Origin of the sequence: Micromonospora siamensis, assembly GCF_900090305.1 — a bacterium.
In the GTDB taxonomy this organism is placed as follows: domain Bacteria; phylum Actinomycetota; class Actinomycetes; order Mycobacteriales; family Micromonosporaceae; genus Micromonospora; species Micromonospora siamensis.
The window spans coordinates 2,376,839-2,433,305 of record NZ_LT607751.1; the positions used below are offsets into that span (position 1 = coordinate 2,376,839).

Sequence of the window (56,467 nt, forward strand, 5' to 3'; positions counted from 1 at the left end):
TCGTGGTGAATGTCCGCTGGTGTCCGGCACGTGATCAGCGGTGGGTGACGTGACAAATTCTCTCCGTTCGGGGGGTTTGATCATGAGTCCTTGACCGAACCGCCTTCGGAGACCTAGCCTCGCCTTACAGGCTCACATTGCCCGACCAGCGCAGGCTAAGCGCACAACATAGATCTCGTAACAGAACAGCATCACTTTCGACCGGCGACCTCGCCGGTCGCTGGCGACGGCTCCGGACTGGCCGGTCCGGAGCTGACGGATAACTGCATCCGGCCACTGGTGGCGTCCGTGTGGACGTCGCCGGTGGAGACCTACCCACGGCCAGCCGCTCCGGTCGGGCGTCCACAGCCGCAGGGTGCGTGCCATCGGCACGGTCGCTGCGGCCCCGACGTTCAGGGGAGGCGGCCATGGCGGGTCGGCAGAGGTTCACCGGTGGTCCCCCACGAGGTGTCCGTACCGACGTGGCGGCACCGGCCCGTACCAGGGCACCACGGACCGGCGCATGAACGCCTTCGACGTGGTGATCCTGGCCGTGGTGCTGCTGCTGGCCGTGGTCGTGGTCGGCGCGGTGCTGTTCGGCGTACGCGCGATGCGTCGGATCGGCGCGGCGCCGGCCCCCGAGGATCCGGCCTTCATCGCCGAGAAGGACCGCCAGGAGCAGTCCCTGGCCGCTTTGCGTACCGCCGCGGACGAGGTCAACAGCACCATCGACGTGGCGAAGTCGGCCGCCGCGGCGGCCCGTACCGAGGCGGCCGCCGCGAAGGCCGAGGCGAAGGCGGCCCGGGCGGAGGCCCGTCGGGTCCTCGACGACGCCCGCGCCGAGGCGGACACCATCCTGGAACGGGCCCACAAGCAGGCCGAGGCGGACGCCGAACAGCTGCGTACCACCGCCCGGCGCAGCGGCGAACGCGAGGTCGCCGTGCTCGCCGCGACGACCCGGGAGCAGGCCGCCGAGGTGGAGCGGCGGGCGGCCCGGATGGACGAGCGGGAGCGGCTGCACACCGAGGAGGTGGAACGCCTGGCCGAGCGGGAGCGGCAGCTCACCGCCGCCAGCGCGGCCCTCGCGGCCCGGGAGTCGGCCCTGGCGGAGCGGGAGCAGGCGGTCACCGAGGCGGAGGAGCAGCGGCGCCGTGAGCTGGAACGGGTGGCGGGCCTGACCGCCGACTCGGCCCGCGCCGAGCTGATCGAGGTGATCGAGACGCAGGCCAAGCGGGAGGCCGCGCTGCTGGTACGGGACATCGAGTCCGACGCCCGCAACACCGCCGAGCAGCGCGCCCGGCACATCGTGGTGGACGCCATCCAGCGGGTGGCCAGCGAGCAGACCGCGGAGAGCGTGGTCAGCGTCCTGCACCTGCCGGGCGACGAGATGAAGGGCCGGATCATCGGCCGGGAGGGTCGCAACATCCGCGCCTTCGAGTCGGTGACCGGGGTCAACCTGATCATCGACGACACCCCCGAGGCGGTGCTGCTCTCCTGCTTCGACCCGGTACGCCGGGAGGTCGGCCGGCTGACCCTGGAGAAGCTGGTCCTCGACGGGCGGATCCACCCGCACCGGATCGAGGAGGTGCACGACCTGGCCCGCCAGGAGGTGGAGGAGCTCTGCCACCGGGCCGCCGAGGACGCCCTGGTCGAGGTCGGCATCACCGAGATCCACCCGGAGCTGGTCACCTACCTGGGCCGGCTGCGCTACCGCACCTCGTACGGGCAGAACGTGCTCAAGCACCTGGTGGAGACCGCGCACATCGCCGGGATCATGGCCGCCGAGCTGCGGTTGGACGTGCCGACCATCAAGCGCAGCGCGTTCCTGCACGACATCGGCAAGGCGCTCACCCACGAGGTGGAGGGCAGCCACGCGATCATCGGCGCCGACCTGGCCCGCAAGTACGGCGAGAGCGAGGACGTGGTGCACGCCATCGAGGCGCACCACAACGAGGTGCCGCCGCAGACCATCGAGGCGGTGCTCACGCAGGCCTCCGACGCCTGTTCCGGCGGGCGGCCGGGGGCGCGGCGGGAGAGCTTGGAGGCGTACGTCAAGCGGCTGGAGCGGATCGAGGAGATCGCGGCCGGCAAGCTCGGCGTGGAGAAGGTCTTCGCCATGCAGGCGGGCCGGGAGATCCGGGTGATGGTCAAGCCGGACGACGTCGACGACATCGGCGCCGCCGTGCTGGCCCGGGACGTGGCCAAGCAGATCGAGGAGGAGCTGACCTATCCCGGTCAGATCCGGGTGACGGTGGTCCGCGAGTCCCGGGTCACCGAGATCGCCCGCTGAACGACACCGAAAAGGGCCGGCCCGTGCGGGCCGGCCCTTTTGACGTACGACGGATCAGTTGCCGCCCGCACCCTCGGCCTGCGAGGTCAGCGCGGTGGCCGGCGCCTGCTGGGCAGGAAGGCCCTTCGAGCTGCGGCCCCGGGCCAACCGGCGCTGCACGTACTGCGCCAGCTTGGACAGCGAGTAGTTCACCACGATGAACAGCACGCCGATCACCACGTACACCTGGATCGGGTTGCCGAGCACGCCGATGATCTGCTTGCCGATGTTCAGGGTCTCCTCGTAACTGATGATGAAGCCCAGCGAGGTGTCCTTGAGCACCACGACCAGCTGGCTGATCAGCGCCGGCAGCATGATCCGGAACGCCTGCGGCAGCAGGATCATCCGGGTGGTCTGCAGCGGGGAGAGCCCGATCGCGGCGGCGGCCTCGGCCTGCCCGCCCGGCAGCCCCTCCATGCCGGAGCGGAGGATCTCGGCGATCACCACCGAGTTGTAGATCGTCAGACCGATGACCAGATACCACAGGCTGTCGAAGGTGACCCCGAACTCGGGGAAGCCGCGGGCCACGAAGAAGATCGTGATGACGACGGGCAGCCCTCGGAACACCTCGACGCAGACCCGGGTGGCCGCCGACAGCAGCACGCTGAGCCCGCGCAGCAGGTAGGACAGCGGCGTCGCCAACCCGGTGAAGCGGCGGCGCGTCAGGCTCTTGAGCTGGATCCGCAGGACGGCCAGCAGGGTGCCGACCACCAGCGAGGCGACGATGGCCAGCGCCGCCGCGGTGAGGGTGCGCTTCAGGCCGAGACCGAGCCGGTCCCACACCTGGGAGAAGTTCTCGTCGGAGGGGTCGACCAGCGGGCCCCACAGCTCCATCGAGAACTGGCCCTTGTCGGCCAGCGGCCGGTAGATCAGGAAGTACGCCCCGGCGAGCAGCAGCACACCGGCGACGACGCTGGCGATCAGGGTGATCCGGCGCTGTCGTGGCCCCGGGACGTCGTACAGGACGCTGTTCTGCTGGCTCATCGGGCCACCGCCTGTCGCTTCTCCAGCCGGTCCAGCAGGGCGCCGAGCGGCACGGTCATGATCAGGTAGCCGACCGAGATGCCGATGGCGACGGGGATGAAGGCGTACCCGCCGGCCGAGGTGAGCTGGTCGGCGGTCTGGGCGAGGTCGCCGACCACCCCGAAGAAGCCGACCAGCGCCGAGTTCTTGATCATCGCGATGATCACCGAGCCGAGCGGGACGACCGAGGCCTTCCAGGACTGCGGCAGCACCACGTGGCGCAGGTTCTGACCGAAGGTCAGGCCGAGCGAGCGGGCGGCCTCCGCCTGGCCCGGTGGCACGGCGTTCACACCGGAGCGCAGCGCCTCACAGACGAACGCCGCGGTGTAGAGGGTCAGGGCGATCAGACCGAAGCGGAAGTACGGCAGGTCGGTGCCGAGCCGGCTGAAGATCGAGTCCAGCCCCGGGATGCGCAGGAAGTCGGCGTTGGAGCCGAGGGCCGGCAGCCCGAAGGCGGCGAAGAACAGCACCACCGTCAGCGGCATGTTGCGGAAGATGGTCACGTACGCGGTGCCGACGGCGCGCAGCGGCGGCACCGGGGAGATGCGGAGCACCGCCACGACGGCGCCCAGGACGAGGGCGCCGATCGCGGCGAGCACGCAGATCTGGAGGGTGAGCCAGAAACCGCCCGCAAAAACGTCGAACTTGTCGATGAGCACGTTCACGGGTTGGTATTCCTCCCCACCCTCCAGGTCGCGGTCAGATCAGTAGCGGTTGACGGCCGGCGGGCTGCCCAGCTCGGCGCCGAACTTGCCGGCGGTGTCGTCCCACGCCTTCTTCCAGCTGCCGTCTGAGTACGCCTTCTCCAGCGTGTCGTTGATGAAGTTACGGAACGCGGTGTCCTCCTTCTTCACCCCGATGCCGTACGGCTCCTTGGTGAAGTTCTCGCCGGCCAGCTTGAAGGACGACTCGTCCTTGGCGATGTAGCCGAGCAGGATCACGTTGTCCGTGGTGACGGCGTCCACCTGGCCGCCCTTGAGGGCGTCGCGGCACTTGTCGTACGTGTCGAAGAGCACCAGCTGGGTGGCGACGTCCTTGACGTACTTCTTGATCTCCTCGGCCGGCGTGGAGCCGGTCACCGAGCAGACCTTCTTGGTGCCGTCCTTGAACGAGTCCGGACCGGTGATCGTGGAGTCGTCCTTCTTCACCATGATGTTCTGGCCGGCCTCGTAGTACGGCCCGGCGAAGGAGACCCGCTCCTTGCGCTCGTCCTTGATCGTGTAGGTCGCGGCGACCAGGTCGACCGTTCCGTTCGCGATCACGTCCTCGCGCACCTTCGACGGCGTCTCGACGTACTCGATCTTGTCCTCGGGGATGCCGAGCTCCTTGACGATGAGCTTGGCGATCTCGACGTCGAAGCCCTCCGGCTTGCCCGACAGGCCCTTCTGGCCGAAGCCGGGCTGGTCGAACTTGGTGCCGACCTTGATCTTCTGGGCCTTGTGCAGCCGCTCCATGGTGCTGCCGGCGGGGAAGGACTTGCTGCCGGCACCGGTGCCCTCGTCGGCGTCATCGCCGCCACAGGCGGCCATGCCGAGCGCCAGGGTGGCGGCCGCGGCGAGCGCGGCCACGCGCTTCAAACGCATACTCATCTCCTTCTTCGACGGAACCCACCGGGGGACGGCGTGCTCCAACTACGGATGCTCAGTGCGTGAGGATCTTGGAGAGGAAGTCCCGGGCCCGCTCGCTGCGCGGGTTGGCGAAGAACTCGGTCGGGGGAGCGTCCTCGACGAGCTGCCCGTCGGCCATGAAGATGACCCGGTTGGCGGCGTGCCGGGCGAAGCCCATCTCGTGGGTGACCACGACCATGGTCATCCCCTCGCTGGCCAGCGACGTCATCACGTCCAGCACCTCGCCGACCATCTCCGGGTCCAGCGCGCTGGTCGGCTCGTCGAAGAGCATCGCCTTGGGCTGCATGGCCAGCGCGCGGGCGATGGCCGCCCGCTGCTGCTGGCCGCCGGAGAGCTGCGCGGGGAACTTGTCGGCCTGGTTGGCGATGCCGACCCGGTCGAGCAGGGCCAGGCCGCGCTCGCGGGCGGCGGCCGGCTTCTCCTTGCGGACCTTCACCGGGCCGAGGGTGACGTTCTCCAGGATCGTCTTGTGGGCGAAGAGGTTGAACGACTGGAACACCATGCCGACCTCGCTGCGCAGCTTCGCCAGCTCCCGCCCCTCGGCGGGCAGCGGCCGCCCGTCGAAGGTGATGGTGCCCGAGTTGATCGGCTCCAGCCGGTTGATCGTCCGGCACAGCGTCGACTTGCCCGAGCCGGAGGGGCCGATCACGACCACGACCTCACCCTTGCCGACGGAGAGGGACACGTCGTCGAGCACGTGCAGCGGGCCGAACCACTTGTTGACCCCGTCCAGCACGATGAGCGGTTCGCCCGTCGTCACGTCGTCCACCGTCCTGTCGTTCGGCTGAGTCCGGCCGGCCGTCCGGCCACCGGTTCCGGCAACTGTAGGCGGGGTGACGTGGCGGAACGCAACTCAGTTGGTCACGGAGCGGTAACACCGGTTCCGATCCGCACCGGGAGTCCGAATTCCGCGGCGATCCGGTCCCCTGCGGTGGCGCCCGCGACACCTTGCCGAGATCATGAGGGGATGACCTCACCGGTACGGCTGACCGATTACGCCCGCGGCGGTGGGTGTGCGTGCAAGATCCCGCCCGGCGAGCTGGAGACCATGGTGGCGGGTCTCGGCCCGGCCAGCGGCACTGCCGAGCTGCTGGTCGGCCTGGAGAACGGCGACGACGCCGCGGTGGTCCGGCTGGACGAGCGGACCGGGCTGGTCAGCACCGCCGACTTCTTCACCCCGGTGGTCGACGACGCGTACGACTGGGGGCGGATCGCGGCGGCCAACGCCCTGTCCGACGTGTACGCGATGGGCGGCACCCCACTGGTGGCGCTCAACCTGCTCTGCTGGCCGCGCGGCGTGCTGCCGCTGGAGTTGGCCCGGGAGGTGCTGCGCGGCGGTCAGGACGTGGCCCGGGGGGCGGGCTGTCACCTGGCCGGCGGGCACAGCGTCGACGACGAGGGCCCGAAGTACGGCCTGGCCGTCACCGGGGTGGTCCGCCCCGAGGAGTTGATCACCCTGGACGCCGGCCGGGCCGGCCTGCCGCTGTCGCTGACCAAGCCGCTCGGGGTGGGCGTGCTGAACACCCGGCACAAGGCCACCGGGGAGGTCTTCGACGAGGCGGTCGCGTCGATGAGCGCGCTGAACCGGGACGCCGCCCGCGCGGCCGTCGCGGCGGGGGTGCGGTGCGGCACCGACGTGACCGGGTTCGGGCTGCTCGGGCACGCCTCGAAGCTGGGCCGGGCCAGCGGCCTCACCGTCGCCCTGGACACCGCCCGGGTGCCGTACCTGGCCGGTGCGCGGGAGGCGCTGCGCGACGGGTACGTCAGCGGCGGCAGCCGGCGCAACCTGGAGTGGGTCACCCCGTGGACGGACTTCGGCGCGGCCGGCGAGGACGAGCGGCTGCTGCTGGCCGACGCCCAGACCTCCGGTGGGCTGCTGGTCGCCGGGGAGGTGCCCGGGGCGCCGGTGATCGGCGAGCTGCTGCCCCGGGGGGAGCACCTGGTGGTGCTCCGCTGACCCGTCGCCACCCCCGGCGCGACACGGTCGTCAGGCATGCCCGGGAGCGGCACCGTACCCGATAAACTGTCATCTTTCCGCTACTCGGAGCAACGTCGCCCGAGGAAATTTTGCCCGGAATGGTCACAGACCGGTAACTTGCCCCCGGCTGAGGTCATATGCCCCCCACCATCGAGATGACGGCCCGATCCGGAGGCCGGTGGGACGAGCACAGCGAGGAGGCGGCATGACCGAGCTGTGGAACTGGAGAATCGACGGGTCACGCCCGGAGGTGGTGTACCCGGCGCTGGCCGAGGCGCTCGGCCGGGTGGTGATGCCCCTCGCGGTGGCCGACCCGCTGCGCCTGCCCGCGTACGCGGTGGTCTGCGACGTATGGGAGGCGCCGGGCGAGTTCGGCACGGTGGTGGACTGCTACGGGGTGCCCGAGCGCCTCTCCGAGCAGGCCTGCGTCGCGGCGCTCGCCCGGCTGCTGGGGCGCGACTGCCTGCTCGCCGACGACACGCTGGACGCCGGCCGGCACCTGCTGGTGGCGCCGGACGGCACCGTTCGCCCGGTCCACTTCGATGTGACGGAGACCGACGACGGTGAGGAGCTGAGCAACCGGCGGCCCTGCACCACGGCCGACCCCCGCTGCCGGGGGTGGTGCCAGCGGTCCCGCTGGGCGCCGGACTCGGTCGCCCCGGTGCTCGCCGCGGCCTGACCGCGGCCGGGGTGGTCAGGAGCCGGCGCCGGCCGTCCGGCCACCCCCGCGGACCACGAGCTGGTCGAGCAGGGTGGCGGTGGCGGCGGCGACGGCCGCCACCGCGGCGTCGAAGGCGGCCGCGTTGTGCGGGGCGGGCGCCCGGAACCCGGAGATCTTCCGGACGTACTGCAACGCGGCCGCGTCGATGTCCGCGGGGGTGACCTCCGGGGCGTACGGCTCCCGCAGCGTCTTGATGCTCCGACACATGGTGCGCTCCTCCTCGTGACACCCACGGCGGGTGCCTGCTGCCGTACCGACGGTGACAACGGGTCGAGTCTTGTCTATTCTGGCAACGGATCAGAGCCCTTCGAGCCACGCTGCCGCTCGCGCTTCCCGCGCCCGGGCCCCCCGGAGACTCATTGTGGACCAGACGCCCTCCCGTCACCTTCCGCCGTCCCTCGACGTTCTGACGCGCAGCCTGCACACCCCGCTCGGCCGGGTCGCCACCGAGCACCCCGACACGGTCGCGCTGGTCCGGCGGCGGGTCCTGCCCCACGACGCCACCCCGCCGGTCGCCGTGCCGGTCGCCGGCTTCAACTCCGCCATCTGAGGGATGGCCGGCCGGCACGGCGCCACCGACCCGGGCGTCTCCGGCCGGCCGATCAGCCAGTACGTCCTCAAGGTGCACAGTCGCTGTGACCTGAGCTGCGACCACTGCTACGTCTACCAGGAGGCCGACCAGACCTGGCGGACCCGACCGGTCCGGATGGCGCCGGAGACCGTCCGGGCCGCCGCCCTGCGGATCGTCGAGCACGCCCGGGCGCACCGACTGCCCGTGGTGCACGTCGTGCTGCACGGCGGTGAGCCGCTGCTGCTCGGCGCCGACGGCCTGCGGCAGGTGCTGGCCGAGCTGCGGGCGACGATCACCCCGTGGACGGGTCTCGACCTGCGCATGCAGACCAACGGCGTGCTGCTCGACGAGGAGCTCTGCCGGCTGCTCGCGGCGTACGACGTCAGGGTGGGGGTGTCCCTCGACGGTCACCGGGCGGCGAACGACCGGCACCGGCGCTTCGCCCACGGCGGCACCAGCCATCCCCAGGCCCGCCGGGCGTTGGCCCTGCTCCGCCGGCCCGAGTTCCGCGGCAGCTACGCCGGCATCCTCTGCACCGTCGACGTGCGCAACGACCCCGACCGGGTCTACGCGGCGCTGCTCGCCGAGGAGCCGCCCCGGATCGACCTGCTGCTGCCGCACGCCACCTGGGACCGGCCGCCCTGGCGACCTCCCGGCACCCCCACGCCGTACGCCGACTGGCTGGGCCGGATCCACCGGCGCTGGGTGGCCGACGGCCGTCCGGTGCCGATCCGGCTCTTCGACGCCCTGGCCCCCGGCGCGACCGGCGGCGGCACCGAGGCGGTCGGCCTCGCCCCGGCCGACCTGCTCGTGGTGGAGACCGACGGCAGCTGGGAGCAGGTCGACTCGCTCAAGGTGGCGTTCCACGGCGCCGCCGGCACCGACCTGGACGTCTTCGGCCACCCCGTCGACGAGGCGGCCCGGCATCCCGGCGTCGCGGTCCGGCAGGAGGGGCTGGCCGGGCTCTGCGCCACCTGCCGGGCCTGCCCGGTGGTGGCCCGCTGCGGCGGCGGCCTGTATCCGCACCGCTGGCGCTCCGGCAGCGGGTTCGACAACCCGTCGGTCTACTGTTCCGACCTGCGGGCGCTGATCGCCACGATCGACGCCACCCCGCCCGGCGCCGCCGCCCGGCCACCGCAGCGGGCGGGCGCCCCCGCGAAGCCACCGGCCGTGCCCCGCCAACGAGAGCCCGCCTCCCACCGGCCCGAGGCGGCCCCCCGCCGGCAGTCAGCCGCGACGCCGCCGGTGGGGGAGCCGATGGGCACGGACGCCCTGGCCGACGAGCTCGCCACCGGCCACGGCGGACCGGAGGCCCTCGACCTGCTCGCCCGCACCCAGCTCGCCATCACCCGGGCGTTGCTGGCCAGCTGGCGCGACGTCGCGGGGGACAGCGCCGCCTGGCGACTCCTCACCGACCTCGACGCCACCGCCCCCGAGGCGGTCGCCACGGTGCTGGCGCACCCGTTCGTCCGTCCCGCGCTGGTACGCCGGCTCGACCGCCCCGCCCCGACCGGCGGCCCCGACGCCGACCCGCTGCCCGCCCTGGCCGCCGCGGCGGCCGTCCACGCGGGTGTCGAGGCGGCGGTGGCGGTCCCGGTACGCGCCGGGGCGGTCCTGCTCCCCACCCTCGGCCGGCTGAGCGTCCCCGGAACGAAAGACGCGCTGCTGACGGTCGCGGCGGGCGGCTTCCGGATCCGGGCCGGCGGGCAGGAGTGGCGGGTGTCGCCGGGCGTCGCGCCACCGCCCGGCTGGCAACCCACCCGCCGGGCACCGGTCACCGGCACGACCGTCGACATCGAGGACACCGACCCGGAGCGGGACTGCTACGGCGAGCCGGTGGCCTCCCAACTGGACGGCGCGGCGGCTGGGGCGCTGGCGCGTACCCTCGCTGCGGCCTGGCGGGTCGCGCACCGCGACGTGCCCGCGCACGGCCGGACGCTCGACGCCGGGCTGCGGGCCGTGGTGCCGCTCGCCCCCGACCCCACGGCGCCGCTGCGCAGCGCCACCGCCCGGCAGGCGTTCGGCGCGGTCGCCGTGGCCCCCGTCACCGACCCGGAGACCCTGGCCGTGCTCCTGGTCCACGAGTGGCAGCACGCCAAGCTCGGCGCCCTGCTCGACCTGGTCGACCTCGTCGACTCCGCCTCGCCGGTGCTGACCCGGGTCGCCTGGCGCACCGACCCCAGGCCCGCCGAGGGGGTGCTCCAGGGGGCGTACGCGCATCTGGCGGTGACCGAGGTGTGGCGGGCCCGGGCCCGCAGGCCCGACGCGGACGTCGCCCGGCGGCACGCCGCCCGCTACCGGGACTGGACCCGTGACGCCCTGGACGCTCTGCTGGCCGGCGGGGCGCTCACCGGGACCGGCGAGCGGTTCGTCCGGCGGATGCGGGACACCCTGGAGGACCGGATGCGGGACACCGTGGAGGAGTCGCGTGCTGGCGGCGACTGACCCGTCGACGGTCGCGGCGCACCGGGCCCGGCTCGCCGCCGGCCTGCGGGCGCTCGGCCTGCGGCCCGGCCAGGACGTGCTGGTGCACTGCTCCCTGCGCCGGCTGGGCCGGCCGCCGGGCGGGCCGGCCACCCTGGCCGCGGCGCTGCGGGACGTCCTCGGGCCGGACGGCACGCTGCTCGTGCCCACCGAGAACGCCGGCAACTCGACCACCTCGCGCGCCTACCGGGCCGCCGTGGCCGGCCTGACCGCCGACGAGCTGGCCGCCTACCACGCGGCGATGCCGGGCTGGGACCGGGCGACCACGCCGTCGGAGGGCACCGGGGCGTTCGCCGAGCACGTCCGGCTCACCCCCGGCGCGGTCCGCAGCGACCACCCGCAGACCTCGTTCACCGCCCTCGGGCCGCGCGCCCACCGGTTCACCGACGGGCACGAGCTGGAGTGTCACCTGGGGGAGCGGTCCCCGCTGGCCCGGCTGTACGACGCCGACGGCCGGGTGCTGCTGCTCGGTGTGGGCTGGGCGGCCTGCACCGCGCTGCACCTGGCCGAGTACCGGCTGCCGGTGCCGCCGCCGACGCGCCGCTACCACTGCTACCGCCGGGTCGACGGGGAGCGGGTGCCGCTGGAGTTCACCGGGCTGGACCTGGACGACACCGACTTCCCGGCGGTGGGCGCGGCCCTGGACGCCACCGGGGTGGTCCGCCACGGTCGGGTCGGCGACACCACGGCCCGACTGCTGCCGGTACGCGCCACAGTGGACCTCGCCGTCGCGTGGTTCACCGCCAACCGGCCGGGCACACGGCGTTGACGTGGGGACTACGCTGATGGTCCGGCCGCGTGGGGAGGGCGGAGGCGCATCGGTGAGCACAGTGGACGCACCCGCCGCGACGCGGGCCCCGCTGTTCTTCCTCAGCTACTCCCGCCCGCCGTTCCGCCGCTCCACCCCCGGCGCCACCGATCCCGTCCTGCGCTTCTTCGAGGACCTGTCGGTCCACGTCAGCGAGCTGGTCGGGCCGGAGACCGGGGTCGACGCCGGTTTCATGGACAGCGCCATGACCGGCGGGGAGCGGTGGACCCCGGAGCTGCTGCGCGCCGCCGGGACCTGCCAGGTCTTCGTCCCCCTGCTCTCCAGCGCGCTGATCGGCAGCGCCTGGTGCGGGATGGAGTGGGACGCCTTCTCCCGCCGCCGACTGGTGCCGCAGGGCGGCGGCGGGCCCGGCCACGCCACCGCGATCGTGCCGGTCACCTGGTCGCCCACGGACGACGCCCGGCTGCCCCGGGTGGTCCGCGACATCCAACGGTTCTCGCCCACCCCGATGCCGGATCCCGACATCGTGCGGCAGTACGAGCGGGAAGGGGTCTACGGCTTGCTCACCATGCGGATGGAGAACGCGTACCAGGCGGTCGCCTGGCGGCTCGCCCAGCGCATCGTCGAGATCCACCGGTCGTTCCGGGTGGAGCCCCGGGTGCCCGCGGGCTTCGGTGAGCTGCGGAACCTCTTCGCCGGGGAGGAACGGTGAGCCCCTACGGCGCGGCGCCCGGCACGTACTTCTTCCTCAGCTACGCCCACTCCGCGCCGCCGCAGGGCGCGCGGACCGACACCGACGTCTGGGTACGCCGGTTCTTCACCGACCTGTCGGCCGCCGTGGCTGAGCGGGCCCGACCGACGCCCGGGATGCGGATCGGCTTCTTCGACCAGCACATCCCGGTCGGGGCGGACTGGAAGGCCGCGCTGGCCGAGGCGATCAGCGGCGCGCAGGTCTTCGTCCCGCTCTACTCACCCGGCTACTTCCGGCGCCCGTGGGCCCTCGGCGAGCAGGAGTCGTTCCGGGCCCGGCTCGCCGCGGCCGGGGCGACCGGCGACCGGGACGGGCACGTCGCCCCGGTGCTGTGGATCCCGTTCCCGTACGGCGAGACCGGTCCCGAGCTGGCGGCGGCGCTGGAGCGGGGCCGGGAGATCCCCGGGTACGCCGAGAACGGTGTCCGGGCGCTCTGCATGCTGTCGGCCTACGCCGACCCGTACCGCGACCTGCTGGCGGGACTGGCCCGGCACATCGTGGACGTCGCCGAGCGGCATCCGCTGGCCCCCTCCCGCGCCCCCGGCCTGGACGAGGTGGCCCGGCCGGTGCCCGGCGACCCGGACCTGGTGGTGGCCGTCCTGGCCCCCACCCGCGACCGGCTCCCGCCCGGCCGGGCCGTGCAGCCGTACGCCGGCGCCGGCCGGTCCTGGCGCCCCTTCGGTGGGCAGCAGGAGCTGCCGGTCGCCGAGTACGCCGCCAGCACCGCCGAACGGCTCGGCCTGTCGGCGCGGACGGTCGACTTCGACGGGGCGGGCGAGCTGCTCGACCGCCGCCCGGCGGTGCTGCTGATCGATCCGTGGCTCGCCGCGGCGCCCGGCGCGGTGGGTTCCCTGGTCGGCGCGGTACGCGGGCTGCGGCCCTGGGTGGTGCCCCTGGTGATCACCGACGGCGAAGACCCGCAGGACGCCACGCGACTCGCCGAGGACGTCACGGACATGCTGCACAATGCGGGCGTGCCCCAGGTCAAGCAGGCCCGGAGCGTGACGGAGTTCGCCGGCCTCATCCCCGCGCTGGTGACCGAGGCCCGCCGGCAGTACCTCAAACACGGCCCGGTGACGGAGTTCCCCCCGCCGCCCGAGCCGCCACCCAGCCTGCGGCACGGGCCGGAGCCGCGTCCCCGGCCCGGCACCCGCCTCGACCCGCCGCCCGCCCACGACGATCCGGCGTCGCCGCGTACCCACGGAGAGAACCGATGAGCAACGATCGCGAAGGTCAGGTCGTCACGTTCTACTCGTTCAAGGGTGGAACGGGTCGGACCATGGCGCTGGCCAACGTGGCCTGGATCCTGGCCGCCAACGGCCGACGGGTGCTGGTCGCCGACTGGGACCTCGAATCCCCGGGCCTGCACCGCTTCTTCCACCCGTTCCTCGACGCCGAGGCGATCCAGAACACCAGCGGCGTCATCGACATGATCCGCGACTACGAGTGGGAGACCACCCGCACCGTGGACCGGCCGGACCGCTGGGTCGAGCAGTTCGCCCGGGTCGGCCGGCACGCGTTCTCCCTGCGCTGGGACTTCCCCGACGGCGGCAGCCTGGACTTCCTCTCCGCCGGCCGGCAGAACAGCGACTACGCCGTCTCGGTCAGCGGCCTGGACTGGGACAACTTCTACAACCGGCTGGGCGGCGCGCAGTTCTTCGAGGCGCTGCGCGCCGACATGAAGCGCGAGTACGACTACACCCTGATCGACAGCCGCACCGGCCTGAGCGACGTCGCCGACATCTGCACCCTGCACCTGCCGGACACCCTGGTCGACTGCTTCACCCTCAGCGACCAGGGGATCGAGGGCGCGGCCGGGGTGGCCCGCTCGGTCCGGGACCGGTTCCGCCGCCGGCCGATCCGGATCCTGCCGGTGCCGATGCGGGTCGACCAGGCCGAGAAGGAGAAGGCGGAGGCCGGCCGGTCGCTGGCCATGCGCCGGTTCCTCGGGCTGCCGTCCGGGATGACCGAGCCGGAACGCCGGCGCTACTGGGCGGCGGTGGAGGTGCCGTACCGGCCGTTCTACGCGTACGAGGAGACCCTGGCCACCTTCGGGGACCCTCCCGGCTCGCCGACCTCGCTGCTGGCCGCGTTCGAGACGCTGACCGGGATCCTCACCGACGGCGAGGTGAGCGCGCTGCCGGTGATGGTGGAGTCCGTCCGCGAGCGGGGCAAGGCCCGGTTCCGCCGCCGCGCCGAGGCCGTCGACGACCAGATCGTGCTCCGGTACGCCCCGGAGGACGCGGTCTGGGCGGAGTGGCTGGAACGGGTGCTCAGCTCGGCCGGGATGCGGGTGGTCGACCCCGGCTCGGCGGTCGGCTCGGCGGCCACCCCGGCGCCCCGGACGCTGACCGTGGTCTCTCCGGCCTACCTGGCGACCCCACCGGGCGGCCTGCCGCCCCGCGAGCCGAGCACCGGCTCGACCGCCCTCGCCGTCTACGTGGCCGACCTGCGACCGCTGGCCGAGTTCCCCGCGCAGGCCGCCACCCACCTGGTCAACGTCAGCGCGGAGACGGCGGTGGAGCGGGTGCTGCGGCTGGTCGGCCGGCCGGTGCCGGCCGCGGCCCAGGGTGCGCCCGCCGGCGGCAGCCGCTACCCGGGCACCGATCCGACCGTCTTCAACGCCCCCAACCGCAACGCCCGGTTCACCGGCCGCGAGGACGACCTGGCCGAGCTGCGCCGGCAGTTGCAGAGCGGGCGCAGCGCGGTGGTGCTCCCCGTCGCCCTGCAGGGCATGGGCGGGGTCGGCAAGACCCAGCTCGCCCTGGAGTACGTCTACCGCTACCGCGGCGCGTACGACGTGGTCTGGTGGATCGTGGCGGACCCGCCGCAGTTCGTCGACACCGCCCTTGCCGACCTGGGCGCCCGCCTCGACGTGCCGGCCGGCCCGACGCTGCCCGACTCGGTGCGCAACACCCTCCAGGCGCTCGGCCGGGGCCGACCCCACGAGCGGTGGCTGGTCGTCTTCGACAACGCCGAGGAGCTCGAGCACATCGAGCAGTTCCTGCCGCAGGGGCCGACCGGCCACGTCCTGCTCACCTCCCGCAACCGGGCGTGGGGGGAGCGGGCCAACCCGATCCAGGTGGACGTCTTCGACCGGGCGGAGAGCGTCGCGCACCTCGCCCAGCGGGTCCCGGCGATCAGCGCCGAGGAGGCCGACCGGGTCGCCGACGCCCTGGGGGACCTGCCGATCGCGGTCGCCGCCGCCGGGGCCTGGTTGGCGGAGACCGGCACGCCGGTCCCGGACTATCTGCGGCTGATCGAACGGCACGGGCCGAGCGCGCTGTCGGTGGAGGCCACCTGGGACCTGTCGCTCAACCGGCTGCGCGACCAGGCGCCGGCCGCGTACCGGCTGTTGCAGCTCTGCTCGGTGCTGGCGCCGGAGATCGCCCTGGAGCTGATCTACAGCGACGAGATGGCCGCGGCCCTGGTGCCGTACGACCCGGCAGTCTCCGAACGGCTGGTCCGGGGCGCCCTGGTCCAGCAGATCAACCGCCTCGCCCTGCTCAAGTTGGACGTGCAGGGCGGCCGGATCCAGGTGCACCGGCTGTTGCAGGCGGTGGTCCGGGACCGGATGACCGCCGAGGAGGTCACCGAGGCCCGGCACCAGGTCCACCTGGTGCTGGCCGCGTCCCGCCCGCGCGGCGACGTCGACGACCCCGGCACCTGGCCTCGGCTGCGGATGCTCTGGCCGCACCTGGAGGTGTCGGAGGCGCTGACCTGCGCGGAGGAGACGGTCCGTCAGCTGCTGATCGACCGGGTGCGCTACCTGTGGCAGCGCGGCGGCCTAGACCAGGCCGACGAGTTCAGCCGGCGGGTCGACGAGATCTGGTCGGCGCAGGCCGCCGGCCCGGACGGCGGTGGGGCGCTGCCCCGGCAGCTGCTGCACCTGCGGTTCAACCGGGCGAACATCCTGCGCAGCCTCGGCCGGTTCGCCGAGGCGCGGGACCTCGACGAGGCGGTCCTGGCCGAGCAGCGCCAACTCCTCGGCGAGCTGCACCCGCACTCGCTGATGACCGCCGGCAGCCTCGCCGGTGATCTGCGGGCCCTCGGCCGGTACGCCGAGGCGCTGGAACGCGACCGCTCCACCTACGCCTCCTGGGTGCAGGTGCTCGGCGAGGACGACCGGCGGACGTTGAGCGCCGCCAACAACCTCGCCGCCTCCTACCGGCTGGTCGGGGACTACCGGTCGGCGCGGCGCTGGGACGACGAGGTGCACCAGCGGCGCCGGCTGGTGCTCGGCCCGACCAACCCGTACACGTTGCTCTCCGCGGTCCGGCTCGGCGGCGACCTGCGGGAGGCCGGCGAGTACGAGAAGTCGGTGCTGCTGCTCCGCGAGGTGTACGACCGCTACGTCGAGGTGCTGGGCGGCGAGGACCAGCTCACCCTCACCGCCCAGGTCAACCTGGCGGTCTCGCTGCGCAGCGTGGGCCGGCCCGCCGACGCCGCGCCGATGTTCGAGGCCGCGTACCGGACGCTGGCCGACCGGTTCGGGCCGAACAACCCGGACACGGTGGCCTGCCGGTCGAGCCGGGCGGCGAACCTGCTCGCGGTCAACGACGAGGCCCGGGCGCTGAGCGAGATGGCCGCAGTGGCCCGCGCGTACGAGGAGGAGCTGCGCCTCGGCCCGACGCACCCGCACACGCTGGCCACCTTGAGCAACCGGTCCGCCGCCGAACGCGCCCTCGGCCGCCGGTCCGAGGCCCGCGCCACCGCCGGGCGGGCGGTGGACGAGTTGCGCAAGGTGCTCGGCCTCGACCATCCGCACACCCTCGCCGCGGAGGTCAACCACGCGGTCTGCCTCGCCGAGGAGGGGGAGTGGGCGCCGGCCCTGGACCGGTTGCGGGACACCGCCCGGCGGCATGGCCACGCCATCGGCGCGACCCACCCGGACACCCTGCGCTGCCTGGGTGACCTCGCCCTGGTCGCGGGGCGGGCGGGTGCCGGTGCGGCCGAGGCCGACGCCGAGGCCGCCGCCGACCGGCTGGCCGAGGTGATCGGGCAGGAGCATCCGAGCGTGCAGACGCTGCGGGAGCGCCGGCTGGTGGTCCGGGTGATCGACCCCAACCCGTTCTGACCGGCACGCCGCGCGCCCTGCCGGTCCGCAGGCCCTGCCGGTCCGCACGCCCTGCCGGTCCGCACGCCCTGCCGGTCCGCGCGCCCTGCTGGGCCGTGCGCCTGGTCGGGCCGCGCGCCTGGTCGGCCCGCGCCCTGGCCGGGCCGATGGCGTCCGGGGGTCCGTCGGCCGGCGGTCAGAGCCGCGGGGCGGTGGCCAGCTCGGGGGTGGTCAGCCAGGCCAGGGTCTGCGGCAGGATCTCCACCGCGCCGAAGTGCGCGGCGCCCGGCTGCACCTGGACCTCCGCGTTGGCGATCCGGGCGGCCAGCCACCGGGAGTGCGCCACCGGCGAGAAGCGGTCCTGCTCGCCGTGCCACAACCGGACCGGCGCCCGGATGGCGCCGAGGTCGAAGTCCCAGGCGCGGCGCAGGGCGAGCACGTCGTCGATCCAGCCGTCCGGGCCGTGCCGCAGGGCCTCGGCGTACATGTCGGTGAGCAGCCGGCGGATCGTCACGTCGTCCACCACCCGGATGTCGGACTCGCTGAGCTGCGGGCGGAGCACCTCGAGCAGGGTCATCGGGTCCCGCTGGGCGTTGCGCGCCCGCTCGGTCAGCGACAGCTTCAGCTCGGTGGCGTCCTCGTCGGCCAGCCCGTAGTCGTCGACGTTGCCCTCGGTCATGCCGGAGTACCAGTCCAGGTCCGGGGCGCCGGCCGGGGCCAGCCCCACCAGGACCGCGGCCCGGGTCACCCGCTCGGGCAGCAGCGCCGCGCAGGCCAGGGCGTGCGGCCCGCCACCGGAGCGCCCCACCACGGCGAACCGGTCGATGCCGAGCGCGTCGGCGATCGCCGCCACGTCGGCCGCCGCGTCGGCCACCCGGCGGCCCTCCTGCCGGTCGGAGTCGCCGTAGCCGGGCCGGTCGTAGCAGACCAGGTGCACGCCGAGGCGGTAGAGCACGACCGGCCGGGGGCGGGGGCCGCTGCGGCTGCCCGGGGTGCCGTGCAGCAGGAACACCACCGGCCCGTCCGGGGCGCCGGAGGTCTCCACCGCGAGTCGCCGCCCGTCGCCGGCGACGACGATGCGCTCTGCCGCGTTTTGTAGCGTCACGGTGGCCTCCCGCGGGTTCGTCATGTGCTCCCCCGAGTCGGAGACGCGTATCGGTGGTGCAAAGACCCCGAAACCGCCCAGAACACAGTCCTGCTGTGCAGCGTACTGCCCGGCGGATGCCCCCGCCATGGGCCGCCGGGTCAATGCCGGGCGGACGGGTCGGCCGAGCGGGCCGCTACCCTGGTAGCCCGAGGAAAGGGGCGCCGAGCAGGTGGCTAGGACCTACAACGTCGTCACGTACGGCTGCCAGATGAACGTGCACGACTCCGAACGCATCTCCGGCCTGCTGGAGCAGGCGGGATACGTGCGCGCACCCGGCGGGGACGAGACCCCCGACGTGGTCGTCTTCAACACCTGCGCGGTCCGGGAGAACGCCGACAACCGGCTCTACGGCAACCTCGGCCGGCTCCGCCCGGTCAAGGACAAGCACCGCGAGATGCAGATCGCCGTCGGCGGCTGCCTGGCCCAGAAGGACCGCGGCGAGATCGTCCGCAAGGCCCCCTGGGTGGACGTGGTCTTCGGGACCCACAACATCGGCTCCCTGCCGGTGCTGCTGGAGCGGGCCCGGCACAACGCCGCCGCCGAGGTGGAGATCCTGGAGTCCCTCGACGTCTTCCCCTCCACGCTGCCCACCCGCCGCGAGTCGACGTACGCGGGCTGGGTGTCGATCTCGGTGGGCTGCAACAACACCTGCACCTTCTGCATCGTGCCGTCGCTGCGCGGCAAGGAGAAGGACCGTCGCCCCGGCGACATCCTCTCCGAGGTGCGCGCCCTGGTCGACGAGGGTGTGCTGGAGGTGACCCTGCTCGGGCAGAACGTCAACTCCTACGGCGTGGAGTTCGGCGACCGGTACGCCTTCGGCAAGCTGCTGCGCGCCTGCGGTGACATCGACGGGCTGGAGCGGGTCCGGTTCACCAGCCCGCACCCGAAGGACTTCACCGACGACGTGATCGCCGCGATGGCGGAGACGCCGAACGTCTGCCACTCGCTGCACATGCCGTTGCAGTCCGGCTCCGACGACGTGCTGAAGGCGATGCGCCGGTCGTACCGGTCGGAGAAATACCTCGGCATCATCGAGAAGGTCCGCGCGGCGATGCCGGACGCGGCGATCACCACCGACATCATCGTCGGCTTCCCGGGCGAGACCGAGGCCGACTTCCAGCGCACCCTGGACGTGGTCCGCGAGTCCCGGTTCTCCTCGGCGTTCACCTTCCAGTACTCCAAGCGCCCCGGCACCCCGGCGGCCACCATGGACGGCCAGCTTCCCAAGCAGGTCGTGCAGGAGCGCTACGACCGGCTGATCGCCTGCGTCGAGGAGATCACCTGGGCGGAGAACAAGAAGCTCGTCGGCGAGCCGGTCGAGGTGCTGGTCGCCGTCGGCGAGGGGCGCAAGGACGAGCGCACCGGCCGGATGTCCGGCCGGGCCCGCGACGGCCGCCTGGTCCACTTCGACGCCGGGTCGCTGGCCGGGCGGATCCGGCCCGGCGACATCGTGCACACCACCGTCACGTACGCCGCCCCGCACCACCTCAACGCCGACGGCGAGCCGCTGTCGCACCGGCGTACCCGCGCCGGTGACGCGGCCGAGGCGGGACGCTCCCCGCGTACCCCCGGGGTGTTGCTCGGGCTGCCCACGGTCGGCGCGCCGACCACGCCGCCCGCGCCCGCCGGGGCCTGCTCCGCGCACTGACGCGACGCCTCGACGGCCGGGACCCGCCACGGGTCCCGGCCGTCGGCGTCCTCAGCAGGCGGCGCCGTTGAGCTTCACTGCGCCCGGCGCGGACGCCGCGCCGTTGGCGGTGAAGCCGACCGTCACCGACGCGCCCGGCGCGAGGGTCTTCGCCCAGTCCGGAGCGGCGGCGGTGACCGTGCTGCCGGACTGGGTGACGGTGGCGTTCCAGCCGCTGGCCAGGGTCACCCCGGACGGCCAGGTCCAGGTCGCGGTCCACGGGTTCAGCGTGCCGGTGCCGGTGTTCTTCACGGTCAGCTCCCCCTGGAAGCCACCGGCCCAGGCGTTGACCTGCTTGTAGCTGGCCGTGCACGCCCCGCTCGGGGCCGGCGTCGTCGGCGACGGCGACGGCGAGGTCGGTGACGGGGACGGCGACGTGGGGGTCGGGGACGGGTTGCCGCCACCACCCACCGGCGCGATCAGGTACGGCTGGATGATGTCCTGCTTGGCCTGGTTGATGGTGGTCCAGTCGTCGTTGGCGATGCCGCCGGTGTCACCCGAGTTCGGGTTCCACGACCAGTACGTGAACGACATCCCGTTCACCCCGGTCCCGGTGTACGCCAGCAGGTTCTGCAACCAGACCTTGTCCTTCGGGTCCTGCAACGTGGTGCCGAACTCGCCCATCATGATCGGCGCGACGTTCTGCTTGTACAGGTAACCCCAGTACTTGTCCCAGATGCCCGGCATGTTCGCCGGGTACGTCGGGTCGTCGAACCAGGCCTGGTGGTAGACCGAGGTGGCGTACTCGTGCGGCGAGTAGACCAGCCGGTTCGCCACGTTCAGCCGGACCGGGAACTGCCCGGCCTTGGAGAGGTTGCCACCCCACCAGCCGCAGTCCTCGTCGTTGCTGGTGTCGCCGTCCCAGACGTTCGACAGGCCACCGCTGGGGCAGCTCACCCCCTCGACGAAGATCAGCCAGTTCGGCTGCACCCCGAGGATCGCGTTGCCGGCCCGCTCGGCGGCCAGCCGCCAGTCCCGGGCGGTGTCGCCGCAGCCCCAGCAGGCGCCGGTGGCGGCCGGGTTGGTGCCCTCGGCGTGCGGCTCGTTGTGCAGGTCCGCGCCGATCACCGTGGGGTTGTTCGCGTACCGCTGGGCGAGCATCTTCCAGTCCGCGATCCAGGTCGCCTCGGAGACCGTCGAGGTGTACCAGAGCGGTGACTGCCCGGCCGAGGTCGGCCGGTGCCGGTCCAGGATGACCCGCATCCCCTTGCCGCCGGCGTAGTCGATGACCTTGTCGAGGATCTGCAGCGGGGAGAGCCCGACCAGGTCCGGGTTGACGAAGTCGTTGATCCCGCTGGCCGTCGCGCCCGGCTTCAGCGCGTCGTTCGAGTAAGGGATGCGCAGGGTGTTGTAACCCAGCCGGGCCATCGTGTCGAGCTGACCGCGCCACGGGTTGCTCGACCAGAGACCGTGGAACGTCTTGTTGTCGGTCTCCATGCCGAACCAGTTGATGCCGGTGAGCCGGACGGTGGCCCCCGTACTGTCGACGATCTTGCTGCCGTTGGTGTGCAGGTAGCCGGTGCCGGTGCCGCCGACAGCGGCGGCGGCCGGGGTGGTGCTGACGGCGGCGGCGACGAGGACGCCGGCCGCGGCGGTGGCGAGCGCGGTGAGCGCGCCGCCGAGGGCGGTGGGTCGGTGCATCGGAGCTCCACTTCGGATGCCCGCGCGGCGCGGCCGCCGCGGGCGGGAGGGCCAGGTCGATGGTCACGCTCCTCCGCGAGTACGCGGACAGAGCGCGACGATCCGGTCACGTGGACGCGGTCACTCGCGCCGATCACACCGGAACTCTCCGACGGCTGATCAGCCGCAGGTGCCCTCGTGCCGGTGTCGGAACCTGGCTCCGAGCCCATTCTGATCAGCCTGTCTCGATGCGTCAACCATCCCTGCCTGACACCCACCCTCCTGCCCCGGCCGCCGCCGGGCCGACCGGCCTCTCGGGCAAGGTCACGCTCGATCCTGGATGTGGTGGCGTCGCGGACCCGAGGAGGCCACTACATCCAGGAAGTAGCGTGATCTGGGCGCGGGGCGGACAGTCGGAAGCCCCCGACCCGTCAGGGTCGGGGGCTTCCGGGGTAGGAACTGGGGTCAGCCGGCCTGTTCGGCGAGCTGCAGGAACCGGCGCTTCGAGGCGAGGGCCTGCTCGGCCTCCTTGACGCGGCGGGCGTCACCGGCGGCCTGCGCGCGGGCCAGCCGCTCCTCGGCCTCCGCGACCTGCGCCCGCATCTGGGCCAGCAGCGGGTTGTCCTCCTTGGTGGTACGCCGCCACGCCGAGTCCATCACCTCGCGGACCTTGTCGTCGACGGCGCGCAGCCGGCGCTCCAGTCCGGCGGCGGCCTCGCGGGGCACCCGGCCGGCCTCGTGCCACTGCGCCTGGATCTCCCGAAGCTTGGCCTGGGCGCCCTTCGGGTCACCGTCGACGTCGAGCGCCTCGGCCTCGGCCAGCAGCGCCTGCTTGCGCTCCAGGTTCGCCTTCTGCTCGTTGTCCCGGGCGGAGAAGACCTCGCTGCGGCGGCTGAAGAACGCGTCCTGGGCGGCCCGGAACCGTTCCCAGAGCTTCTGCTCGGCCTCCTTGGAGGCCCGCGGCGCGGTCTTCCACTGGTTCATCAGGTCCTTGAGCTGGTTGGCGGTCGCCGCCCACTCGGTGGAGTCCTTGAGCTTCTCGGCCTCGGCGACCAGCTCCTCCTTGACCTGCTGCGCCTGCTTGCGCTGCTGGTCCAGGGTGGCGAAGTGGGCGCCTCGCCGGCGGGTGAAGCCGTCCCGGGCGGCGGCGAACCGCTTCCACAGCTCACCGTCGGCCTTCTTGTCGACCCCGCGGATGGTCTTCCACTCGTCGAGGATCTCCTTGAGCCGGTCCCCGGCGGTCTTCCAGCCGGTCGACTCGGCGGCCAGCTTCTCCGCCTCCTCCACCAGGGCCGTCTTGCGGGCCAGCGCCTCGGTACGGGCGGCGTCGCGGGCGGCGCGGGCCTCCCCGGCCTTCTCCTCGGCCACCACGGCGAGCTTGTCCAGGCGCGCCACCAGGGCGTCGATGTCGCCCACGACGTGCGCCTCGGGCAGCGTGGCCCGGATCCGCTTGATCGTGGTCAGCGAGTGACCAGCGTCCGCAGCGCCCGAGTTGAGCCGCGCCTCGGTCAGGTCAACCTCGGTGACCAGGTCGGCGTAGCGGCGGGCGAAGTGGGCCAGCCCCTCCTCGGGCGCCCCCGCCTGCCAGGATCCGACCACCCGCTCACCCTCGGCGGTCTTGACGTAGACGGTGCCGTCCTCGTCCACCCGTCCGAAGGCAGTCCAGTCGCTCATGTGCCCATCCTCGTTCTCCCGGCGTCGACGGGACACCCCCGCGACGCCGCCACGGCGCAGCCAAGTTACTTCGGGCATTGTCACAGGTCCGACCCGGTGCGTGTCGAGCGCCTGTCGTCGACCGTGACCATACGGTGTCGTAAGGCCCTGATGGGGGTATCCGCGCGGGACGTATCGGTCATCCGACCGCCGCGGAGTGGCGTGGCCCACTCCCTCGCCCGAGGAATCGGTGCCGACCGGCACCCGTCCACTGTGCCGCAGGCCCGCCGCCCGCGCGCCACCAGCCGGCCCCTGCCGTCGGCCCGCCACGCGGGCGGCTCTGCGGGTGGACCGACCCGGAGCCTGGTTGCCGCGCCGCCGGCCCGACGCGCCTGTCCGGGTGACCCGGTTGCCCCGCCAGCGGCGTGACCGGGCCAATCTGGTCGCCGTGCGCACCGCCGGGGCCGCTACCGTTGCCTGGTGCCACTGGTCGCCGCCGCCGTCTGCCCCCATCCGCCGCTGCTCGTCCCCGAGCTGGCCGGCGCCGCCGCCCCCGAGTTGGACGAGCTGCGTGACGCCTCCGACGCCGCCGTCGCCGGTCTCCTCGCCGCCCGCCCCGACGAGTTGCTCCTGGTCGGCGACGGGCCCACGACCACCCGGTTCGACCCCGCCGACTCCGGCTCGCTGCGGGCGTACGGGCTGGATCGCGCGGTCCGGCTGTGGAAGGTCAACTGTGCCGGTGCCGAACGGTTGCCGCTGAGTCTGACCATCGGCGCCTGGCTGCTGGGTCGCACGGGCACCGAGCTGCCCCGACTGGCCCGGTCGGTCGCCACCGACGCCTCGCCGGACGAGTGCGCCGAGCTCGGGGCGACCCTCGTGGCCAGCTCCGAGCGGCGGGTGGCGCTGCTGGTGCTGGGGGACGGGTCGGCCTGCCGGGGCACCAAGGCACCCGGCTACGACGACCCGCGCGCAGAGCCGTACGACGAGGGGGTGGCCCGGGCCCTGGCCGACGCGGACACCGCCGCCCTGCTCGACCTGGACCCAATGCTCGGCGCGGAGCTGCGGGTGGCCGGCCGTGGGCCCTGGCAGGTGCTGGCCGGTGCGGTCCGCGCGGCGGGTGGCGACTGGCGCGGCGAGCTGCTCCACTACTCGGTGCCCTACGGCGTCGCCTACTTCGTGGCCTCCTGGGGGCGGGCATGACCGGCGGTGTGGTGGCCGTGGTCGGACCGACCGCGGCGGGCAAGTCGGCGCTGAGCATCGCCCTGGCGCACGCCCTCGACGGCGAGGTGGTCAACGCCGACTCGATGCAGCTCTACCGGGGCATGGACATCGGGACGGCGAAGCTGACCCCGGCGGAGCGGGAGGGCGTGCCGCACCACCTGCTGGACATCTGGGCGGTGACCGAGCCGGCCAGCGTCGCCGAATACCAGCGGCTGGCCCGGGCCGCGGTCGACGACATCCTGGCCCGGGGAAAGGTGCCGCTGCTGGTGGGCGGCTCAGGGCTCTACGTCCGCGCGGTGCTGGAGCGGTTCGAGTTCCCCGGCACCGACCCCGCCGTCCGGGACCGGCTGGAGGCCGAGCTGGCCCAGACGGGCCCGGGACCGCTCCACGAGCGGCTGCGCGCCGCCGACCCGACCGCGGCGGCCGGCATCCTGCCCGGCAACGGCCGGCGGATCGTCCGGGCCCTGGAGGTGATCGAGCTGACCGGCGCGCCGTTCACCGCGTCGCTGCCCGAGCCGACGCCCTACTACCCGTCGGTGCAGCTCGGCGTCGACCTGGACACCGCGCTGCTGGACGAGCGAATCGCCCTGCGGGTGGACCGGATGTGGGCCGACGGGCTGGTCGGGGAGACCCGCGAGCTGGCCGGCCGGGGTCTCGCCGAGGGGCGGACCGCCGGCCGGGCACTCGGCTACCAGCAGGTGCTGCGCTTCCTGGCCGGTGAGCTGACCGAGACCGAGGCGCACGACGAGACGATCCGGGCCACCCGGCGCTTCGTACGCCGGCAGCGGTCCTGGTTCCGGCGTGACCCGCGGATCCACTGGCTGGACTCCGCAGCCGACGGCCTTGTCGACACTGCCCTGCGGCTGGTCGCCGAGCATCGGCCATGATGGGGGCGTGGAGTTCACCAAGGGGCACGGCACCGGCAACGACTTCGTCATCCTCCCCGACCCGGACGGCGCCCTCGACCTGACGCCCGAGCTGGTCGCCGCGATCTGCGACCGGCGGCGAGGTGTCGGCGGCGACGGCGTGCTGCGGGTGGTCCGGGCCGCCAAGCACCCCGACGGCGCGGCCCTGGCCGGCGAGGCCGAGTGGTTCATGGACTACTGGAACTCCGACGGCTCGTTCGCCGAGATGTGCGGCAACGGCGCCCGGGTCTTCGTCCGCTACCTGCTGACCACCGGGCTGGCTGAGCCGGAGGGCGCGGCGCTGCCGGTGGCCACCCGAGCCGGCCTCGTACGCGCCCGCGTCGAGGGGGACGCCATCGCGGTCGAGATGCGCCGCCCCCGGCTGTTCGACGCCTCGGTCGCCACCCTGGGCGGCCTGACCCTGCCGGGCACCGCCGTCGACGTCGGCAACCCGCACCTGGTCTGTCCGCTGCCGGCCGGCCTGGACCTGGCGACTCTCGACCTGGGCCGCGCGCCGGACTTCGACCCGGCGGTCTTCCCGGACGGGGTGAACGTCGAGTTCACCGCGCCCGGCGAGCCGGTGGCCGGCGTCGACGGGCACGTGCTGATGCGGGTCTACGAGCGCGGCTCGGCCGAAACGCTCTCCTGCGGCACCGGGACCTGCGCGGTCGCGGCCGTCGCCCTGCGCGATCTCGGCCGGGACACCGGCACGGTGGCCGTCGACGTCCCCGGCGGGCGGGTCACGGTGACCGTCACCGACGACACCTGCTGGCTGGTGGGCCCCGCCGTCCTGGTCGCCGCCGGCGCCCTCGACCCCACCGCCCTGACCCCCACCCCCTGACCCACCCCCCACCCCTGCCCCACCCCACCCCTGCCACGCCGTGGCGCCCCGCCACCGGTGCGTTGATCAAGGATTCTTCGTCAAGCCAACGGTCGGAAACTGACGCAAACTTCTTGATCGATGCGCCGGGGTGGACCGGGCGCCCCCGGCCGGGGTGAGCTGCCGGGTGCGGCGGGGAAGCGTTGATCATGAAGTTGGCGGGTGGGTTTGTCCGGTTTCCGGACCGCAAACTTCATGATCAACGGGGCGTGGGCGGGGCGGACGCGTCCGGGCGTGGGCGGGGATGGACGGTGTCGGGCGGGGCTGTCAGGGGGTGGCGGAGGCTTCGGCGGCGATCTCGGGGAGGTCGGCCGGGGCCGGCGGGGTGGTGGGGGCCGGCGCCGGGGTGGCGTTGGGGTCCGCGGGGGAGGGGTCGGCCGGGGTCAGGATGGCGCCGGGGTTCTGGGCGGCGGCGCGGACGGCGGCGGCGACCGCCGGGGCCACCCGGGAGTCGAAGACGCTCGGCACGATCACCGTCGGATTGATCTTGTCCTCACCGACCACGTCGGCGATCGCCCGGGCGGCGGCCAGCGCCATCTCCTCGGTGAACTCCTCCGCGTGCGCGTCGAGCATGCCGCGGAAGACGCCGGGGAACGCGAGCACGTTGTTGATCTGGTTGGGCTGGTCGGAGCGGCCGGTCGCCACGATGGCGGCGTGCTTGCGGGCCTCCCGCGGGTCGACCTCCGGGTCCGGGTTGGCCAGCGCGAAGACGATCGCGTCCTTCGCCATCCCGGCCACGTCGTCGCCGGTGAGCAGGTTGGGCGCGCTGACCCCGATGAAGACGTCGGCGCCACGGACCGCGCCGGCCAGGTCGCCCGCGTAGCCGGCCTTGTTGGTGTTGTCGGCCAGCCACTGCCAGGCCGGGTTGAGCCCGGTCATCCCGCGGTGCAGGGCGCCCTGCCGGTCGTACGCGATGATGTCGCCGACGCCCTGGCGCAGCAACAGCTTCATGATCGCGGTGCCGGCCGCGCCGGCGCCGGAGACCACGACCCGGACGTCCGCGAGCTGCTTGCCCACGACGCGCAGCGCGTTGGTCAGCGCGGCGAGCACGCAGATGGCGGTCCCGTGCTGGTCGTCGTGGAAGACCGGGATGTCCAGCAGCTCGCGCAGCCGGGCCTCGATCTCGAAGCAGCGCGGCGCGGCGATGTCCTCCAGGTTGATCCCGCCGTACGCGGGCGCGATGGCCTTCACGATGGCGACGATCTCGTCGGTGTCCTGGGTGTCGAGCACGACCGGCCAGGCGTCCACCCCGCCGAAGCGCTTGAACAGGGCCGCCTTGCCCTCCATCACCGGCAGCGAGGCGGCCGGGCCGAGGTTGCCCAGGCCGAGCACGGCGGAGCCGTCGCTGACCACGGCGACGGTGTTGCGCTTGATGGTGAGTCGGCGGGCGTCGGCGGGGTTCTCGGCGATGGCCTGGCAGACCCGGGCGACCCCCGGGGTGTACGCGCGGGACAGCTCGTCGCGGGTGCGCAGCGACACCTTGGAGCTGACCTCGATCTTGCCGCCGAGGTGCAGCAGGAAGGTGCGGTCGGAGACCTTGCGGACGTCGACCCCGTCCAGCGCGGTGAGCGCGTCGACCACCTGGTCGGCGTGGCTGGCGTCGGCGGTGTCGCAGGTCAGGTCGACGATCACGTTGGTCGGGTCGGAGTCGACCACGTCCAGCGCGGTGACGATCGCGCCGGCCTCGCCGACGGCGGTGGTGAGCCGGCCGATCGACGACGCGTCCGCGGGGACCGCGATCCGGATCGTGATCGAGAATCCGGCGCTCGGCAGTCGGGTGATGGCCACGGAACAATTCTCCTCGTCAACGCTGACAGCTCGACTCGCATTTCTACCCGCCCGACCGGCGCTGCCGGTATCCGCCCCCGCTACTGACGGGTACTGACCCGGGCATATAGCGGGTGCGTCCGGCGTTGCCACATGTCAGGATTACTGATACGCGCTGGAAACACCCCGGCAGCGGACATAAACGACAGGAGACGCGGCTTGCGCGACGAGGAGACCTACCTCACCTACACCGACGACGACGAGACGGACGCCACCACCGGCGAGTTCGAGCTCTCGGAGCGGCAGGCACTACGGCGGGTCCCCGGTCTCTCCACCGAACTCACCGACATCACCGAGGTCGAATACCGCCAGCTGCGGCTGGAGCGGGTCGTCCTGGTCGGGGTCTGGACCGAGGGCACCCAGGCGGACGCGGACAACTCCCTCACCGAGCTGGCGGCACTGGCCGAGACGGCCGGCTCGCAGGTGCTCGAGGGGCTGATCCAGCGCCGCAACCGGCCGGACCCGGCCACCTACGTCGGGCGGGGCAAGGTCGACGACCTGGGCGCGGTGGTGCTCTCCACCGGCGCCGACACGGTCATCTGCGACGGTGAGCTGTCCCCGTCGCAGCTGCGCAACCTGGAGCAGCGCACCAAGGTCAAGGTGGTCGACCGGACGGCGCTGATCCTGGACATCTTCGCCCAGCACGCCAAGAGCAAGGAAGGTAAGGCCCAGGTCGAGCTGGCCCAGCTCGAATACCTGCTGCCCCGGCTGCGCGGTTGGGGTGAGACCCTCTCCCGGCAGAGCGGTGGTTCCGGCCGTGGTGGCGGCGCCGGCGGCGGCGTGGGTCTGCGTGGCCCCGGTGAGACGAAGCTGGAGACCGACCGGCGCCGGATCCGGCACCGCATCGCCCGGCTGCGCCGCGAGATCAAGGGCATGAAGACGGTACGCCAGACCAAGCGCGCCCGGCGTACCCGCAACGCGGTGCCCGCGGTGGCGATCGCCGGCTACACCAACGCCGGCAAGTCCAGCCTGCTCAACCGCCTGACCGGGGCCGGGGTGCTGGTCGAGAACGCGCTCTTCGCCACCCTCGACCCGACCACCCGCAAGGCGACCACCGCCGACGGCCGGCTCTACACCCTCTCCGACACGGTCGGTTTCGTCCGGCACCTGCCGCACCAGATCGTCGAGGCGTTCCGCTCCACGCTGGAAGAGGTCGCCGACTCCGATCTGGTGGTGCACGTCGTCGACGGCACCCACCCGGATCCGGAGGAGCAGGTCCGCGCGGTCCGCGAGGTGCTCGCCGAGGTGGGCGCCGACCGGCTGCCGGAGCTGCTGGTGGTCAACAAGACCGACGCGGCGAACGAGGACGAGCTGCTGCGGCTCAAGCGGCTCTGGCCGGACGCGGTCTTCGTGTCGGCCCGCGCCGGCCGGGGGATCGACGGGCTGCGCGCCGCCATCGAGGCGCGGCTGCCCCGCCCGGCGGTGGAGGTCCGCGCGGTCCTGCCGTACGACCGGGGTGACCTGGTCGCCCGGCTGCACCGCCAGGGCGAGGTGCTGAGCACCGCGCACCTGCCGGAGGGCACGTTGCTGCACGTGCGGGTCAACGAGGCGCTCGCCGCCGAGCTGGCGCCGTTCACCACCACGGAGCAGGAGGCGGTGGCGGCCGTCCGGTGACCCGATGCGGCGTCACCCGGCGGCCGGGGCGGGCATGCGACACTGGTCGAATGCGCCGCGCTGTTTCCTCGGTCACGGTTGCCCTCGGCCTGCTGGGGGCGACCGTGGCGTTCTCCGGTGTCGTTCAGGCGGCCCCGGCGTCGTCCGCTCCCGTCCCCGGCAAGAAGCGTTGCACAGTCACCGACGAACGGCTCCGTGAGCTCTCCGGCCTGGTGGCCACCAAGTCGGGCTACGTGGTGATCAACGACGGCACCGACAAGGAGAGCCGCAAGCGGGTCTTCTTCCTCGACACCAAGTGCGAGATCGCCAAGGAGCCGGTGCGCTACTCCGCCAAGGGGCCGTTCGACACCGAGGATCTGGCGCTGTCGCCGGACAAGAAGACCCTCTGGATCGCCGACACCGGTGACAACATCACCAGCACCGAGCGCCGTACCCGGGTCGCGGTCTGGACCATGCCGGTCGACGGCTCGGAGCGGCCGGAGCTGCACCGCCTGTCGTACCCGGAGGGCAAGCCGCACGACGCCGAGGCGCTGCTGGTCGGCGCGAACGGGCTGCCGCTGATCATCACGAAGGTGCCCAGCGGCCCGGCCGAGATCTACACCCCGACCGGTAAGCTGAAGACCGGCGACACCGACCCGGTGCCGATGAAGAAGGTCGGCCAGATCACCCTGCCGAAGACCAACACCGACAACCGGCTGGGTGCCTTCGGCCGGGTCTCGATCACCGGCGCCGCCCGTTCGCCGGACGGCAAGCGGGTGGTGGTGCGCACCTACGCCGACGCCTTCGAGTACGACGTCACCGGTGACGACCTGGTCGGCGCGCTGACCACGGGCAAGCCGCGGGTGACGCCGCTGAGCGACCCGTTCGGCGAGGCGATCTCCTACACCCCCGACGGGAAGCTCTTCGTCACCGTCTCCGACGGTGGCGAGCTGGCCCCGGACGATCCGATCGACATCCTGGCCTACACCCCGTCGAAGACCGGCGCGGAGGCGCTCGCCGCCGAGGGCGGCGATCCGGCCGCGAAGCCGAAGGCGGAGCAGTCCTGGTTCTCCTCGCTGAGCCTCAACCAGATCACCTACCTGATCGCCGCGGTGGGCGTGCTGGGCGCGCTGCTGGTCGGCGCGGGGATCTTCGGCATCCTGCGGGCGCGCAAGCAGCGCGCCGCCGGCCCGGGGCGGGACGACACCGACCAGTCGGACCTCGACGAGTCCGGCAACCTCGCCGACCCGGACGACGGGCCGGGTGGTTGGGCGGGCACGGGCTACGGCGGCGCAGCTCCGTCGGGCGGCGTGTACGGCGCCCCACCGCCGGTGGGTGCCGGCCGCAACGGCACTCCGGTCAACGGCGCGCCCGGCCGGGCCCCGGGCCAAAGCGGCGGCGTCTACGGCGGCGGCGGTGACCGTCCGGCCGGTGGCGGCGGGGTCTACGGCGGCGGTGGTGGCGGCCGTCCGGCCGGTGGCGGGGTCTACGGTGGCGCCCGCCCGGCGGAGGCCGGCGGCCGGGGCGCCGGTGGCCGGGGCGGCGGCGGTGGCGTGTACGGCGGTCAGCCCGCCGGTGGCCCGCCGCCGGGCAACCCGCCGGCGGGCGGTCGGGGCGGCGTCTACGGCGGCGCCGGCCGGGCCGAGCCGCCGCGACGTGCCGAGCCGCCCCGCCGGGGCGACCGCCCCTACGGGGAGTCCGGCCCCGGTTGGGGCGGCGACGAGAACGGCCGGAGCGGCGAGGGCCGGGGCGGTGGCCAGTACGGCGGCTACGGCGGCCGGGAACAGCACCGGGGCGACCGCTACTGACGAGACGACGCGGCCCGGGTCACCGCGTGGTGACCCGGGCCGACGCGTACGCGGGTCAGATCCGGCGGAGCACCGCGACGACCCGACCCATGATGGTGGCGTCGTCGCCGGGGATCGGGTCGAAGGCCGGGTTCTGCGGCATCAGCCAGACGTGGCCGTCGCGCCGCCGGTAGGTCTTGACGGTCGCCTCGCCGTCGAGCATGGCGGCCACGATGTCGCCTGCCTCGGCGTTCGGCTGCTGCCGGACCACCACCCAGTCGCCGTCGCAGATCGCCGCGTCGAGCATCGAGTCGCCCTTGACCTGGAGCATGAAGACCTCGCCCTCACCGACCAGCTCGCGGGGGAGGGGGAAGACGTCCTCCACCGCCTGCTCGGCGAGGATCGGGCCACCGGCGGCGATTCGGCCGAGCATCGGCACGTACGCCGGGGCAGGGCGCTGGGAGCGGCTCAGCTCGTCGTCGACGGCGTCGGCGGGGGCGCGGACGTCGACCGCGCGGGGGCGGTTCGGGTCGCGGCGCAGGAAGCCCTTCTTCTCCAGCTCCTTGAGCTGGTAGGCGACGCTGGACGGGGAGACCAGGCCGACGGCCTCGCCGATCTCCCGGACGCTCGGCGGGTAGCCGTGCCGTTCCACCCAGGTGCGGATGAACTCCAGGATCCGGCGTTGCCGAGCGGTCAGGTCGACCGTGGCCGGGTCGGGAAAGGCGCTGACCACCGGGGTGACCGGGCGCACGGCGGGTTGCCCCGTCCGGCTGCGCGCGGCGCCCCGGCGCCGAGTGGCCGGCGGACCCGCCTCGGCGATCGGCTGCGGGTTCTTCGGCCGGCTGGCCCGGTCCTCGGTCACGTCCGTCCTCCCTGGTCGGCGCTGGGGTGCCTCGGCGGCTCGTGGTGCGTACGGTGATGCTGCGACCGGATGCGCCGCTCGGGCGTCGTCCGGTTGATCCTGACCGTATAGGTGAGATCGGTCATTTTCAAACATCTGTACGACATCTCTCGGCGTGTCGGGCCGAAATCCTGGAATTCCGAACAGGTGTTCTGCTAAATGGTACGTCGCCGTCGAACGCGTGTTCTATCTGCGTGTCCCGTGACCGTCGCGGGGGGTTCGGCGTTGGGCTCGTCGGCGCGGCCGTTCGCGCCGGAGAGGGGGTGGATCTCGGCAGTGATTCACACGACGCGCCGGACACGCCGACCAACTTGACCACGCTTGTCGGGCGGCATAGGTTCAACCCCTAGATGTAGTAGTCACACGGGCGTAAGTTGCCTACAGGTTGGGTTCGACTACCGACCGCACTCCCGTACCGTCTCCTCCGGCGGCGGCCGTCGACCACGGCCCCGGCGGATCGACGCGTGCCCAGGTGCGAACGGGTCGCCCCGCGGTCGATGAAGGAGGACAGGCGATGCGGTGTCCGTACTGCCGGCATGCCGACTCCCGGGTGGTCGACTCGCGGGAGGCCGACGACGGCCAGCTCATCCGTCGGCGGCGGTCCTGCCCGGAGTGCGGCAAGCGGTTCACCACGGTGGAGGAAGCGGTCCTCGCGGTGGTCAAGCGCAGCGGGGTGACCGAGCCGTTCAGCCGCACCAAGATCATTGGCGGGGTGCGCAAGGCGTGCCAGGGCCGGCCGGTCGACGAGGACTCGATCGCGCTGCTCGCCCAGAAGGTCGAGGAGACCGTGCGGGCCAAGGGCGCCGCCGAGCTCCCCAGTCACGAGGTGGGCCTGGCGATCCTGGGCCCGCTGCGTGACCTGGACGAGGTGGCCTACCTGCGGTTCGCCAGCGTCTACCGGTCGTTCGACTCGCTGGCCGACTTCGAGCGCGAGATCGAGACGCTGCGGGCCGCCGCCCGCGCCCGCGAGGGCGCCGCGGCCGGTGCCGATGCGACCGAGCCCGCCGGGGCCGGTGCGACCGAGCCCGCCGGGGCCGGTGCGACCGAGCCCGCCGGGGCCGGGGCGGCGGGGGCCGCCGTCGGCCGTACCACCTGATTTTTCTTTCGGATCTACGACAGTCGACGACGCGCGGCGCGTGACCGCGCAGCGAGGGGGCGGATGAGATGGCGGGGGACGGCGTGACAACGAGCCGGGCGCGCACCAAGAACGGCGCGGGGCTGAAGATCGAGCGGGTCTGGACGACCGAGGGGGTGCACCCCTACGACGAGGTCTCCTGGGAGCGCCGCGACGTCGTCATGACGAACTGGCGGGACGGCTCGATCAACTTCGAGCAGCGCGGGGTGGAGTTCCCCGAGTCCTGGAGCGTCAACGCGGCCAACATCGTGACCACCAAGTACTTCCGGGGCGCCGTCGGCACCCCGGAGCGGGAGTGGTCGCTCAAGCAGCTCATCGACCGGGTGGTCGGCACCTACCGCAAGGCCGGTGAGGAGTACGGCTACTTCGCCACCGCCGCCGACGCGGAGGTCTTCGCCCACGAGCTGACCTGGATGCTGCTCCACCAGGTGTTCAGCTTCAACTCGCCGGTCTGGTTCAACGTCGGTACGCCGTCGCCGCAGCAGGTCAGCGCCTGCTTCATCCTCAGCGTCGACGACTCGATGGACTCCATCCTCGACTGGTACAAGGAGGAGGGGCGGATCTTCCAGGGCGGCTCGGGCGCCGGGGTCAACCTCTCCCGCATCCGGTCCTCCAAGGAGCTGCTCTCCTCCGGCGGCACCGCCTCCGGTCCGGTCAGCTTCATGCGCGGCGCGGACGCCTCCGCCGGCACCATCAAGTCCGGTGGCGCCACCCGGCGCGCGGCCAAGATGGTCATCCTCGACGTGGACCACCCGGACATCGAGGAGTTCGTGGCGACCAAGGCGCGCGAGGAGGACAAGATCCGCGCGCTGCGGGACGCCGGCTTCGACATGGACCTGGGCGGCGCCGACATCGTCAGCGTGCAGTACCAGAACGCCAACAACTCGGTGCGGGTCTCCGACGAGTTCATGACCGCGGTGGAGAACGGCGGCGGCTTCGACCTGCGCGGCCGGCTCGACGGGCAGACCATCGAGACGATCGACGCCAAGAAGCTGTTCCGCACCATCTCCGAGGCCGCCTGGGAGTGCGCCGACCCCGGCCTGCAGTACGACGACACCATCAACGACTGGCACACCTGCCCGGAGACCGGGCGGATCACCGCGTCGAACCCGTGCTCGGAGTACCTGCACCTGGACAACTCCTCGTGCAACCTGGCCTCGCTCAACCTGATGAAGTTCCTCAAGGCCGACGGCGGCTTCGAGGTGGAGAAGTTCGTCAAGAGCGTCGAGTTCGTCATCACCGCGATGGACATCTCGATCTGCTTCGCCGACTTCCCGACCGAGCGGATCGGCGAGACCACCCGTGCCTACCGGCAGCTCGGCATCGGGTACGCCAACCTCGGCGCGCTGCTGATGGCCACCGGCCTGCCGTACGACTCGGAGCAGGGGCGCTCGGTCGCCGCGGCGATCACCTCGCTGATGACCGGCACCGCGTACCGCCGTTCGGCCGAGCTGGCCGGCGTCGTCGGCCCGTACGACGGCTACGCCCGCAACGCCGAGCCGCACAAGCGGGTCATGCGCAAGCACGCCGCCGCCAACGACGCCATCAAGCCCTCCGGCACGGTCGCCACCGCCATCCAGCGGGAGGCCACCAAGCAGTGGACCCTGGGCAACAAGACCGGTGACAAGTTCGGCTGGCGCAACTCCCAGGCCAGCGTCCTGGCGCCGACCGGCACCATCGGCTTCATGATGGACTGCGACACCACCGGCGTGGAGCCGGACCTGGCGCTGGTCAAGTTCAAGAAGCTGGTCGGCGGCGGCTCCATGCAGATCGTCAACCAGACCGTCCCGCGCGCCCTGCGCAGCCTCGGCTACCCCGAGGAGCAGGTCGAGGCGATCGTCGAGCACATCGCCGACAACGGCCACGTGGTCGACGCCCCCGGCCTGAAGCCGGAGCACTACCCGGTCTTCGACTGCGCGATGGGCGAGCGGTCCATCGCCCCGATGGGTCACGTGCGGATGATGGCGGCGATCCAGCCGTTCGTCTCCGGCGCCATCTCCAAGACGGTCAACATGCCGGAGGCGGCCACCGTCGAGGACGTCGAGAAGATCTACTTCGAGGGCTGGAAGCTCGGCCTCAAGGCGCTGGCGATCTACCGGGACAACTGCAAGGTCGGCCAGCCGCTCTCGGTGGCCAAGTCCAACAAGGCCACCGAGCCGGCCGCGACCACCACCGCCGTCGAGCCGGTGGTGGAGAAGGTCGTGGAGTACCGGCCGGTCCGCAAGCGGCTGCCGAAGAAGCGCCCGTCGCAGACGGTCTCCTTCTCCGTCGGCGGCGCCGAGGGTTACCTCACCGCCTCGTCGTACCCCGACGACGGCCTCGGCGAGGTCTTCCTCAAGATGTCCAAGCAGGGCTCCACCCTGGCCGGCGTGATGGACGCCTTCTCGGTGGCCATCTCCATCGGCCTGCAGTACGGCGTCCCGCTGGAGACGTACGTCAGCAAGTTCACCAACATGCGCTTCGAGCCGGCCGGCATGACCGACGACCCGGACGTGCGGATGGCCGCCTCGGTGATGGACTACATCTTCCGTCGCCTGGCCCTGGACTTCCTGCCGTACGACCGCCGGGCCGAGCTGGGCATCTTCACCGCCAAGGAGCGGGCTGCCCAGCTGCGGGCCGAGGCGGAGGCCGAGGCCGGCGGCGCCGATCTCACCGCCATGGCCGCCTCCGCCCCGGTGGAGCACGCCGAGCCGAAGACCGGCCCGGTCGCCCAGCCGGCGCAGGAGATGGCCGACGTGGCCGCCGCCAAGCCGGCCCCGTCGGTCGGTTCCAGCACCGAGCTGCTGGAGGCCGTGATCGGCAAGGCCGCCGACGCGCCGCTCTGCTTCACCTGCGGCACGAAGATGCGCCCGGCCGGTAGCTGCTACGTCTGCGAGGGCTGCGGCTCCACCAGCGGCTGCAGCTGACGTACGACATCGCGAGGGCCGGCACCGATGTGCCGGCCCTCGCTGGCGTCCGGGGTCAGGAGTTGACCTCGTCGAAGAGGGCCAGGGCCTGGGCGGGATCCGGGCTCACCAGGCGTTCCAGCCCGGCCGCCGTGATCCTCGCCCACCTGGCGGCCCGCGCCCACATCCGTACCTCGAAGTCGCGGACGGCCCCGGCCAGGTCCTCCGGGTCGGCGGCGACGGCCTCGGCGAGTTCGGCGCCCTCCAGCATCGCGAGGTTCGCGCCCGCTCCCAACGGCGGCATCAGATGGGCGGCGTCACCCAGCAGCGTCACTCCGGGAACGTGCGGCCAGGTGTGCGGGACCGGCAGCACGTGCAGCGGGCGGGGGACGAAGGTGGTGCCGCGGCGCAGCAGGTCGAGGACGGGGGCGGCCCAGCCGTCGAAGAGCGCCAGCAACCTCGCCCGCACGGCCTCGACGTCGTTCGGTTCGAGGCCGGTGTGCCAGTCCAGCGGCGTGCGGAACTGGGCGTACACCTTGACGTGGCCGCCGCTGTTGCGCTGGGCGACCAGACCCCGGTTCACGCCGTACACGGCCAGCGAACCGTCACCGACCAACCTGGCGAGGTCTGGGTGGCGGGCGTCGACGTCGTCGAGGGACGTCTCGACCATGGTGACGCCGGTGTAGTGCGGCGTCGCCGACGAGAGCGCCGGGCGTACCCGCGACCAGGCGCCGTCGGCGCCGACCACCAGGTCGTACGCCTCCTGTGGTCCATCGGTGAAATGGACCAGGACGCCGTCCCGGGTCCCCGGCACCACCTGCGTCACGCCCCGGCCCCACTGGACGTCGAGCGGGCCGAGCAGCAGGTCACGGAGCTGCCCGCGGTCGATCTCGGGATTGGCCGGGTCGTCCAGCCGGGCCGGCCAGTCGCGCAGGACGGTCCCGTCCGTGGCGAGGAGGCGCATGGCCTGTCCCTCGGGGCGGGACAGCGCCCTGAACTCCGCCAGCAGCCCCGCCTTGTCCAGAGCGAGCTGGCCCATCCCCGGGTGCAGGTCCAGGGTGCCGCCCGGTGGGCGAGCGTGGGGGTCGGGATCGCGTTCGAGGACGGTGACGGGGTGGCCGTGACGGTGCAGAACGCGGGCGAAGGTGAGCCCGGCGGGGCCCGCGCCGACCACGGCGATACGACGTCTCATGTCGGTGCACTGTATGCCCGTGTCGCGTATCCCGAGGGGACGGCGTGGGGGCCCGTTGTCACCGTCCCTCGGGGTTCTCCTGCTCGAAGCGGCTGGTCAGGTTGTCGGTGAGCCGGGTGTAGCGGGAGATCTCGATCCGGGCCTGTGGGGCTGCCACCCGCACCTGCTCCAGGAAGTTCACCACTCCCGTCCCGACCAGCATGGTCCGTCGGCGGTTGCGGCCGTACACCACCATGACCGTGCTCCGTCGTCTGTCCTACCCGGACACACCGCCCGCGCCACCTCGGCGGAATCGGCCCGCGACTGGCGTTGCGGAAGGGTTACCAGGAGTAGGATTCAGGGATGGCCGCAGCCCAGGACCCCCGCCACCACGACCCACTGCCCGACGTGCCGCCCAGCATCTCCCTCGACGGCGGCGTCAATCTGGCGGTGTCCGAGATCGCCGACTTTCTGGTCAGTGTCCGTGACGATCGCGGCAACAGCGACAACCTGCGTTGGTGGGCCCAGCAACAGCTCGACGAGATCCAGGACCTTCGCCAGGCCGCACGTCGAGCGGCCGCGGACGATCCCGATCGCTCCCACCGGCTCGCGCGCGCCCTGCGCTACAGCGCCGCGCCTCGCCTGAGCAGGGAAGCCGTCAGCCAGGTCGATCACGCCATCGCCCGCGCCGAGGCCGACGCCGAGCGAATCTACGGCGACGGCGACAGGGGACAGGCTGCCGCATGACCCGCCCGAGGGTCCTGGACATCTCCGCACTGCTGGCTCTTCACAAGGGCCACCCGCAGGTGTTCCATCTGCTCACCCGCGCCGACGCCGGTGAGGTCACGGTGGTCATTCCGGCGACTGTGCTCGCGGAGGCCAATTTCACCATGCAATACACGGAGAGCGAGTGGGAGGCGATCCTCCTGATCGCCGGCATCACCGTTACTCCGCTGTCGCAGCACATCGCCGTGGAGGTCGGCGGGTGGCGCGGCGATCTGGCGACCCGACACACGGTGCACGAGGCGCGTGCGGTGCGGGGAGTGGTGGTGACCTGCGATCCCGGTGGTTACCAGGGATATCAGGTGCCGCTGTTGGCGATGTGACCGCACGTCCCTTGCCGCTACTTCTCGGCGCGGGTGGCGCCACCCCGTTTCGGTCGCCGACATGATCGAGGATCTGCCGGCCCGATTCCTGGCTCGCGTCGACCGACTGTTGCCGGGGTATGTGCGCGGGTTCTACGTCGTCGGGTCGGCCGCGTTGGGAGCCTGGCTGCCCGGGGTCAGCGACCTGGACGCGGTCATCCTGACCTCCCGCACGGCGACAGAGGAGGACCTGAGCCGGCTGCGGGCCGTACACGAGCAGATGCCGGCGGAGCCGCATCTCGACGGCGTCTATCTCGATCCGGCACTGGCCCGGCGCTGGCCGGCCGACCGGCGGCCGGTGCCGTTCGTGGTGGACGGGCGGTTCATCACGAGGGAGCCGTGCGGGGAACTCACGCCGGTCCTCTGGCTGACACTGCGTCGGTACGGCATCCGGGTACGCGGTCCGGAGGTCGGTGACCTCGGCGTACGGGTCGACCAGGAGCAGCTGCGCCGGTACAACCTGGAGAACCTGCGGGACTACTGGGGCGGGGCCGCGGCCGCGCTCTCGGCCGCGCTGGCCCGTGTCCCCGAGGATCAGGTGGTCGATGCGGATCGGGTGGCATGGTTCGTGCTGGGTCCGGCTCGGCTGCACCACACGTTGGCCCGCTCCGACGTGATCTCGAAGGCGGCTGCCGGGGCATACCTGGGTGAGCTCTTCCCGGAGTACGCCGACCTCGCCCGACGGGCGGTCCGGTGGCGGGCGGGGGAGTCGGAGCGGTTCACCGCAGGGGATCTGGCCACGGCGGTGCGCAGCGTGAACGCGGTGGTGGGCGACGCGTGGCGACGATTCGGCGATGACCCGGTGACTAAGCCTTCGTGATCATCGACGTGCCGGCGAGAGCGAGGGAGAACATCCGCTCGAACGCCGCTCGGACGCCCGGGTCCCGATCGAGCCGCTCCAACGACTCGAACCGCGCCGGATGAAGGTCGACCGTGGCCAGCCCTCCGCCGGCATCGTGACCCGCCGTCGAGAACAGCAGAAGACAGCGGTAGGCCCTAAGTTCGCCTCCCCGCTCCTCGCGCATGAACGACTGGAGGAACATGGGGTCTGGCTTGACCTGGCTACAAAGTGCTTCGACCGAGGACCAGCGGGTTCCCCATTGGCGGCCTTCCGCCTCCAGTTGGATCTCGATCAGGGCGTCGAAGCTGATCTGGCACACGCGGAAGTCAGGGTCGGTCACCCGGATCCAAGCCGCCGGTCTGATCCCTACCACGGTCGACCAGGATTCTCCGTTGACGCTGGCCGGTGATGGCAGTCAACCGACTGTGTCCGGGGGATGCTTGTCGGCTAGCGCTTCAGGCCGGTGACGAAGGTCGACCAGGCGTCACCGCTGAAGCGGAGGATCGGGCCGTCGGCATCCTTGCTGTCGCGGACCTCGACGGCCGGCTGCACGTGCCTCGCTTCGACACAGGCGCCGTTGCTGCCGCTCCGGCTGCTCTTGCGCCACTGCGAGTCCACGCTCTGCCTCCTACTCCCTTTGCCCTGCGTTCCGAATCTCCTCGATCATGGCGGCCGAGTCGCTGGGTGACAAGGCCGCGCCGCGCAGGCTGTTGAACACCACCGTACAGCGGCGCACATCCTCGCCTTCTGCGTAGAGGTCGCCAGTCAGGCCCTCGATGTAGACGACACTCGGACCGTCGGCGAAGTTGAGGACGTGGAAGCTCGACATCATGGCCGCGTAGGCACCCTCCCGAAACGGGATGACCTGAAGGGTGACGTTCCACCGCTTGCCTGCGTCGAGAAGAGCGGTGAGCTGGTCGGCCATGACCGCTGACCCACCGATCTGACGGCGTAGCACCGCCTCGTCCAGCACAGCGACGAGGCGCAGCTTTCCGGAGCCGATCAGCTCCTGGCGTTGGGTTCGTACGGCAACCCGACGCTCGACGGCATCGGGAGACGGCTCGAAGGGATCTTCGGCCATCATCGCGCGTGCGTAGCCGGGTGTCTGGAGAAGCCCAGGCACCACCAGTGTCTCGAAGTTGTGCACCTCTTCAGCGGCCGACTCCAGGCCGATGTACTGGCGGTACGACGACGGCAGGTCGCCGTACTTCGCCCACCAGCCGCGCTGCTTACCGGTTTTCGCCATGGACAGCAACGTGTCCCGCAGTTCCGCGTCGGTGACGCCGTACCGGTCGAGCAGAGCATTGAGCGCGGGCCCCTTGATGCCGACCCGCCCCGCCTCGATTCGTCGCAGCGTGCTGGCCGACACCTCGATGACCTCGGCGGCCTGCTCGGCGGTCACGGTGGCGTCTTCCCGGACCCGCCGGAGCTGCGCGCCGAGCTGGAAGCGAACGAAGGTCGGACTTTCCATGACGGTGATTGTGCCGGGGCCGCCGTCGTGTGGCCCAGTGACACGCTCGGTCCAACTGCACGCGTGTTGTTGACTACCTAAAAATGCGCGCGCAAAATTAGCGACGCAGGTCCGATGTCACCAGTGCAACGCGCCAGGGGGGGTATGCCGAAGCGGGTGTCGTACGACGAGTACCTGCTCGCCGTCGCGCTGACCCTGGCCCGCCGGCACCGTCCCATCTGGTCCTGGCGGCACTGGCGTCGGATCTGCCGCTGTGGCGCCGACCTGCCCTGCCGCGCCCGCCACCGCATCCCCATCCGTCGCGGCCACTGGCCGGGGGAGGAGCCCCGATGACCGACCCGCAGGTACGCCAGATCCTCGCCGTACACCTGCCCGACCTCGCCGCACTCTGCGCCGGCTGCCGCGCGTGGTGGGCGCGGCTCGCCCCGTACCCCTGTCACCAGGCGGAGTGGGCCGCCCGCCGGCAGGCCCGGGCGGCGACAAGGCGTTTCCTGGACGGACTGCCGTGACCACCCACGGTCCGGTCCTTCCGCTGTGGACCTGCGGTGGCTGCTCAGCGCCTTGGCCCTGTGCGACCCGGCGCAAGGAGCTGCGCGCCGAGTTCGACGGCGCGCCGGTCAGTCTGGCCCTCTACCTGGGGTCGTATCTGGTCTGGGCGGCGGAGGATCTGGGGCACGTGCCGGCCGGGCTGCTGCACCAGCGCTTCCTGGGGTGGGTGCGGTGAGCGTCATCCGGCCCGGCGACGAGCGGTACCACTACAGCGACCACTCGCACCGGTGGATACCGCCGGATCCCGACTACGACCAGGAAGCCTGGAACGCCATCGTCCGCCAGCACCAGCAGCGGCACCTGGCCGAGCTGACCAGGCCGCCGGCAGGCGGTGACTGGCGGCGCGCGAGCGGCGGTGGACCGGATCGCGCGCCGACGGTATGACGCGCTTCGTTGAATTGGTGCCGGTCTCCTCTTAGTTCCCCGCCGAGCGGTACCGCATGGTACCGTTCGGCGTATGGAGAGGATCACGCTGAGAGAGTTTCGTGACGGTGCGGGCCGGGTGCTGGAGGGCGTCGAGCGCACCGGTGACCCCGTCATCATCACGAAGTACGAGCGGCCAGTGGCCGTTCTGATCGGCATTGACGAGTGGGAGGAGATCGAGGCGTTGCGGGACCGTCGGGACTCCGCCGTGATCGAGCGTTCCCGTACCGAAGGCCAGTTCGTGCCGCTCTCAGCGGCCCTGGAGTCGCTCGGAGTTGATCCGCGTGAGGTGGAGGCGCTGCTGGCCGAGCGGACCAACGGTGCGGCGGCGTGAAGGTTCAGATCGACCGGGACGTGCTGATCTGGCTGCACAAGCAGCCACGCAACGTCTTCCTGACCGTCCTGAGCGCGATCCTCGGCCTGGTGTCCGATCCGACGCCGCAGAACTCCACCGAGATGCGCAACGGGTCCGGGCGTCGACTCCGCGTTGGTGACTACCGAGTGCTCTACGGTCTCGACGGCGACGAGTTGACCATTCACGCGGTCGGGCATCGTAAGGACGTCTACTCCTGAGCCGCCCGGACTCGGCGGGGCCTGACCAGACCGTTGGGCGGGGCAGCGCACCCGGCCGATCCGGACGAGGATCGACGGCATGACGACCGCCGACAGCTACGCCGCGTTCGCCGCCCGCGAGGCACGCGGCGTCTCGCCCGCGTACGAGCGCCTGGCGCTGGCCGTGTCCCGCGACGCCGAACTGCTCGCGCTGCTCGACCCGCTGCCGCCGGCGAAGCGGCAACCCAACCTGCTCTTCGGTGTCGTCCGCCTGCTCGGCGGCCCGGTCGAGGACCCGGCCGCCTTCCACGACTGGACGGTCGCGCACTGGCCGGCCGTCGAGGAGCAGATCCGGGTACGCGCGACGCAGACCAACGAGATCGGCCGGTGTGCGGTGCTGCTGCCGGTGCTGGCGGCGCTGCCCCAACCGCTCGCGCTGCTGGAGGTCGGGGCCTCGGCCGGACTGAACCTCTATCCCGACCAGTACTCCTACCGCTACGGCGACCACCGGCTGGGCGCAGGCGAACCCGTCCTCGACTGTGATCTCACCGGGACCGCCCCGCCGGCCCGGCTGCCCGAGGTGGTGTGGCGGGCCGGCCTGGACCTCAACCCGCTCGATGTCACCGACCCGGCCGACGTGGCCTGGTTGGACGCGCTGATCTGGCCCGAGCACACCCACCGGCGGGAGCGGCTGCGGGCCGCCGCCGAGGTGGCCGCCGCCGACCCGCCGCTGCTGGTCCGGGGCGACCTGGTCGACGACCTGCCCGCGCTGGCCGCCAAGGCGCCGGCCGGCGCGACGCTGGTGGTGTTCCACACCTCGGTGCTCTACCAGGTGCCCCGGTCGCGCCGGGAGGCGTTCGTCGAGCTGGTCGGCGACCTGCCCGGCCACTGGATCGCCGCGGAGACGCCGGAGGTGCTGCCATACGCCGAGTTGCCGGAGCCACCGGGCGACGGGATGCGCAACGTGCTCGCGCTGGACGGCCGCCCACTGGCCTGGACGGCGGGCCACGGCCAGTCCCTCACCTGGTTCGCCTGACATCCCGGGCCGGACCCGGTCAGACGTCCAGCCAGGCGGTGGTGGCGCACTGCGGGTCGGCGCCCGCGCTGGAACCGTGCACCCGGAAGCCCAGCCAGCGCAGGTGTTCCGCCGCCGTGAGGTCCGTGCCGCCGGTCGCCTGGTAGTGGCTCACCAGCAGCCGCCCACCGGGCGCGACCAGCTCCCGGGCGTGCCGGACCAGCTGCGCCCGGCGGGTCGGCGGCACCAGGTCCAGCAGCAGGTGCACGTAGCCGAAGCGCCGGCCATCGGCGGGACGCCAGCCGATCGCGTTGCCGACCTCGAACCGGTCCGCCCAGTGCGGCAACCGCCGCCGGGCCAGCGCCACCAGCCCGGGCGCCAGGTCCACCCCGTACGGGTCCAGCCGGTGGCCACGCTCGGCCGCCCACTCCACCACCGACTCCAGCAGCAGCCCGTTGGCGCAGCCCAGGTCGAGGAAGCTGCCGTCGCCGTACACCCCGTCGACGACCATCTCCCGCAGGGCCCGCCACTGCGCGGCGTCGCCGCCGAAGCCCGAGCCGGCCTGCGGAGTTTCCCCACGCAGGTAGGCCGGCTCCAGCAGTCGCACGGCGTCGGCGTACCAACTCGCGTCATCCTGCCCGCGCAGCGACCGGGCCCCGTCGCGGACCGCGCGGGCCTGCTCGGGTCGGCCCGCCGTCGCCAGCCGTGTCGCGAGCGCCGCCGCCGGGCCGGTGACCAGCTCCACCGTGGCGTGCGGCCGGCGGCCGGAATACCGGTCACCGTCCAACCAGGCGTACAGGTGGTCGCCGTCGGCGGCGAACGGGTGCACCCGCTGCGGCCGGAACCCGGCCGTCTCCAGCGGGATCCGCAGCGCCGCGTCGAGCAGCCAGTGCTCACCGTCGCGCACCGCACCGGCGGGTAGTCGCAGCTCACCGTGCCCATCGGGTACGGCCGCGCAGGAGCCGTCCGGCAGGAAGGGCACCAGGGTCAACCGGCGTACGGCGTCCGCTGGCGGGTCGGTCTCGACGAGGCGGTAGGGCACCCGCCCAGCCTGGCCCGCCAGGCCGGCACGGGCCACCGAAATATTGCCGTCTCGCACTAGGGTTGTCGACCATGCCGGAACCGCACTGGATGACCGAGACCAGGACCGCGTACGACACCGTCGCCGTCGACTACGACCGGCTCATCCCCGAGGTGGTGGAGGGGCCGATGGACACCGGGATGCTGGCCGCCTTCGCCGAGCAGGTCGGCCGTACCGGCCCGGTGGCCGAGATCGGCTGCGGCACCGGGCGGATCACCGCCCACCTGCGCGACCTGGGGCTGGACATCTTCGGGGTCGACCTGTCGCCCGGCATGGTGGAGGTGGCCCGCAAGCGGCACCCCGAGCTGCGTTTCGCGGTCGGCTCGATGACCGACCTGAGCCTCACCGACGGCGGCCTGGCCGGTCTGGTCGCCTGGTACTCGATCATCCACCTGCCACCGGAGACGCTGCCGGAGGTGTTCGCGGAGTTCCACCGGGTGCTCGCCCCGGGCGGTCGGCTGCTGCTCGCGTTCAAGGCCGGTGGCTGCCTCGACCGCCTCGCCGCGGCGTACGGCCACACCGTCTCCTACGACGTGCACTGGCACTCGACGGACCGGGTCGCCGACGATCTCACGGCCGCGGGGTTCACGATCCGGGCCCGGCTCGACCGGGAGGCCGAGGGCTTCGACCGGGGTCCGCAGGGGTTCCTGCTGGCCACCCGGCCGGACGGGGGTGCGCGGGCGTGAGCGTCGCGTTGTTCGCCCTCGGCGGCACCATCGCGATGGCCGGCACCGGCAGCGGGGGAGTGGTTAACCGGCTCACCGCCGCCGACCTCACCGCCGCCGTGCCGCAACTGGCCGACATCCCGCTGGACGTTCGGGACGTCGACGCGGTGCCCAGCGCCGCGCTGACGTACCCGCAGATCCTCGACCTGGTCGACGCGGCCGGCGCGGCGGTGGCCGCCGGGGCGACCGGGGTGGTGGTCACCCAGGGCACCGACACCCTGGAGGAGACGGCGTACCTGGCCGACCTGGTCTGGCCGCACCCGGCGCCGCTGGTCGTCACCGGCGCGATGCGCAACCCCACCCTGGCCGGGCCGGACGGGCCGGCGAACCTGCTGGCCGCCGTCCGGGTCGCCGCCGCGCCGGCCGCCCGCGACCTCGGGGTGCTCGTCGCGTTCAACGACGAGGTGCACGCCGCCCGGTACGTCCGCAAGACGCACAGCACCAGCACCGCCACCTTCGCCTCGCCGAACACCGGACCGCTCGGTCACCTCGTCGAGGGCCAGGTACGTCTGCTCACCCGCCCGCCCCGGCACGCGCCGCTGTCCGAGGTGGACCGCGGCCGGCTGGCCGCCACCCGGGTGGCGCTGCACACCGTCACCCTCGACGACGACGTCGCGCTGCTCGACGCGGTGGCCCGCGACCGGGACGGGCTGGTGGTGGCCGGCTTCGGCGTCGGGCACGTGCCCCCGGCGTTCGCCCCGGCGCTGGGTGCCCTCGCCGAACGGATGCCGGTGGTGCTCACCTCGCGTACCGGGGCCGGCGCGGTGCTGCGCAACACCTACGGGGCGGTCGGCTCGGAGACCGACCTGCAGCGGCGCGGCCTGGTCAACGGGGGGCTGCTCGACCCGTACAAGGCGAAGGTGCTGCTGCGGCTGCTGCTGGCCGGTGGCGCGGACCGGGCGCAGGTGCGCGCCGCCTTCCACCGGCACGGCTGAGCCGGATCCGTAGACTCGCCGGGTGACCGGAGAGCGACGACCGCTGGCGGACCGGCCGCTGACCGAGCCCCACCCGTCCCGGCTGTCCCCGGACCACCCCGACCGGGAGCGGATCCTCGCCGCTCACGCGGCGGCACTGGCCGCCGGGGAGGCCGGCTACCTCGACCCGGCCACCGGGCTGTTCGTGCTCAGCGCGGGCTTCCTCGCCCGGCGCGGCACCTGCTGTGGGCGAGGCTGCCGGCACTGTCCGTATGTGGACGATTGAGGGCTTCCGCCCGTCCCGGCCAGCCCGTACGGTGTCCGACGGACATCCGGCGGGCATCCGCCGACGACGGCGGAGGTTGAACGTGCACGGGCGGATCGGGCTTGCCGGCGTGGCCGTACCGCTGGCCGCGGTGGTACTGGTGACCGGCTGTGCCGATGAGCCGGCACCGATCGCGGTGCCGGCCGCCCCGCCGGCCCGGGTCGAGGTGGTGGCCGCCTCCTCCGGGGGCGCCTGCCGGCTGCTCGACTTCGACGTGATCCTCGCCCGCACCGGCACCCGGTTCACCGTGGCCGCCGCCAGCACCAGCGGTGACACCCACACCTGCGTGGTACGCAGCGACAAGCCCTGGCCGGAGTTGGCCCTGACGGTCACCGACACGTCGATCGACAAGGAGACCTTCACCGCCGACGTCCTGCCCGACGAGGGGAAGAAGGTCACCAAGCTCGGGCAGATCGCCTACCGGCGGACGATCGCCGCGAAGAGCCCGAAGCAGGGGCCGGCGGCGGAGGTCTGCTGGCTGGCCACCGAGGGGCGGCTCGCCACCCTGCGCTGGACCTTCGGCCCGGGCGGGCAGCGGGCCACCGCGGAGCAGCACACCACCAAGCTGATCGCGCTGGCGAAGACGGTGAAGACCCGCTCGCTGTGACCCGGCGGTGGTCAGTGGGCGGCGACGAAGACCCGGGACGCCACCTCGCGGGGCAGCCGGATCCGGTCACCGGAGCGGTCGATGGACACCCCGTCGCGCTCCTGCGCCACGGTCACCGTCGCGCCCGGGTCCACCCCCGCGGCGTGCAGCTGGCGCAGCACGTCCGAGTCGGTCTGCACGCTCTCGCAGATCCGCCGCACCACGACGGTGCCGGAGAGGCCGGGGAAGGCCAGGTTGCGCTCGCTCTCCGGGGTGGTGGCCGCCGGCTCCGGGCTGCCCAGCTCCTCCAGGCCCGGGATGGGGTTGCCGTACGGCGAGCGGGTCGGCCGGTTGAGCAGGTCGTAGACCCGCTTCTCCACCGCGTCGCTCATCACGTGCTCCCAACGGCAGGCCTCCTCGTGGGCCTCCTCGTAGGGCATCCCGATCACGTTGACCAGCAGCAGCTCGGCCAGCCGGTGCTTGCGCATCACCGCCACGGCGGTGCCCCGGCCCAGCTCGGTGAGGGCCAGGTGCCGGTCGCCCTCGACGGTGAGCAGCCCGTCGCGTTCCATCCGGGCGACGGTCTGGCTGACGGTGGGACCGCTCTGCCGCAACCGCTCGGCGATCCGCGCGCGCAGCGGCGGCACCCCCTCCTCCTCCAACTCGAGGATGGTGCGCAGGTACATCTCGGTCGTGTCGACCAGGTCATGCTTCACAGTCAGCGGCCTCCCGGTGGTCGATGCTACCCCGACGTCCTGACGTTCGGCCCTTGACGAACCGGGTGCTCCCTGCCCCGATGGTGTTGACTGGACGCCATGTCCGGAACCGAGCCGCTGATCGAGACCGGCCAGCTCGCCGAGGAGCTGGCCCTGCCCGACCCGCCCACCCTGCTCGACGTGCGCTGGCGGCTGACCGGCCCGGCCGGCCGGGACGACTACACCGTGGGCCACCTGCCCGGCGCGGTCTTCGTCGACCTGGACACCGAGCTGTGCGGGCCGCCCGGCGCCGGCGGCCGGCACCCGCTGCCCGACCCGGCCGCGTTGCAGGCCGCGCTGCGGGCCGCCGGGGTCCGCGCCGGTCACCCCGTCGTCGTGTACGACGGCGGCGACGGCATGTCCGCCGCCCGGGCCTGGTGGACGCTGCGCTGGGCCGGACACCGCCCGGTGCGGGTGCTGCACGGCGGCTGTCCGGCCTGGGTCGCCGCCGGCCTGCCGATCACCACCGAGCCGCCCGCCCCGACCCCCGGCGACGTCACCGTCACCCCCGGCGAGCTGCCCGTCCTCGACGCGAACGCCGCCGCCCGGCTCGCCGCCGCCGACCGCGGCATCCTGATCGACGTACGCGCCGCACCCCGCTACCGCGGCGAGACCGAGCCGATCGACCCGGTCGCCGGGCACGTGCCGGGCGCGGTCAACGTGCCCGCCCCGGAGTACGTCACCGCCGGCCGGTTCCCCGCCGCGCAGGCGCTGCGGGAGCGGTTCGCCGCAGCGGGGGTCACCGAGGGCACGCCGGTCGGGGCGTACTGCGGCTCCGGGGTGACCGCCGCGCAGGCGGTCCTGGCGCTGCACCTGGCCGGCCGCCCGGACGCGGCGCTCTACGTCGGATCGTGGAGCGACTGGGTGGCCGACCCGGACCGTCCGGTGGCCACCGGGGCGACGCCGTAGCGGCGAACCGCAGGTCCGGTGGGCGGTCGCGGGTCCGCGTGCGACGATGGGCGGCATGTCCGACGACACGCTGGTGGTGTGGGACGAGTCCCTGCTCGCCTACGACATGGGTGACCATCCGCTCGACCCGGTCCGGGTGGAGCTGACCGTCGCACTCGCCCGCGAGCTGGGCGTCCTCGACCGCCCCGGGGTGCGCGTGGTCGCGCCGACGCCGGCCGACGACGCGCTGCTGACCCGGGTGCACCAACCCGGTTACCTGGCCGCCGTGCGGGCCGCGCCCGCCGACCCGCTCTTCGCCGGATACGGACTGGGCACCTCGGACAATCCCATCTTCGACGGCATGCACGAGTCCAGCGCGCTGATCGCCGGCGCCAGCGTGGCCGCCGCCGAGGCGGTGTGGCGGGGCGAGGCCCGGCGAGCGGTCAACGTGGCCGGTGGGCTGCACCACGCCATGCCGGACCGGGCCGCCGGCTTCTGCGTCTACAACGACCCGGCCGTGGCCATCGCCCGCCTGCTCGACCTGGGCGCCGAACGGATCGCGTACGTCGACGTGGACGTGCACCACGGCGACGGCGTCCAGCAGGTGTTCTGGGACGACCCGCGGGTGCTCACGGTCAGCCTGCACGAGACCCCGCTGGCGCTCTTCCCCGGCACCGGGTTCCCCGACGAGACCGGCGGCCCGAACGCGGTGGGCAGCGCCGTCAACGTGCCGCTGCCGCCCGGGGTCGACGACGCCGGCTGGCAGCGGGCCTTCCACGCGATCGTGCCGTCGGTGCTGCGCGCCTTCCGGCCGCAGCTGCTGGTCACCCAGTGCGGCGCCGACGGGCACCGGCTCGACCCGCTGGCCGACCTGCACCTGTCGGTGGACGGGCAGCGGGCCACCTACCTGGCCCTGCGGGCGCTCGCCGACGAGCTCTGCGACGGCCGCTGGGTGGCCACCGGCGGCGGCGGGTACGCGCTGGCCGAGGTGGTGCCGCGAGCCTGGACCCACCTGCTGGCCGTCGCGAGCGGCGAGCCGGTCGACCCGGCCACGCTGACCCCGCCCGCCTGGCGGGAGCTGGCCGCGCGGCGGCTGCCGGGCCGGGAGATCCCGCTGCGGATGACCGACGACGTCGACCCGTCGTACCAGCCCTGGCAGCCGACCGGGGAGCCGAACTCGGTGGACCGGGCCATCGCCGCCGCCCGCAAGTCCGTCTTCCCGCTGTTCGGCCTCGACCCGCACGACCCGCGCGACTGAGCCGGCGGCAGGGGAGGACCGACCGCGTGACCACAGTCGACCAGCCGGTGGACGTGCTGCTCAGCGACGGCACCACCGTGGGCCTGCGACCGATCCGCCCCGACGACGCACCGGCCATCGTGGCGATGCACGCCCGGTTCTCCGAGCGCACCCGTTACCTGCGCTACTTCTCGCCGTACCCGCGGATCCCCGAACGCGACCTGCAACGCTTCGTCGTGGTCGACCACCACGACCGGGAGGCGTTCGTGGTGCTGGCCGGCGACCGGATCGTCGCCGTCGGCCGTTACGAACGGCTCGGCCCCGAGTCGCCCGAGGCCGAGGTGGCCTTCGTGGTGGAGGACGCCTACCAGGGCCGGGGCATCGGCTCGGTGCTGCTGGAACACCTCGCCGACGCGGCCCGTCGCTACGGCATCGTGCACTTCGTCGCGGAGGTGCTCCCGGCCAACGGGGCGATGCTGCGGGTCTTCTCCGACTTCGGCTACCAGGTCCAGCGCCAGTACGCCGACGGCGTGGTGCACCTGAGCTTCCCGATCGCCCCCACCGAGGCCACCCTGGAGGTGCAGCGGGGCCGCGAGCACCGCACCGAGGCGCGGTCCATCGCCCGGCTGCTCGCCCCCCGCGCGATCGCCGTCTACGGTGCCAGCACCACCGGGCAGGGCGTCGGCGCCGCCGTCCTCGGCCACCTGCGGGACAGCGGCTTCACCGGGACGATCGTGCCGGTGCATCCGAGCGCGGCGGTGGTGGCCGGGCTGCCCGCGTACCCGTCGGCGGCCGACGCCAGGGTCACCGTCGACCTGGCGGTGGTGGCCGTCGCCCCCGACTCGGTGACCGAGGTGGTCGACGACGCCGCCCGGGCCGGCGCGCACGGCCTGGTGGTCATCTCGGCCGGGTTCGCCGAGGCCGGCGGCGAGGGCGCTGCCGCCCAGCGGGCCCTGGTCCGCGCCGCCCACCTGGCCGGCATGCGGGTGGTCGGGCCGAACTGCCTCGGCGTGGCCAACACCGACCCCGCGGTACGCCTCAACGCCACCCTCGCCCCGGTGCTGCCCGCCCCCGGCCGGGTCGGCATCTTCAGCCAGTCCGGTGCGTTCGGGGTGGCGCTGCTGGCCGAGGCGTCCCGACGCGGGCTGGGCCTGTCCAGCTTCGTGTCGGCCGGCAACCGGGCCGACGTCTCCGGCAACGACCTGCTGCAATATTGGCAGGACGACCCCGGCACCCGGGTGATCACGCTCTATCTGGAGACCTTCGGCAACCCGCGCAAGTTCGCCCGGCTGGCCCGGCGGATCGGCCGGACCAAGCCGGTGGTCGCCCTGGCCTCACTGGCCCGGCCGGTCGGGGTCGGCGACGGTCCGGCCCTGGACGCCGCCGCGGTCAGCGCCCTGTTCGCGCAGTCCGGCGTGATCCGGGTGGACACCGTCGCCGAACTGCTCGACGTGGGCGTGCTGCTGGACAGCCAACCCCTGCCCGCCGGCCGGCGGGTCGCCGTGGTCGGCAACTCCTCGGCGCTGACCGGGCTGGCCGCCACCGCCTGCGCCGCCAACCGGCTCACCGTCGCCGAGGGCTATCCCCGGGACGTCGGGCCCCGGGCGGGCGCGGCCGAGTTCGCCGCCGCGCTGGCCGGCGCCGCCGCCGACACCGGCGTCGACGCGGTGGTGGCCGTCTTCGCGCCACCGCTGCCCGGCCAACTGGTCGACTCCGAGGGCGACTTCACCGCCGCGCTGCCCGACGCCGCGTCCGCCGGCAAGCCGGTGGTCGCCACCTTCCTCGCCGGCCGGGTACCGGCCGGGGTGCCCGCGTACCCGAGCGTCGAGGAGGCGGTACGCGCGCTCGCCCGGGTCACCACGTACGCCGACTGGCTGCGCCGGCCACCCGGCGTCCTGCCGGAGCTGGACCGGATCGACCCGGCCGCCGGGCAGGCCGCGCTGCGCGCCGACGGCGGCGACCCGGCGGCGCTGCTGCGGGCGTACGGGATCGACGTGGTGGAGTCGGTGCCGGCGGGCACGGCCGACGCGGCGGTCGACGCGGCCGAGCGGCTCGGCTGGCCGGTGGCGTTGAAGGCGGCCGCCCCCGGGCTGCGGCACCGCCTCGACCTCGGCGCGGTCCGCCTCGACCTGGCCGACCCGCTCGCCGTGCGCCGCGCGTACGCCGACATGGCGCCGGTCTTCGGCGCGGAGGTCCTGGTCCAGCCGATGGTCGCGCCCGGCGTGGCCTGCGTGGTGAAGCTGATGGAGGACCCGGCGTTCGGGCCGGTGGTCGGCTTCGGGCTCGGCGGGGTGGCCACCGAGCTGCTCGGCGACCGGGCCTGGCGGGCCGTGCCGCTGACCGACCGGGACGCCGCGGAGCTGGTCGACGAGCCCCGCGCGGCGCCGCTGCTGCGCGGTCACCGGGGCGCCGCGCCGGTCGACCGGGCCGCCCTGGCCGACCTGCTGCTGCGGGTCGGCCGGCTCGCCGACGAGCAACCCCGGGTGCGGGCGCTCACCCTCAACCCGGTGCTGGCCCGGCCGGACGGCATCTCTGTGCTGCACGCCACCCTGGGCACCGGCGCGGAGGCCTCCCGCCCCGACACCGGCCCCCGCCGGCTCTGAGGAAGGGCGCGCGGTTACTCCTGGTACGCCGCGGGCCCCGGCGAACCGCCGGGGCCCTTCGGATGCGTCACCGCTCAGCAGGCGTACGCCTCCAGGCGGTTGGCCCGCTCCGGGTCCCGCAGCTTGAGCAGGGTGACCTTCTCGATCTGCCGGATCCGCTCCCGGGACAGCCCGAACTCGCGGCCCACCTCGTCGAGGGTGCGCTGCCGGCCGTCGTCCAGGCCGAACCGCAGCCGGATCACCGCCTGCTCCCGCTGGGACAGGGTGGCCAGCACGATCCGCACCTCGTTGCGCAGCTCGCCACTGTCGGCCTGCTCCTGGCGCGGGTCCACCGCCGCGACGAAGTCGCCGAGCGCGCTCTCCCCGTCCTCGCCGACCGCCTGGTCCAGGCTGACCGGCTCCCGGTCGTACGAGATCAGCTCGATGACCTGGTATTCCGGGACCTCCATGGCGACCGCCACCTCGGCCACCGTGGGCTCCCGGCCCAGCGTGACGGAGAGCTCGCGGCGGGCCCGGACCATCCGGTTGACCTGCTCGACCATGTGCACCGGGATGCGGATGGTGCGGGCCTGGTCGGCCATGGCGCGGGTGATGGCCTGCCGGATCCACCAGGTGGCGTACGTGGAGAACTTGTAACCCTTGGCGTAGTCGAACTTCTCGACCGCGCGGATCAGGCCCAGGTTGCCCTCCTGGATCAGGTCCAGGAACGCCATCCCACGGCCGGTGTACCGCTTGGCGATGCTGACCACCAGCCGCAGGTTCGCCTCCAGCAGGTGGTCCTTGGCGGCCCGGCCCTCGGTGGCGATCAGCGTCAGGTCGGCGCGAAGCTGCGCCGAGACGGGGGTGCAGGTGCTCAACTTCTCCTCGGCGAAGAGGCCGGCCTCGATCCGCTTCGCCAGCTCGACCTCCTGGGCGGCGGTGAGCAGCTTGGTGCGGCCGATCCCGTTGAGGTAGGCGCGGACCAGGTCGGTGGAGACGCCGCGCTCGTCGGTGGCGTCCAGGTCGGTCAGGGTCTCGGTGCCGTGCTCGGTGTCGACGACGGCGGTCGGGCCCGACTGGTGCTCGATCATCTGCAGGACCATCTCTGTCTCTCCCCGTGTCCACTCTGGTGGCGCTCACCGGGTTCGCGCCCGTGCCGGCGCGGTTCGCCCGGTGAGAACAGCTTGCCAACGGGGGCGTGAGACGGGGGTGAGGCGATCGGGGAACCGACAGCAATCCCGTCGGAAAGGCGGATTCTCCTTGCCCGCCGCGGTTACCGTGCCAGCGGTCGGCCGGTCGGTCGGCGTACCGCGAGGTGACGGAGGACGTGGTGGTGTTCAAGCGGCTGATGCAGGCGATGGGCGTGGGTGGCCCGTCGGTGGACACCGTGCTGGCCAACCCGAACTGCCGGCCGGGCGGCCAGCTCGAGGGCCGGATCCAGGTGGTCGGCGGCGACCACCCGGTCGACGTGTCGTACCTGGCGCTGGGACTGGTCACCCGGGTCGAGGTGGAGAGCTCAGACTCGGAGTACGACACCAACCAGGAGTTCGGCCGGCAGCAGGTCACCGGGGCGTTCCGGCTGGAGCCCGGCCAGCGCCACGAGGTGCCGTTCCGCTTCCCGGTGCCCTGGGAGACCCCGCTGACCGACCTGTACGGCCAGCACCTGCACGGGATGACGATGGGGCTGCGTACCGAGCTGGAGGTGGCCCGGGCGGTCGACAAGGGCGACCTGGACCCGGTGGCGGTGCACCCGCTGCCGGCGCAGGAACGGGTGCTGGAGGCGCTGCTGCGGCTGGGCTTCCGGTTCGCCCGCGCCGACGTCGAGCGCGGGCACATCTACGGCGTACGGCAGAGCCTGCCGTTCTACCAGGAGATCGAGTTCCACTCCGCCCCGCAGTACGCCCGGGCGCTGAACCAGTTGGAGGTCACCTTCGTGACCGACCCCCGGCAGGTGCAGGTGGTGCTGGAGATGGACAAGCGCGGCGGCCTGTTCACCGAGGGCCGCGACGCCTTCGGCCGCTTCACGGTCGACCACGCCACCGCCACCCCGGACCTGACCACCCACCTGGACACCCTGATCCGCCAGTCCCTCTCCCACCGCGGCCTCTTCTCCTGACCCGAGGAGGGCCGAGCCCACCCCACCAAGCCGCGTTGATCATGAAGTTGACGGCGATGTGGATCTGGCGGTTTCTAGGCTTCAGTGCAACTGATCTTGGTTGGGCTGGAGGTGCTGGTGGCGAGGCCGGGTGTGTTGACGTTCGGGCATCGGCAGGTGTTGGAGCATCTGTGGGGGGTTGGTCGGACGATCTCGCAGATCGCGGGGGTTCTCGGGGTGCCGGTGTGCACGGTGTCGCGGGAGGTGGCGCGGAACAACAGTGCGCGGCACGGGACGAAGAACCCGCTGGGGCGGTCACTGCCGCATGGGCGGGGGCGCCGCCCGTATCGGTGGGGTTATCAGGCGCAGTGGGCGCAGCGGCGGGCTGACGCGGCCAGGCGGCGGCCGGCGAGGGCGAAGCTGGCGGTCGGTACGCGGCTGCGGCAGGTGGTGGCGGGGAAACTGGCCCGTAGGTGGTCTCCGAAGCAGATCGCCGCGTGGTTGCGGACCACGTTCGCCGACCGGCCGGAGTTGCAGGTGTCCCACGAGACGATCTACCAGGCGATCTACGTGCAGTCGCGAGGCAATCTGAGGGCCGAGTTGACCCGGCAGGTAGCGCTACGGTCGGGACGCACCCAGCGGCGTCCGCAGTCACGTGCCGCGGGCGCCGCTCGCCGTCGGCGGCCCTGGATCGCAGACCTGCACATCAGCACCCGGCCCGCGGAGGTCACCGACCGGGCGGTGCCCGGGCACTGGGAAGGTGACCTGGTCATCGGCAAGGCCGGCGCCTCAGCGATCGTGACCCTGGTGGAACGAGCCACCCGTTACGTGATGCTCGGCGCCCTACCCCACGGCCGCGACAGCGAAGCCGTCATCGGTGTGCTCACCAACCTGGCCACCCGCATGCCCACGCACCTGCGCCGGTCGCTGACCTGGGACCAAGGCGTGGAAATGGCCACCCACCCCGTGTTCACCGTCGCCACCGGCTGCCCGGTCTACTTCTGCGACCCCCACAGCCCCTGGCAACGCGGCACCAACGAAAACACCAACGGGCTGCTACGCCAGTACTTCCCCAAGAGCAGCTACGACTTCCGCACCATCGACCAGAACGGCTTGGACGAGGTCGCCCACGAACTCAACACCCGCCCCCGACAGACGCTGGACTGGAACACCCCAGCCCAGCGTCTGGCTCACCTCATCACCGCCTAACGATTGCACTCACCCCTTGACCCCGCCTCTCCTCTGGTGCCGCCAACTTCATGATCAACGAGGTCTTGGTGGGTGGGGTGGGTGGGTTAGAGGTCCAGGAGGAGGGTTCGGGGGCCGGTGTTGACGCTCTCCACGAGCATGTGGGTGCGGAAGCGGCCGGTCTCGACCTTGGCGCCCCTGGCCCGCAGGGCGTCTACCACGGCGGTGACCAGGGGCTCGGCCTGCTCGGCGGGGGCGGCCTGGGTCCAGCTGGGGCGGCGGCCCTTGCGGGCGTCGCCGTAGAGGGTGAACTGGCTGACCACCAGGATCGGGGCGCCGGTGTCGGCGGCGCTGCGCTCCTCGTCCAGGATGCGCAGCTCGTGGATCTTGCGAG

Annotated in this window: 54 protein-coding genes and 1 pseudogene (1 of these 55 only partly in view); 36 read left to right on the plus strand and 19 right to left on the minus strand. The window is 72.9% G+C overall.

The annotated features are described in order from the left end of the window. The first annotated feature begins 502 nt into the window (after positions 1-502). Positions 503-2,269 carry a ribonuclease Y gene (gene rny / locus GA0074704_RS10965; protein ID WP_088970409.1) on the plus strand — a complete coding sequence of 589 codons (1,767 nt, stop codon included), beginning with the start codon at positions 503-505 and terminating at the stop codon, positions 2,267-2,269. Positions 2,270-2,323: 54 nt separating this feature from the next. Here the strand turns inward: rny and GA0074704_RS10970 are convergent, their stop codons facing one another. From GA0074704_RS10970 to GA0074704_RS10985, 4 genes are read right to left on the minus strand one after another with little or no spacing between them, the layout of a single operon-like run. Next, positions 2,324-3,292 (minus strand): amino acid ABC transporter permease, encoded by a 969-nt coding sequence (locus GA0074704_RS10970; protein ID WP_088970410.1) that lies wholly within the window; start codon positions 3,290-3,292, stop codon positions 2,324-2,326. Beyond that, positions 3,289-3,996 carry an amino acid ABC transporter permease gene (locus GA0074704_RS10975; RefSeq protein ID WP_088970411.1) on the minus strand — a complete coding sequence of 236 codons (708 nt, stop codon included), beginning with the start codon at positions 3,994-3,996 and terminating at the stop codon, positions 3,289-3,291. The genes GA0074704_RS10970 and GA0074704_RS10975 overlap by 4 nt, the downstream gene beginning before the upstream one ends. Positions 3,997-4,035: 39 nt before the next feature. Beyond that, complete coding sequence (locus GA0074704_RS10980; protein ID WP_088970412.1) at positions 4,036-4,914, minus strand: glutamate ABC transporter substrate-binding protein; 879 nt, start codon at positions 4,912-4,914, stop codon at positions 4,036-4,038. Positions 4,915-4,972: 58 nt separating this feature from the next. Then, positions 4,973-5,728 carry an amino acid ABC transporter ATP-binding protein gene (locus GA0074704_RS10985; RefSeq protein WP_088970413.1) on the minus strand — a complete coding sequence of 252 codons (756 nt, stop codon included), beginning with the start codon at positions 5,726-5,728 and terminating at the stop codon, positions 4,973-4,975. A 198-nt stretch (positions 5,729-5,926) separates the two neighbouring features. Between GA0074704_RS10985 and selD the strand changes: the two genes are divergently transcribed. Together selD and GA0074704_RS10995 are read left to right on the plus strand one after the other, a co-directional pair. Next, positions 5,927-6,916: a selenide, water dikinase SelD gene (gene selD, locus GA0074704_RS10990; RefSeq protein ID WP_088970414.1), complete on the plus strand. Its 990-nt coding sequence runs from the start codon at positions 5,927-5,929 to the stop codon at positions 6,914-6,916. A gap of 226 nt (positions 6,917-7,142) precedes the next feature. Continuing rightward, entirely contained in the window at positions 7,143-7,616 is a 474-nt protein-coding gene (locus GA0074704_RS10995; protein ID WP_088970415.1) for a hypothetical protein, read from the plus strand. A 15-nt stretch (positions 7,617-7,631) separates the two neighbouring features. On the opposite strand, the gene GA0074704_RS11000 is transcribed toward GA0074704_RS10995, so the two are convergent. After that, entirely contained in the window at positions 7,632-7,865 is a 234-nt protein-coding gene (locus tag GA0074704_RS11000; protein ID WP_088970416.1) for a DUF2277 family protein, read from the minus strand. Between the two features lie 154 nt (positions 7,866-8,019). On the opposite strand from GA0074704_RS11000, the gene GA0074704_RS11005 reads away from it, so the two are divergent. From GA0074704_RS11005 to fxsT, 6 genes are read left to right on the plus strand one after another with little or no spacing between them, the layout of a single operon-like run. Beyond that, positions 8,020-8,208 carry a hypothetical protein gene (locus tag GA0074704_RS11005; RefSeq protein ID WP_088970417.1) on the plus strand — a complete coding sequence of 63 codons (189 nt, stop codon included), beginning with the start codon at positions 8,020-8,022 and terminating at the stop codon, positions 8,206-8,208. Between the two features lie 3 nt (positions 8,209-8,211). Further along, complete coding sequence (locus GA0074704_RS11010) at positions 8,212-10,674, plus strand: FxsB family cyclophane-forming radical SAM/SPASM peptide maturase (RefSeq protein WP_088970418.1); 2,463 nt, start codon at positions 8,212-8,214, stop codon at positions 10,672-10,674. Further along, complete coding sequence (locus tag GA0074704_RS11015; protein ID WP_231926814.1) at positions 10,658-11,482, plus strand: aminoglycoside N(3)-acetyltransferase; 825 nt, start codon at positions 10,658-10,660, stop codon at positions 11,480-11,482. The genes GA0074704_RS11010 and GA0074704_RS11015 overlap by 17 nt, the downstream gene beginning before the upstream one ends. 52 nt (positions 11,483-11,534) lie before the next feature. Further along, positions 11,535-12,194, plus strand: coding sequence for a TIR-like protein FxsC (locus tag GA0074704_RS11020; RefSeq protein ID WP_157743643.1), 660 nt, complete (start codon positions 11,535-11,537; stop codon positions 12,192-12,194). Further along, positions 12,191-13,450: a TIR-like protein FxsC gene (locus GA0074704_RS11025; protein ID WP_088970420.1), complete on the plus strand. Its 1,260-nt coding sequence runs from the start codon at positions 12,191-12,193 to the stop codon at positions 13,448-13,450. The genes GA0074704_RS11020 and GA0074704_RS11025 overlap by 4 nt, the downstream gene beginning before the upstream one ends. Then, on the plus strand, positions 13,447-17,310 hold the full coding sequence (fxsT, locus tag GA0074704_RS11030) for an FxSxx-COOH system tetratricopeptide repeat protein (RefSeq protein ID WP_088970421.1): 3,864 nt from the start codon (positions 13,447-13,449) through the stop codon (positions 17,308-17,310). Before GA0074704_RS11025 ends, fxsT begins: the two co-directional genes overlap by 4 nt. A gap of 175 nt (positions 17,311-17,485) precedes the next feature. On the opposite strand, the gene GA0074704_RS11035 is transcribed toward fxsT, so the two are convergent. Then, positions 17,486-18,394: an alpha/beta fold hydrolase gene (locus tag GA0074704_RS11035; protein ID WP_231926815.1), complete on the minus strand. Its 909-nt coding sequence runs from the start codon at positions 18,392-18,394 to the stop codon at positions 17,486-17,488. 211 nt (positions 18,395-18,605) lie between these two features. Between GA0074704_RS11035 and miaB the strand changes: the two genes are divergently transcribed. Further along, entirely contained in the window at positions 18,606-20,084 is a 1,479-nt protein-coding gene (miaB, locus tag GA0074704_RS11040) for a tRNA (N6-isopentenyl adenosine(37)-C2)-methylthiotransferase MiaB (RefSeq protein ID WP_088970423.1), read from the plus strand. Between the two features lie 51 nt (positions 20,085-20,135). Here the strand turns inward: miaB and GA0074704_RS11045 are convergent, their stop codons facing one another. Together GA0074704_RS11045 and GA0074704_RS11050 are read right to left on the minus strand one after the other, a co-directional pair. After that, the gene (locus GA0074704_RS11045; RefSeq protein ID WP_088970424.1) at positions 20,136-21,764 is read right to left on the minus strand and encodes a cellulase family glycosylhydrolase; all 1,629 of its coding nucleotides are present in this window, start codon (positions 21,762-21,764) and stop codon (positions 20,136-20,138) included. 444 nt (positions 21,765-22,208) lie between these two features. After that, positions 22,209-23,417, minus strand: a complete 1,209-nt coding sequence (locus GA0074704_RS11050) for a DUF349 domain-containing protein (RefSeq protein WP_088970425.1) — start codon at positions 23,415-23,417, stop codon at positions 22,209-22,211. Positions 23,418-23,876: 459 nt separating this feature from the next. On the opposite strand from GA0074704_RS11050, the gene GA0074704_RS11055 reads away from it, so the two are divergent. The 3 genes from GA0074704_RS11055 to dapF are packed head-to-tail and all read left to right on the plus strand — an operon-like array spanning position 23,877 to position 26,363. Continuing rightward, positions 23,877-24,596: a class III extradiol ring-cleavage dioxygenase family protein gene (locus GA0074704_RS11055; RefSeq protein WP_088970426.1), complete on the plus strand. Its 720-nt coding sequence runs from the start codon at positions 23,877-23,879 to the stop codon at positions 24,594-24,596. After that, a complete protein-coding gene (gene miaA / locus GA0074704_RS11060) occupies positions 24,593-25,504 on the plus strand; it encodes a tRNA (adenosine(37)-N6)-dimethylallyltransferase MiaA (protein WP_088970427.1) in 912 nt (303 codons plus the stop codon). The genes GA0074704_RS11055 and miaA overlap by 4 nt, the downstream gene beginning before the upstream one ends. 7 nt (positions 25,505-25,511) lie before the next feature. Then, positions 25,512-26,363 carry a diaminopimelate epimerase gene (gene dapF, locus GA0074704_RS11065; protein ID WP_088970428.1) on the plus strand — a complete coding sequence of 284 codons (852 nt, stop codon included), beginning with the start codon at positions 25,512-25,514 and terminating at the stop codon, positions 26,361-26,363. Positions 26,364-26,669: 306 nt separating this feature from the next. On the opposite strand, the gene GA0074704_RS11070 is transcribed toward dapF, so the two are convergent. Beyond that, entirely contained in the window at positions 26,670-28,190 is a 1,521-nt protein-coding gene (locus tag GA0074704_RS11070; RefSeq protein WP_088970429.1) for an NAD-dependent malic enzyme, read from the minus strand. A 198-nt stretch (positions 28,191-28,388) separates the two neighbouring features. On the opposite strand from GA0074704_RS11070, the gene hflX reads away from it, so the two are divergent. Both hflX and GA0074704_RS11080 read left to right on the plus strand, forming a co-directional pair. After that, positions 28,389-29,843, plus strand: a complete 1,455-nt coding sequence (hflX, locus tag GA0074704_RS11075; protein WP_088970430.1) for a GTPase HflX — start codon at positions 28,389-28,391, stop codon at positions 29,841-29,843. A 50-nt stretch (positions 29,844-29,893) separates the two neighbouring features. Further along, on the plus strand, positions 29,894-31,630 hold the full coding sequence (locus GA0074704_RS11080; RefSeq protein ID WP_088970431.1) for a hypothetical protein: 1,737 nt from the start codon (positions 29,894-29,896) through the stop codon (positions 31,628-31,630). A 55-nt stretch (positions 31,631-31,685) separates the two neighbouring features. Here GA0074704_RS11080 and lexA read toward each other — a convergent pair whose 3' ends face one another. Beyond that, entirely contained in the window at positions 31,686-32,471 is a 786-nt protein-coding gene (gene lexA, locus GA0074704_RS11085; protein ID WP_088970432.1) for a transcriptional repressor LexA, read from the minus strand. A 553-nt stretch (positions 32,472-33,024) separates the two neighbouring features. On the opposite strand from lexA, the pseudogene nrdR reads away from it, so the two are divergent. Together nrdR and GA0074704_RS11095 are read left to right on the plus strand one after the other, a co-directional pair. Continuing rightward, positions 33,025-33,483 (plus strand): annotated as a pseudogene (gene nrdR, locus GA0074704_RS11090) (transcriptional regulator NrdR); the annotation flags it as partial. A 191-nt stretch (positions 33,484-33,674) separates the two neighbouring features. Further along, on the plus strand, positions 33,675-36,551 hold the full coding sequence (locus tag GA0074704_RS11095; RefSeq protein ID WP_088970434.1) for a vitamin B12-dependent ribonucleotide reductase: 2,877 nt from the start codon (positions 33,675-33,677) through the stop codon (positions 36,549-36,551). Positions 36,552-36,606: 55 nt separating this feature from the next. Here the strand turns inward: GA0074704_RS11095 and GA0074704_RS11100 are convergent, their stop codons facing one another. Both GA0074704_RS11100 and GA0074704_RS28725 read right to left on the minus strand, forming a co-directional pair. Beyond that, entirely contained in the window at positions 36,607-37,722 is a 1,116-nt protein-coding gene (locus GA0074704_RS11100) for an FAD-dependent oxidoreductase (RefSeq protein WP_088970435.1), read from the minus strand. 58 nt (positions 37,723-37,780) lie between these two features. Continuing rightward, the gene (locus GA0074704_RS28725; RefSeq protein ID WP_157743644.1) at positions 37,781-37,957 is read right to left on the minus strand and encodes a hypothetical protein; all 177 of its coding nucleotides are present in this window, start codon (positions 37,955-37,957) and stop codon (positions 37,781-37,783) included. Positions 37,958-38,064: 107 nt separating this feature from the next. Here GA0074704_RS28725 and GA0074704_RS11105 point away from each other — a divergent pair, with 107 nt between their 5' ends. The 3 genes from GA0074704_RS11105 to GA0074704_RS11115 all read left to right on the plus strand — a co-directional run bounded on the left by GA0074704_RS11105 (position 38,065) and on the right by GA0074704_RS11115 (position 39,666). Beyond that, a complete protein-coding gene (locus GA0074704_RS11105; protein WP_088970436.1) occupies positions 38,065-38,448 on the plus strand; it encodes a hypothetical protein in 384 nt (127 codons plus the stop codon). Beyond that, on the plus strand, positions 38,445-38,807 hold the full coding sequence (locus GA0074704_RS11110; RefSeq protein WP_088970437.1) for a PIN domain-containing protein: 363 nt from the start codon (positions 38,445-38,447) through the stop codon (positions 38,805-38,807). Before GA0074704_RS11105 ends, GA0074704_RS11110 begins: the two co-directional genes overlap by 4 nt. A 61-nt stretch (positions 38,808-38,868) precedes the next feature. Then, complete coding sequence (locus GA0074704_RS11115; RefSeq protein WP_088970438.1) at positions 38,869-39,666, plus strand: nucleotidyltransferase domain-containing protein; 798 nt, start codon at positions 38,869-38,871, stop codon at positions 39,664-39,666. On the opposite strand, the gene GA0074704_RS11120 is transcribed toward GA0074704_RS11115, so the two are convergent. The 3 genes from GA0074704_RS11120 to GA0074704_RS11130 all read right to left on the minus strand — a co-directional run bounded on the left by GA0074704_RS11120 (position 39,653) and on the right by GA0074704_RS11130 (position 41,158). Beyond that, positions 39,653-40,027: a hypothetical protein gene (locus GA0074704_RS11120; RefSeq protein WP_231926816.1), complete on the minus strand. Its 375-nt coding sequence runs from the start codon at positions 40,025-40,027 to the stop codon at positions 39,653-39,655. The genes GA0074704_RS11115 and GA0074704_RS11120 overlap by 14 nt on opposite strands. Positions 40,028-40,134: 107 nt before the next feature. Further along, positions 40,135-40,305 (minus strand): DUF397 domain-containing protein, encoded by a 171-nt coding sequence (locus tag GA0074704_RS11125; protein WP_088970439.1) that lies wholly within the window; start codon positions 40,303-40,305, stop codon positions 40,135-40,137. 10 nt (positions 40,306-40,315) lie between these two features. Further along, positions 40,316-41,158: a helix-turn-helix domain-containing protein gene (locus GA0074704_RS11130; protein WP_088970440.1), complete on the minus strand. Its 843-nt coding sequence runs from the start codon at positions 41,156-41,158 to the stop codon at positions 40,316-40,318. A 156-nt stretch (positions 41,159-41,314) separates the two neighbouring features. On the opposite strand from GA0074704_RS11130, the gene GA0074704_RS11135 reads away from it, so the two are divergent. The 7 genes from GA0074704_RS11135 to GA0074704_RS11165 all read left to right on the plus strand — a co-directional run bounded on the left by GA0074704_RS11135 (position 41,315) and on the right by GA0074704_RS11165 (position 43,718). Continuing rightward, a complete protein-coding gene (locus GA0074704_RS11135; protein ID WP_231926817.1) occupies positions 41,315-41,491 on the plus strand; it encodes a hypothetical protein in 177 nt (58 codons plus the stop codon). Continuing rightward, on the plus strand, positions 41,488-41,667 hold the full coding sequence (locus tag GA0074704_RS11140; RefSeq protein WP_088970442.1) for a hypothetical protein: 180 nt from the start codon (positions 41,488-41,490) through the stop codon (positions 41,665-41,667). The genes GA0074704_RS11135 and GA0074704_RS11140 overlap by 4 nt, the downstream gene beginning before the upstream one ends. Beyond that, the gene (locus GA0074704_RS11145; protein WP_088970443.1) at positions 41,664-41,882 is read left to right on the plus strand and encodes a hypothetical protein; all 219 of its coding nucleotides are present in this window, start codon (positions 41,664-41,666) and stop codon (positions 41,880-41,882) included. Before GA0074704_RS11140 ends, GA0074704_RS11145 begins: the two co-directional genes overlap by 4 nt. After that, positions 41,879-42,091, plus strand: a complete 213-nt coding sequence (locus GA0074704_RS11150; protein ID WP_157743645.1) for a hypothetical protein — start codon at positions 41,879-41,881, stop codon at positions 42,089-42,091. Before GA0074704_RS11145 ends, GA0074704_RS11150 begins: the two co-directional genes overlap by 4 nt. Positions 42,092-42,164: 73 nt before the next feature. Beyond that, complete coding sequence (locus tag GA0074704_RS11155; protein ID WP_172880502.1) at positions 42,165-42,464, plus strand: type II toxin-antitoxin system Phd/YefM family antitoxin; 300 nt, start codon at positions 42,165-42,167, stop codon at positions 42,462-42,464. Then, positions 42,461-42,703, plus strand: coding sequence for a type II toxin-antitoxin system RelE family toxin (locus GA0074704_RS11160; RefSeq protein WP_088970445.1), 243 nt, complete (start codon positions 42,461-42,463; stop codon positions 42,701-42,703). Before GA0074704_RS11155 ends, GA0074704_RS11160 begins: the two co-directional genes overlap by 4 nt. 79 nt (positions 42,704-42,782) lie before the next feature. After that, the gene (locus GA0074704_RS11165; protein ID WP_088970446.1) at positions 42,783-43,718 is read left to right on the plus strand and encodes a DUF2332 domain-containing protein; all 936 of its coding nucleotides are present in this window, start codon (positions 42,783-42,785) and stop codon (positions 43,716-43,718) included. A 19-nt stretch (positions 43,719-43,737) separates the two neighbouring features. On the opposite strand, the gene GA0074704_RS29380 is transcribed toward GA0074704_RS11165, so the two are convergent. Then, on the minus strand, positions 43,738-44,739 hold the full coding sequence (locus GA0074704_RS29380; RefSeq protein WP_157743646.1) for a class I SAM-dependent methyltransferase: 1,002 nt from the start codon (positions 44,737-44,739) through the stop codon (positions 43,738-43,740). 71 nt (positions 44,740-44,810) lie between these two features. Between GA0074704_RS29380 and GA0074704_RS11175 the strand changes: the two genes are divergently transcribed. The 4 genes from GA0074704_RS11175 to GA0074704_RS11190 all read left to right on the plus strand — a co-directional run bounded on the left by GA0074704_RS11175 (position 44,811) and on the right by GA0074704_RS11190 (position 47,349). Further along, complete coding sequence (locus tag GA0074704_RS11175; protein WP_172880505.1) at positions 44,811-45,464, plus strand: class I SAM-dependent DNA methyltransferase; 654 nt, start codon at positions 44,811-44,813, stop codon at positions 45,462-45,464. Beyond that, positions 45,461-46,438 carry an asparaginase gene (locus tag GA0074704_RS11180; protein WP_088970448.1) on the plus strand — a complete coding sequence of 326 codons (978 nt, stop codon included), beginning with the start codon at positions 45,461-45,463 and terminating at the stop codon, positions 46,436-46,438. The genes GA0074704_RS11175 and GA0074704_RS11180 overlap by 4 nt, the downstream gene beginning before the upstream one ends. Positions 46,439-46,460: 22 nt before the next feature. Then, a complete protein-coding gene (locus tag GA0074704_RS11185; RefSeq protein ID WP_088970449.1) occupies positions 46,461-46,703 on the plus strand; it encodes a DUF5522 domain-containing protein in 243 nt (80 codons plus the stop codon). An 82-nt stretch (positions 46,704-46,785) separates the two neighbouring features. Then, complete coding sequence (locus GA0074704_RS11190; protein ID WP_172880509.1) at positions 46,786-47,349, plus strand: hypothetical protein; 564 nt, start codon at positions 46,786-46,788, stop codon at positions 47,347-47,349. 11 nt (positions 47,350-47,360) lie between these two features. Here the strand turns inward: GA0074704_RS11190 and GA0074704_RS11195 are convergent, their stop codons facing one another. Continuing rightward, positions 47,361-48,044: a metal-dependent transcriptional regulator gene (locus tag GA0074704_RS11195; RefSeq protein WP_088970450.1), complete on the minus strand. Its 684-nt coding sequence runs from the start codon at positions 48,042-48,044 to the stop codon at positions 47,361-47,363. Between the two features lie 99 nt (positions 48,045-48,143). Here GA0074704_RS11195 and GA0074704_RS11200 point away from each other — a divergent pair, with 99 nt between their 5' ends. Genes GA0074704_RS11200 through GA0074704_RS11210 form a run of 3 tightly spaced genes read left to right on the plus strand, consistent with a single transcriptional unit; the run spans position 48,144 to position 52,811 of the window. Further along, complete coding sequence (locus GA0074704_RS11200) at positions 48,144-48,992, plus strand: sulfurtransferase (protein ID WP_088970451.1); 849 nt, start codon at positions 48,144-48,146, stop codon at positions 48,990-48,992. A 55-nt stretch (positions 48,993-49,047) separates the two neighbouring features. Beyond that, positions 49,048-50,229 carry an acetoin utilization protein AcuC gene (locus tag GA0074704_RS11205; protein WP_088970452.1) on the plus strand — a complete coding sequence of 394 codons (1,182 nt, stop codon included), beginning with the start codon at positions 49,048-49,050 and terminating at the stop codon, positions 50,227-50,229. 26 nt (positions 50,230-50,255) lie between these two features. Further along, the gene (locus tag GA0074704_RS11210) at positions 50,256-52,811 is read left to right on the plus strand and encodes a bifunctional acetate--CoA ligase family protein/GNAT family N-acetyltransferase (protein ID WP_088970453.1); all 2,556 of its coding nucleotides are present in this window, start codon (positions 50,256-50,258) and stop codon (positions 52,809-52,811) included. Positions 52,812-52,885: 74 nt separating this feature from the next. Here GA0074704_RS11210 and sigB read toward each other — a convergent pair whose 3' ends face one another. After that, positions 52,886-53,893 (minus strand): RNA polymerase sigma factor SigB, encoded by a 1,008-nt coding sequence (sigB, locus tag GA0074704_RS11215; RefSeq protein WP_377471713.1) that lies wholly within the window; start codon positions 53,891-53,893, stop codon positions 52,886-52,888. A 227-nt stretch (positions 53,894-54,120) separates the two neighbouring features. On the opposite strand from sigB, the gene GA0074704_RS11220 reads away from it, so the two are divergent. Beyond that, on the plus strand, positions 54,121-54,906 hold the full coding sequence (locus tag GA0074704_RS11220) for a sporulation protein (RefSeq protein ID WP_088973602.1): 786 nt from the start codon (positions 54,121-54,123) through the stop codon (positions 54,904-54,906). Between the two features lie 84 nt (positions 54,907-54,990). Next, entirely contained in the window at positions 54,991-56,094 is a 1,104-nt protein-coding gene (locus tag GA0074704_RS11225) for an IS30 family transposase (RefSeq protein ID WP_088968606.1), read from the plus strand. Between the two features lie 86 nt (positions 56,095-56,180). Here the strand turns inward: GA0074704_RS11225 and dtd are convergent, their stop codons facing one another. Beyond that, a protein-coding gene (dtd, locus tag GA0074704_RS11230; RefSeq protein WP_088970454.1) for a D-aminoacyl-tRNA deacylase crosses the window boundary here: on the minus strand, positions 56,181-56,467 show its 3' portion. It continues 136 nt past the right edge of the window; only the last 287 of its 423 coding nucleotides appear in the window; its start codon lies off the right edge, out of view — the gene reads right to left on this strand; it ends in the stop codon at positions 56,181-56,183.

Coding starts and splice junctions, on each gene's coding strand:
- GA0074704_RS11080 (WP_088970431.1), top strand. CDS start 29,894: ATGCGCCGCGCTGTTTCCTCGGTCACGGTTGCCCTCGGCCTGCTGGGG.
- sigB (WP_377471713.1), bottom strand. CDS start 53,893: ATGGTCCTGCAGATGATCGAGCACCAGTCGGGCCCGACCGCCGTCGTC.
- GA0074704_RS11115 (WP_088970438.1), top strand. CDS start 38,869: ATGATCGAGGATCTGCCGGCCCGATTCCTGGCTCGCGTCGACCGACTG.
- GA0074704_RS11130 (WP_088970440.1), bottom strand. CDS start 41,158: ATGGAAAGTCCGACCTTCGTTCGCTTCCAGCTCGGCGCGCAGCTCCGG.
- fxsT (WP_088970421.1), top strand. CDS start 13,447: ATGAGCAACGATCGCGAAGGTCAGGTCGTCACGTTCTACTCGTTCAAG.
- GA0074704_RS10970 (WP_088970410.1), bottom strand. CDS start 3,292: ATGAGCCAGCAGAACAGCGTCCTGTACGACGTCCCGGGGCCACGACAG.
- rny (WP_088970409.1), top strand. CDS start 503: ATGAACGCCTTCGACGTGGTGATCCTGGCCGTGGTGCTGCTGCTGGCC.
- miaA (WP_088970427.1), top strand. CDS start 24,593: ATGACCGGCGGTGTGGTGGCCGTGGTCGGACCGACCGCGGCGGGCAAG.
- GA0074704_RS11010 (WP_088970418.1), top strand. CDS start 8,212: ATGGCCGGCCGGCACGGCGCCACCGACCCGGGCGTCTCCGGCCGGCCG.
- GA0074704_RS10980 (WP_088970412.1), bottom strand. CDS start 4,914: ATGCGTTTGAAGCGCGTGGCCGCGCTCGCCGCGGCCGCCACCCTGGCG.
- GA0074704_RS11095 (WP_088970434.1), top strand. CDS start 33,675: ATGGCGGGGGACGGCGTGACAACGAGCCGGGCGCGCACCAAGAACGGC.
- GA0074704_RS11165 (WP_088970446.1), top strand. CDS start 42,783: ATGACGACCGCCGACAGCTACGCCGCGTTCGCCGCCCGCGAGGCACGC.
- GA0074704_RS11175 (WP_172880505.1), top strand. CDS start 44,811: ATGCCGGAACCGCACTGGATGACCGAGACCAGGACCGCGTACGACACC.
- selD (WP_088970414.1), top strand. CDS start 5,927: ATGACCTCACCGGTACGGCTGACCGATTACGCCCGCGGCGGTGGGTGT.
- GA0074704_RS11105 (WP_088970436.1), top strand. CDS start 38,065: ATGGCCGCAGCCCAGGACCCCCGCCACCACGACCCACTGCCCGACGTG.
- GA0074704_RS28725 (WP_157743644.1), bottom strand. CDS start 37,957: ATGGTGGTGTACGGCCGCAACCGCCGACGGACCATGCTGGTCGGGACG.
- GA0074704_RS11155 (WP_172880502.1), top strand. CDS start 42,165: ATGGAGAGGATCACGCTGAGAGAGTTTCGTGACGGTGCGGGCCGGGTG.
- GA0074704_RS11050 (WP_088970425.1), bottom strand. CDS start 23,417: ATGAGCGACTGGACTGCCTTCGGACGGGTGGACGAGGACGGCACCGTC.
- GA0074704_RS11045 (WP_088970424.1), bottom strand. CDS start 21,764: ATGCACCGACCCACCGCCCTCGGCGGCGCGCTCACCGCGCTCGCCACC.
- GA0074704_RS10995 (WP_088970415.1), top strand. CDS start 7,143: ATGACCGAGCTGTGGAACTGGAGAATCGACGGGTCACGCCCGGAGGTG.
- GA0074704_RS11110 (WP_088970437.1), top strand. CDS start 38,445: ATGACCCGCCCGAGGGTCCTGGACATCTCCGCACTGCTGGCTCTTCAC.
- GA0074704_RS11000 (WP_088970416.1), bottom strand. CDS start 7,865: ATGTGTCGGAGCATCAAGACGCTGCGGGAGCCGTACGCCCCGGAGGTC.
- GA0074704_RS11200 (WP_088970451.1), top strand. CDS start 48,144: ATGTCCGGAACCGAGCCGCTGATCGAGACCGGCCAGCTCGCCGAGGAG.
- GA0074704_RS11100 (WP_088970435.1), bottom strand. CDS start 37,722: ATGAGACGTCGTATCGCCGTGGTCGGCGCGGGCCCCGCCGGGCTCACC.
- GA0074704_RS11140 (WP_088970442.1), top strand. CDS start 41,488: ATGACCGACCCGCAGGTACGCCAGATCCTCGCCGTACACCTGCCCGAC.
- GA0074704_RS11205 (WP_088970452.1), top strand. CDS start 49,048: ATGTCCGACGACACGCTGGTGGTGTGGGACGAGTCCCTGCTCGCCTAC.